The sequence below is a fragment of the Paractinoplanes toevensis genome (assembly GCF_018332695.1).
Classification (GTDB): domain Bacteria; phylum Actinomycetota; class Actinomycetes; order Mycobacteriales; family Micromonosporaceae; genus Actinoplanes; species Actinoplanes toevensis.
The window spans coordinates 55,787-111,244 of record NZ_BOQN01000001.1 but is presented as its reverse complement, the minus strand read 5'-3'; the positions used below and the strand labels follow the sequence as shown (position 1 = coordinate 111,244).

Here is a 55,458-nt window from a genome sequence, read left to right as displayed (position 1 = left end):
CCGAGGAACTCGACCCGGCCGAACTTCGATGGCAGGTGGAACGGGCCTTGGACGCCCGGGCCGTGCACGACCGGGAACCCGACGCCGGCTTTGACCCCGGCGACGACGACGGCCCGGGCTATCACCCGCTGGCCCTGTTGCTCCGCGCCCGGATGCAGACTCTTCCCGAGCCGCCGCGCCCACCGGCCCCGCACGGCAACGGCTCGGACGTTCCGGTGGCCGCCGGGTCACGGGGCGAAGCCGGGTCACGGGGCGAAGCCGGGTCACGGGGCGGAACGGCCGCTTCCAAGCTGCCGGCGAAGCGGAAGAAGGCCGGCGGCCCGGCCCCGATCTACCAGATCAAGGTGAGTCTGTCCGGGGCGAAACCGCCGATCTGGCGCCGGCTGGAGGTGCCCGGCGATACCAGCCTGGCCAAGGTGCACCGCATTCTCCAGACGGCGTTCGACTGGGACGGCGGCCACCTGCACGTCTTCGAGACCCCGTACGGGGATTTCGGCGTCGCCGACCGGGAACTGGGCCACCGGTCCGAAACGCCGGTGACGCTGGAGCAGGTCGCGCCGCGCGCCCGCGACGGGGTGCGGTACGTCTACGACTTCGGCGACGACTGGGTGCACGAGATCGTGGTGGAGGAGATCGTCGAGCGCCAGGAGGCGGTGGCGTACCCGCGGTGCACCGGCGGACGGCAGGCGGCCCCGCCGGACGACTGCGGCGGCATCTGGGGTTACGCCGAACTCGTCGAGATCCTCGCCGACCCGAATCATCCCGACCACGCGGAACGACTGGAATGGCTGGGCCTGGACTCGGCCGCCGAGTTCCAGCCGGCCGAGTTCGACGCCGCCGCGATCACCCGAACGCTGACCCGGCGGCGCTGACCAGCTCGCCGGAGGTGGCCGGCGCGAGCCAGGGCAGCAGGGCCCGGGCCGCCTCCAGGACCAGGGCACGGTCGTGGGTGAGGGCGAAGTCGAAACGGCGCTCCCGGTCGGGGCCGTCGTCGCCGAGGTCGCGGGCCACCAGGGCGGCCGCCAGGTGCGGGCCGACCACGATGACGTTCCACTCACCGACCAGCGGGTCGTTCGGGCCGAAGGCGGTGCCGTGCACGCCGGGCGCCGGCTCGGTGCCCAGGCCGGTGCCCAGCGCGGCCACCAGCGGGCTGTGCATGGCGATCCGGGCGAATCGGGTCGCGGTGGCCGGGGTGAAATGCCGCGCCTCCTGGAAGCAGGCGAGGAGCACGGGCGGCTGGGTGCCGTCCCCGGCCAGGGCCTCCAGGTGGCGGCTCATCGGCATGAGGCGGCCCTTGGTGGTACGGGTGACCGGCCGCTTCCGGCTCACGATGGTGAACGGGGTGTCGACGCTCAGCCGGGGTGGTTCGATGAACGGCAGGCTGGAGCCGGCTCGCGCGTGCGCCGGCAGCGGGCCCGGGCGGCCGTAGTGCCAGCCCTGCCCGATGGTGGCGCCCATGGTGCGGGCGGTCGCGGCGTGCCTCGCGGTCTCGATGCCCTCGGCGAGGACCACCGCGCCGCTGGCCTCCGCGTACGCGCCGACGGCCGCCGCCACCCGGGCGGTGTGCGGCTCGTCCGGTTCGTGCAGCAGTTGCATGTCGAGCTTGACCACGTCGGGGTGGATGAACGGCATCAGCGCGAGCGATCCCGCGTCGGCGCCGACGTCGTCGAGGGCCACCCCCCAGCCGGCCGCGCGCAGGCCGGTGGTCGCGGTGAGCAGGCCGGCCGGGTCGTCGGCGATGGACCGCTCGGTGACCTCGGTGACCACCCGCAGCCGGTGCCGCGCCTCGTCGATGATGCCGGCCAGGTCGGGCGGGCAGGGCACCCGCGAAGCGCGGGGTTCCATGTTGACGAACCAGGTCAGCGCCGGGTCGGGGTCGGTCGCGAGGATCGTGCGGAACGCGGCCGCCCGGCACACCCAGTCGAGCTCGGCCTCCCGGCCGGCTTTGCGGGCGGCGGCGAAGAGCCGGTCCGGGGATGTGCCGGCCGGGCCGCGGCTGAGCGCCTCGAAGCCGATGAGCCCGCCGCCGGCCAGGTCGACCAGCGGCTGGAAGACGGTCGTGACGGTGCGCTGGTCGATCACCTCGTGGATGTGGAACACCCGAGCATCATCGGCAGCGGGCTCACTAGTCTGAGCGTTGTGATCGAGGCCGGGCATCGCAGGCGCACTCAACCGGCACCCCCGCACGTCGTGTTCGAGGCGCTCACCGAGCCCGATCGTGACCCCGCTCGCCCCTGGTTGACGCTGCTCGACGACGAGCAGCGGCCGGAGGTGCTCGAGGCCGAGAAACCGCACCTGGTGGTCTGGGGTTCGCTGTGGCCGCGCCGGCCGGACGCCCGGATCCGCTTCGATCTCACCAGCGACGGCGGCTACGGCACCCTGCTGGCCTGGACACTGCTGGTCGACGAGCCGATGCCCGACGAATCGCTCGTCGGGCATCTGCGTAAACGCCTTAACGTACTGATCAACGGGAGTTATCGCGACAGCATGGACCAGTGATCATCGGCCGCGCAGGAACGAGGCCGCCGACGCGTAGGCGAGGTCGCTGAGGGCCGGGTCGTGCCGGGCACCCACGTCGCGCATGAAGGCGTGCTCGCCGCCGCGGTAGAGGTGCAGCTCGACGTCGTCCCGGCCGGCCGCGTAGAGGGCGGAGATCACCTGGAGACGGGCGTCGGCCGGCACGTGCGGGTCCTGCGACCCGAACACGATCATCAGCCGGCCACCGATCTCCGCGGCCCGGGCCAGGGAACCGGCGTCGGCGTCGGCGCCCACGGCACCGTTCTGCAGGCCGGTCGGGTAGAAGCAGACGGTGGCGGTCACCCGCTCGTCGAACGCGGCCCGGAACGCGAGGTGCCCGCCGATGCAGAACCCGGCCGCGAACAGCGCCGTGATGTCGGCCCGCCCCCGCATGTAGTCGAGGACGGCGACCCGGTCGGAGTCGAACTGGGCCACGGTGGTGGAGGCGGCGCCGTCGAGGCCGGCCTGCTTGCCGGCGTCGTCGAACTCCAGCGCCACCCCGGCGAGCGGCCCGCGCGGGTAGATCTCCGGCACCACGACGATGAAGCCCTCGGAGGCGAGCCGCCGCGCCGACCGCAGCGACGACTCGGTCAGCTGAAAGATGTCGGTGTAGAGCAGCAGCCCCGGCCACGCACCGTCGCCGGCCGGCCGGATCACCGCGGTCCGGATCTCGCAGTCCGGGGCCGGCACGGAGACGATGTCCTCGATCAGCTTCACATCGAGCACCCTACCGACGGGAAAGGCACGGATCGTCCCGCCGCACCGCGTGTCGTCACGCCCGGGGCGGATCGTCCGGCGGTGCCGGGAACGCCGAGGTCTGGGGGAAGCCCGGCCCCGCAGGCCCAGCGCGGCGGTCACCGGAAGGACGAACGGATCACAGCGAGCCGCCGGACTCCTCATGCGAGCACTCCGCCGACCGAAAGGACGGGCTCCTCAACCCGGAAGGTGGGCCATGTTCACCGCGGTGCTCGTGATCGACGTGACCGGCGACGGCGACCAGGACCTCGTCCGCGCCGCCTTCGCCGAGGCGGTGCGCGGCCGGGTGCCCGGCCTCCCGGACCTGCCGGTCCGCTTCGGCGGCAGCGAGGTGACGGTCGTTCTCCCGGGTCTGCGTTCGGCTTCCCTGGCGTACGACGTAGCCGGCGCCGTTGCGGCCGAGGCGGGCCCGCTGGTGGTGGCCGGTCGGCTCACCGGAATGACCGCCAGCGTCGGGGTGGCGGTCGACGGCGAGCTCCCGCGCGAGGAGCTGGTCCGCCGCGCGACCGTGGCCATGCGGGAGGCGCGCCGCTACGCCCCGCAGACGAGCTGGGCGATCTGGCAGGAGTCCTTCGACCACCACTCGCTGGCCGACGCGGCCTGAGTCGCGTGTCACTTAAAATCTGAAATAGATTTCCCTCGATCAAGGTTGGAGCGGGCACAACCGGAAAGAGGGAGCGGGAATCATGAACGAGAAGAAGGTCATCGCGGTCGTCGGCGCCACCGGAGCTCAGGGTGGCGGCCTGGTCAAGGCGATCCTCGCCGACCCGGACGGCGGCTACGCGGTGCGTGCGCTGACCCGGGATACCACCTCGCCCCGCGCGCAGGAGCTGGTGAAGCTCGGCGCCGAGGTGGTGCAGGCCGACAACTACGACGAGGAGAGCCTGACCCGGGCGTTCGCCGGCGCGTACGGCGCCTTCCTGGTCACCAACTTCTGGGCGCACATGTCCGCCGACCGGGAGCTGGAGGAGGCCACCAACCTGGCCGCCGCCGCCCGCGAGGCCGGCCTGAAGCACGTCATCTGGTCGACCCTCGAGGACACCCGGGACCACATCCCGGCCGACGACGACCGGATGCCCACCCTGCAGGAGAAGTACAAGGTCCCGCACTTCGACGCGAAGGCCGAGGCGGACCGGCTGTTCACCGCTGCGGGCGTGCCCACCACGTTCCTGCGCACCACGTTCTACTGGGAGAACCTGGCCACCGGCTGGGGTGCTACCCGGGACGAGAACGGCGTGCTCACCCTCGCGCTGCCGATGGGCGAGAGCCGGCTGGCCGGGATCGCGGTGGACGACATCGGGCGTACGGCGTACGGCATCTTGAAAGCCGGCGCCGAATTCGTCGGCCGGACCGTGCACATCGCCGGGGAGCATTTGACCGGCGAGCAGATCGCGGCCGGCCTCGGCCGGGCCGTCGGCGAGCCGGTCGTCTACCGGCCGCTCAGCCACGACGCCTACCGGGCGCTCGGTTTCCCCGGGGCCGACGAGGCCGGCAACATGCTGCAGTACTACACCGAGTTCGACGACTACTTCACCGGTGTCCGCGACCTCGACCTGGTCCGCCGCCTCAACCCGGAGCTGCTGACTTTCGATCGGTGGCTCGCGGCGAACGGCCACACCATCCCGACCGCCTGAGGCTGGTTGACGTTGTCGGTGACCGCGACCGGCGAGCGAGCTGGGTAAAAGAAGACGGGCGGCACCGGGGTGCCGCCCGTCAACTGTCGTACGTCAGCTGCCGATGGTGCAGAGCGCGTCGAACGCTGCGCCGTCCTTGCCGATCTTGTCCTCGAGGCCCTCGGGCATGTTGCCGGACTTCACGGCGGCGAGCAGCGCCTTGTAGTCGTCGGCGAGGGTCTGGGTGGCCGTCTTGACGTCGTCGTGCTTGGCCTTGGCGGCGGCCGCGTTGAGGCCGTCGACGGTCGCCTGCAGCGACGCCTCGTCGGCGGCGCTGCCGCTCTTGAGGATGGTGTCCTTGGCCGCGCTGCAACCCGGGTCGAGGACCGTCGAGTCGGAGACCGCGTTGGCCACGACCACGACCGTCACGATGCCGCCGATGATGAACAGCGACGACAGGATGAGGCCGGCGATCGCGAGGCCGCGGCCCTTGGCCTTGCCCGGGCCGGTCTTGAAGATGGCGATCAGGCTCAGGACGAAACCGATCGGCGCGATCACGAAGGCGAAGATCAGACCGGCGATGGCGAGGCCGCTCGTGCCCTGCTGCTGCGGGGCCGGCGCCGCGTAGTTCTCCTGGCCGGGAGGAGGAGGCGGGGGGAGCTGCGAGTCGAGGGACACTGTAAGGATCCAATCAGGTTTTTTTCAGGTTCAGCGACCCGGGACGGTACTGGTTCCATCGCCGAAAAGCTGCCCCGTCGCTCAATCGTTATTTCGACGCTCCTCTTCATGATCAACTCGTGGTCGAACCGCTACCGTGAGCCCATGAGCGAGACCCTGACCTTGACGCTTGAACCGCGCGGCCCGGCCGGCGCGTTCGTTCTCTCCGACGAGCAGGTGGCTGCCGTGGGCGGTGGCCGTAAGGCCTTCCCGGTGCAGGTCACCGTCAATGGCGTCACCCTGCCGCTGCGGCTGGCCCGGATGGGCGGCGAGAACATGATCGGCTTGGCCCGCGCGGCCCGCGAGCAGGCCGGGGTGACCATCGGCGCGGTGTACGAGGTCGGCATCGTCGCCGACGAGGGCCCGCGCACCGTCGAGGTCCCGGACGACCTGGCCGCCGCCTTCGCCGCCGACGACGGCGCCCGGACGGCGTTCGAGGCCCTGGCGTACTCGCACCGCAAGGAGTTCGTCCGCTGGATCACCGAGGCCAAGCGCGAGGCCACCCGGGCCCAGCGGGTCACGAAGACCATCGAGATGCTGAACAGCGGCGAACACCGCTAGAGAGGCCGGCCGGCTCCTGAGCCCTCGACCGCCTGCAGGTCGGGGCCGAGCAGCCTGGCCGCGCTCAGCGTCTCGCGCATCGCGGCACGCTGCGCCTCGGTCAGCGGTGACACGGGGTAGACCCGGATGCGCAGATGGGGCGCCGCCGGTCCGCTGGACGCCGACAGGCTGCGGACAACGCCGAACGCGGCCAGCCGTTCACTGGCGGCCAGGAACGGGTCGCTCAGCGCGGCGGTGCCGTTGCTGCCGAGCTCGAACCGCTCGGTGGGGCGGACGGTCAGGTCGAGGTCCTCGGTGCGCAGGCCGGCCGCGGTGCCGGCGGCGACCATGTCCCGGTACGCCGCCGACGCGGCCGGACGGCTGCCGGCGTCGTCCCACCGCATCGCCGTGACCAGGAAGCGAGTCGTCGACTGCCGCATCGCCACCACTCGCTGATATTTCCCGGTGTCGATGACGTGCCCCCACAGGCCGACCTGGCCGTCGAAGGCGGGCAGCCCGGCGGTGCCGTCGTACCACCGTCCGTCGTGCTCGGTCGTGCCGCGCCGCACCAGCAGCGTGAGCGACACCCCGTGCACGCCCTCGGGCCGGGTGAGGACCGCGCGCAGCGCCTTCGCGTCCGCGGCGGTGCGGCCCTCGGCCGGGCGCAGCACCACGTCGGCGTCGACGGCAATGCCGCCCTTCACCGCTTTCGTCGTGACCTGCAGGTTCTCGACCCCGGGCAGGCTCTTGGCGGCCGCGAAGATCTCTTCGCGTGCGCGGTCCGCCCGCTCCGCGTCACTTCGGCAGCCGGCCGCGGGCAGCACCAACACGACCACGACCAGCGCTCTCCACCACCCCACCCGGCCACCGTATCGACCGCGCGCTAGATCTTGTCGGTCGAGCGTTCGGCGAGGCCGAGCGGGCCGGCGATCGGGTTCCACACCGCGATGAACTGCTTCTTCGCCGTCTGCGCCTGTTTGGACGACGCCTGCCCGCGCTGCCACGCCGCGTCGCGCGCGGGGGTGTCGGCGCAGTCGCCGGAGGCGGCCGGCTCGGCCCAGGACACGAAGTGCGCGTCGGCGGTCAGCGCGAAACCGAGCGCCGCCCGCAGCGTCGAGCGCACGGCCTCGCCGTTGTCGAGGGCGGACACGTCGGTGGCCTCGGTGTCGGCGATCTGTTTCGTCCGCTCGTCACCGACCGTGCGCATGTCCTCGAGCGCGGCGGGCACCTCGGTGCAGCGCCGCACCCGCTCGATCGCGCCGTTGAGTTTCGCCCGGCTGGCGACGCTGCGGTCGAGCAGCGCGTCGATCGCCGTGGCCTGATCGCGGGCGTTGCCCGGCTGCGCCGCGGGGGAGGCGGGCGGTGCCGCCGTCGGCTTCGTCTCCGCCACCGGTTCGTCGGGCCGGCCGCGCGCCACGATGACCACCACCACGGCCAGGCTGAGCAGCGCCACCATGCCCAGCGCCAGCAGGCTGAGCAGCACCCCGGTGCTGGGCCCGCCGCGCGGCGGGGGCTGAGCCGGCGGCGGGAACTGCGGGGTCGGCGGCACCGGGCCGGGCTGCGTCGGCGGCGGTGGCGGTGACCCGAAGGGCGCGCCGGAGACCTGCGGCGACCCGCCGGTGAGCGGCGCGCCGCAGCGGGCGCACACACCCACCGCCGGATTGTTCTCGAGGCCGCACATAGGGCAACGCATGCGGAAAAGGCTATCGATGGTTGGCCACTGTTCACCTCAGCCGCCGGGTCAGGACCTCCTCGGTGAGGGCCACCAGAACGTCCTTCACGGACTCGCGGATCCGGGCGTCGCACTCGACGATCGGCACCCCGTCGCTGACGCCGAGCGCGTCGCGGACCTCGCGCGGGTCGAAGCGCATGCCGCCGTCGAACCGGTTGATCCCGACGATGAACGGGATCCGGTTCTCCTCGAAATAGTCGATCGAGGGAAAGGAGTCCTCCACCCGGCGGGTGTCGACCAGCACGATCGCGCCGATCGCCCCGTCGACCAGGTCGTCCCAGAGGAACGAGAACCGGTCCTGGCCGGGCGTGCCGAACAGGTAGAGCAGCAGGGCGTCGTCGAGGGTGATGCGGCCGAAGTCGAGTGCCACCGTGGTGGTGGTCTTGCCGGCCACGGCCGAGGTGTCGTCCACGCCGATCGAGTGCTCGGTCAGTTCCGCCTCGGTGACCAGCGGCTCGATCTCGGAGATGGCGCCGACGAAGGTCGTCTTGCCCGCCCCGAAACCGCCGCTGACCACGATCTTGACGGCTATCGGTGGCGCCACCGTGTCAGAGAGCGCGGACACGATCCCGGATCCTTTCGATCAGACTGATGCCGGTCATCGGGGCAGGTGCTGCCGGGATTCGGCGATCAGCGCCGGGGTGAGCAGGTCACCGAACCGTTCGGCCAGCAGGGAGATCTCGTAGCCGACCAGGCCCAGATCGCAGTCGCCGCCGGCAACCACCCCGAGAACGCTGCCACCGGAGATCTGCGACACCAGCAGGAAACCGCGCCGCATCTCGATCATGATGAGTTTCAGGCCGTCGAAGTCGTACCGGCGGGACGCGCTGCGGGCGAGGCTGGCCAGACTCGACACGATCGCGGCCAGCTGGTCGGCCTCGGCCCGGTCCAGCCCGTCGGAGCTGGCGATCAGCAAGCCGTCCGACGAAACGGCGATGGCATCCCGTACGCCGTCGGTCTGGTGGACGAAGTTGCCGAGAAGCCAGTTGAACCGGTGCCGGTCGGCCGACGCGTCGACGCTCATACGTTCTCTTCCTGTGATCGGGCGGTACCGGCTCGCAGCACGCCGTCGCGGAACGCGGTGAGCCGCGTCCGGAGCGCCTCCGGGGTGTCCTCCACGGCGGGCGGCGGTTCGGCCACCGCCACTGCGGTGGCGGTGGACGGTTCCCGCCGGTTGCGCGGAGTGCGCCGGCGCAGGCCGTTGGGCGTACGGTCGGCGGCCACCGATTCGGCCGGGGGTGCGGGGGCGGGGTCCACCACGACGTACTCGATGGTGTTGGAGCGCAGCGGAACGTTCTCGCGTGGCGCCGGCGGAAGGCGGCGCGCCGGCGCCGCCGCGGCCGTGACGGTCTTCCGTTCCACCAGGACCGAAGCCGGCAGCGACAGCCGGGCGGTCACCCCGGTCACCGGCGACGGCGCGAGCTGGACCCCGATGCCGGTCTCGGCGGCGAGCCGGCCCACCACGAAGTGGCCGAGGAACCGGGCCGGCGCGGTGATGAAGTCGCCCTCGCCGCGCAACCGCTGGTTGGCGTCCGCCATCTCGTCGGGGCGCATGCCGATGCCCTGGTCGGTGACCGCGATGAGGTAGCCGTCGCCGATCACCCGGCCGTGGATCTCCACGTCCACATCGGGCGGTGAGAAGGCCAGACCGTTCTCGATCAGTTCGGCGAGCATGTGCGCGACCCCGGTCACGGCCGAGCCCGCGACCAGGGCGTCGTCCACCCGGCGCAGGGTGACCCGGCGGTACTCCTCGACCTCGCTGATCGCGGCCCGGATCACGTCGGTGATCGGCAGCGGCTCCGACCACTGGCGCGGGCTGGCCGCGCCGACCAGCACGAGCAGGCTCTCGGCGTTGCGGCGCATGCGGGTGGCCAGGTGGTCGAGCTCGAACAGGTTGGCCAGCCCGGCCGGGTTGGCCTCTTCGCGCTCCAGCTTGGTGATGAACCCGAGCTGGCGGCGCAGCAGGTTCTGATTACGGCGGCCGAGGTCGGCGAGCGATTCGGCGGTGGCCCGGCGCAACCGCGCCTGCTCGGTGGCCAGGGCGTACGCCGTGGTCTGCACCCGCTCGAAGGCGTCGGCCACCTGCCGCACCTCGGTGGTGGCGCCCCGGTCGACCCGCACCGGCGACGGCGGGTCGTCGACGGTGCCGGAGCCGGCCCGGTGCACCGCCCGGGGCAACTCGTCGGCGGCGATCCGGTGTGCCTCGGCGGCCAGGGCGTCGAGCGGGCGGGCCAGTGCCCGGGCCGCCACGAACGCCAGGTAGCCCGCACCGGCCAGCAGCAGCAGGGTCACCACGGCCAGCCCGCCGAGCCGCAGGCCGGCCCTGCGCTGGAGGTCCTCGGCCCGGTCCTGCGCGGAGACGCCGATGCCCCGGCCGGCGGTCTGCAGGGCGTCGAGCACGGCGCCGGACGCCGACCACCACGAGGTGGCGTCGACCCGCAGCGCGCGCCCGTCGGTGGCGGTCAGCGCGGCCTGCTCCATCGCGGCGACCTGGCGGCCGGCGTCGGTGTTCAGCACCTGGTTCTTCGCGTCCAGGGCGGCCGGGTTGCCGTACTGGTTGAAGGCCAGCAGTGCGGTGTCGCGCGCGGACCGCGTCGAGACGAACTGGACGAACTCGCCCGGACCGAAGGCGCCGGCCGTGAACACGCCGTTGAGCAGCATGCGTTCCTGGGCGGCCGACTCCGTCGCCACGCTGAACATGCTGAGAGTGGCGTAGCCGCGGCGGAGTTCGGTGTCGCCGACGGTGCTGAGTCCGTAGTCCACGTTGATCAGCTGGGTGATCAGTCCGGTGTAGAAGCCGGCGGTGGCCGCCTGCGCGCCGGCCCCGGTGTCGGTGGCGGCGCGCACCCCGGCGAGGCCGTCGAGCTGGGTGAGCACGCCGGCCACCCGATCCTCGGCCCGGCCGCCCGGCTCGGTCAGCGACTCCACCTCGGCGCGCTGCTTGTCGACGCGCTGACGGGCCGGGGCGAACTCGGCGCGGAAGCCGGCGATGCCGCCGAGCAGGCCGGCCGCGAGACCGCGCTCGGTCTGCAGGTCCTGCACCAGCTCGAGCACGGCGAGCTCGAGGGTGACGGCCTGGGCGGTCCGGGCGGCGGTGCGGTATCGGTCGACCTCGCCGACCGCGATGATCCCGAGCAGCACCAGGACGGCCGCCATCGGTAGCGCCAGGATCCGCGCGATGCGACCGCGGATCGTGCCACCCGGGCGACCGGACGGCGCGGCGTCGTGGACGGGCACGCGATCAGCTCATCTGTCAGCGCGACTGTGTGAGCGTGCACACAGCCTTTTCTGCTGGTCACCTGGTGGCGGGAGTCAGGCGTGGTCCTGCGGTCACTCTTTGTCGACCGCCGCAACAGGATCTGTGTTGCCGTCGGTCAAGGTCAATACTTCTGCCGCAGAAATTTACCGGCGCCGACCAGCGCAGAGATCATCCAACTCGGACTCATTTCCGACACCGGAACAATCACGGCGTCCTATTTCCGCCGTTGCTTCGGGGTTTCTGCGCCTTTGCTGAACTGGCAAGAATTCTTGGCGTTCGCCGGCGGCCGGCGGCACCGTGCTCACATGACTGCAGAGATGAAGGACGCATACGAGGTAGTGGTCGTCGGCGGCGGCGCGGCCGGGCTCAGCGGGGCCCTGATGCTGGCCCGGTCGCGGCGATCGGTGCTGGTCGTGGACGCGGGGGAGCCGCGCAACGCTCCCGCCGACGGGGTGCACGGGCTGCTGGGCCGCGAGGGCATGCCGCCGCTCGAGCTGGTCGCGCGCGGCCGGGACGAGGTGCGCGGTTACGGGGGTGAGATCGTCACCGGCACGGTGGCCCGGGTGCGGCCGGACGGCGACGGCTTCGTGGTCGGCCTCGGCGACGGGCGGGACGTGCGGGCGAAGCGGCTGCTCGTGACGACCGGTCTGGTCGACGAGCTGCCCGACGTGCCGGGGCTGCGGGAGCGGTGGGGGCGGGATGTCGTGCACTGCCCGTACTGCCATGGGTGGGAGGTCCGCGACCAGCCGATCGCCGTGATCGCGACCGGGCCGGCGTCGATCCACCACGCCCTGCTGTTCCGGCAGCTCACCGACGATCTGATCTTCTTCCGGCACGAGCAGCCGGCGCTCACCGAGGCGCAGGCCGGGGACTTCGCCGCGCGCGGCATCACCGTGGTGGACGGTCCGATCGCCGCGGTCGAGGTGACCGGCGACGCGATCTCGGGGATCCGCCTCGCTTCCGGCTCGGTGGTTCCGCGCCGGGTGGTCGCGGTCGCCACCCGGATGATCGCGCGGGCCGGGTTCCTCGACGGGCTCGGACTCAAGGCGGTGCCGCACCAGTCGGGGATGGGCGAGCACATTCCGGTCGACGCGACCGGGCGCACCGAGGTGCCCGGGGTCTGGGCGGCCGGGAACGTCACCGATCTGTCCGCCCAGGTGGGTTCGGCCGCCGCCGCGGGGGCCTTCGCCGGTGCCCAGATCAACTTCGACCTGGTCCTGGCGGCCGCCCCCACGCATTGACCGACGCCGATGCCTGGCGTAGTTTCCCCTGAGGAAAGCGCATTCCTGAAGGGGGTACTCGGTGAAGGCTCTGCTCGTTCTCGCGATGCTCGCACTGCCGGCGCCGGTCGCCGCCGCCGGCACCTACTACGTCGCGCCCGGAGGCAGCGACAGCAACGCGGGCACGCTCGCCGCGCCGTTCGCCACCATCCAGAAAGCCGTCGGGGTGGTCGCCGCCGGCGACACGATCGCCCTGCGCGGCGGCACCTACAAGCTCGACTCCACGGTGACGATCGCCAAGAGCGGCACCTCGGCGGCGCCCATCACGCTCACCGCGTACCAGTCGGAGCGGCCCGTCATCGACGCCGAGGCTCTGCCCTACACGCCCGGGGCGGTCGGGTCGACCATTCCGGCCGCGCAGCGGGGTGCGATCCACATGGAGGCGGCCTACTGGCGGATCGTGGGGCTGGAGATCGTGCACGGGCCGTACGGGGTCTATTGCAACGCGTGCAACAACAACACGTTCGAGCGGCTGTCCACGCACGACAACTACGAGACCGGGTTCCAGTTGCAAGGGGCCTCGGCCGGAAACCTGATTCTCAATCTGGACAGCTACAACAACCGGGACCCGCGCAAGAACGGCGAGAGTGCCGACGGGCTCGGCATCAAGGAAGGCAGCGGCGCCGGGAATGTGGTGCGGGGCGTCCGGCTGTGGAACAACATCGACGACGGTTTCGACGCCTGGGCCTTCACCTCGCCGATCACCATCCAGAACAGCATCGCGTACGGGAACGGCTACAACCGCTGGGCCATCCCGAACTTCTCCGGTGACGGCAACGGGTTCAAGCTGGGTGGCAGCGGCGGGACGGGACCGGCCGCCAACCACGCGGTGAGCAACAGCATGTCGTTCTCGAACGCGGCGCACGGCTTCACCGACAACGGAAACACCGGCACTCTGCTGATCTCGCGGAGCACGGCCTATCAGAACGCCAAGACCGGCTTCGACTTCGACGGCGGATCCACGTCGAAATTGACGGCCAATCTAGCGGTGGGAAACAAGGCCACGGTGGCGCTGGGTTCGTCATCGGCGTCCGGCAATTCCTGGAACATCGGCGGTACGTGGACGCTGGTAAGCACCGATCCGAGCGTGATCACCGGAGCCCGAAACGCCGACGGCTCGGTCCGCACGTCCGATTTCCTGGTGCCGGCCAACGGGACTGCCATAGGCGCAAAGATCTAGAGACCCTTTTCCGTACGGCCCGGCTCAGTCCCGTGGCACGCCGTCCCGGCAGGTGCAGCTCACCCTCCGCGCGCCCGCCACGGGCGGGCCCGGCCCGCCCCTGGCTACACCCGACCTTGTGGACCTACCGCGCGGACAGAGCGGCAAGTCCACAAGATCGGCCGCGTGGTCCTGGCTACGCCCGATCTTGTGGGCATGCTGTGCGGATGGCGGCGTCAAGGGGTGGTTGCATCGGTGCTGGTCAGGAACTCGGCGAGTTTCTCGGCCGGGGTTCGCCAGTGCGCTGGGCGAGGCGGGTCAAGACCTCGGTGCGTAGCAGTCCGGGTTGTGCCAGTCGTCCGGGCCGGGGTCGGGGGCGGCGGCCGGTGGAAACGCGTTCGGCCTGGCCGGCCCGGTACGCCATCTCGGGTCTGTCGAACCGGACGGCGTGGGGATGCAGCGAGTTCAGTTTCACTTCCCGCGACACCGTCGAGCAGGCCCGGCCCAGCCTGCGGGCGATCGCCCGCATCGCATCGTGCCGGGCCGGCCCGATCGCTACCTCTTCACGTTCTGCCGTAGTCAACCGCGCCGCCATCACTGCACCCCATCAAGATCATCGATAGTGATGCAACGAAGTATTGACTCCGCCGATAGAGCGGCAAGTCCACAAGATCTGCGGTGTCGGGCGCCACGGCAGGGCATCGACCGCGTCGCCGCCGGCCGGTGGCCGGCTTGTGGGCCGGGCCCGCCCGCAGCGGGCGCGCGGAGGGTGAGTTGCAGCGGCCGGGACCGAGTGCCACGGGAGTGGGGCAGCGCGTACGCGAAAGAGAGCGTGAGTGAACGTGCGATGCCGCGGCAGGCACGTGGGGGCCTCCCCGCAGGGGTCAGTCGTTTGCCGAGCGGAGGCCGTCCAGGCCCAGCACCCGGTCCAGCAGGCGCAGCCGGAAGGCCAGGCTCAGCACGGCGAACCACAGCAGCAGCAACGGCAGGACCAGGGCGAACATCGGTGTGGACGGGCCGGTCAGGCCGAAGTAGGTGTAGAGGGCCGGCACGAACAGGACCGCGCCGAACGCCGCTATCAAGCCGGCCACCAGGTAGGCCGGGCGCTTGTCGTGGGTCGGTGGGGTCCAGGCCGCGAACAGGCGGTTGGGCGGGGCCAGGAACAGGATCAGCAGGAAACTCGCCAGGCAGAAGAAGCTCGACAGGCCGGTCTGGGCGGCGATGGTCGCTGATGCCGCCGTGAAGTCGGTGTCGTTGTAGGCCAGGCCGGTGTACCGCTCGAACTCCCGGACCACCTCGGCCGGTGTGCGGCCGGAGCCGAAACCGATCGTCACGGCCTCGTACAGCGCGGCGTACAGGGCCGTTCCGAAGCTTGCCGTGATCACCGCGGCGGGGATCACGAAGGCGGCCAGGCCGGAGAACATTTTGCGGTCGGGGGGCATCGGCTTCGCCCACATCGTCAGGAAGAACGTGGGCACACCCACCGTGAACAGCGTCAGGCCGACCTGGGTGGGGGAGTAGGGAAAGCCCAGGCCCAGCATCGTGACGGCGAGGATCACCAGGCCCTGGGTGGCCACCCGGGCCAGGAAGACGTGCAGGGACAGGCCGATGCCGTTGATGATGCGCCGGCCTTCGCGCTGCGCCGGTGGGAGTGCCGCGAACGAGTCGTCGGTCAGCACGATGTCGGCCACGTCGCGGGTCACCGCGCTGCCGCTGCGCATCGCCACGCCCACCTGGGCGCCCTTCAGGGCGCGGGCGTCGTTCACGCCGTCGCCGATCATCGCGACGTAGTGGTGCTGGCGGCGCAGCGAACGGACGATGCGCTCCTTGTGCTCGGGGGCCACCCGGCCGAAGACCGTGGTGCGGCTGACCACGCGGTCCAGCGCCGGGTCGTCCAGGCCGTCCAGGAGCGCACCCGCCACCGGCTCGCCCGCGTCCAGGCCGGCCCGCGCCGCGATCGCCGCCACCGTGCGCGGGTCGTCGCCGGACAGCACCTTCAGGTCGACGCCGTCGCGCCGGAACCGGGCGATCGTCTCGCCCACCTCGGGTCGCAGCTCGTCGGCGAGCGCCACCATGCCGACCGGTTCCAGCGCCGGCAGGGTGGGGCGTCCGGCCGCGTCGCGCAGTCCGGCTCCGGCCGTGGCCGGCCTGGCCAGCAGGAGTACGCGGAGACCGCGCTCGGTGCACTTCACCACGGTTTCCTCGGGCAGCGGCGGGGACAACCGGCCGGCCAGCGCGTCCGGTGCGCCCAGGATCCACGTACCCTCCTCGGCGACGACCCCCGACCAGCGCAGGGAGGACGCGAAGGGTATCTCGTCGCGGACCTGCCAGGCGGCGCCCGGCAGGGCCGCCGCCAGCGCCTGCGACGTGAGGTTGGGCGAGGCCGCGTTGTGGGCGAGCGAACCGAGCAGCCGTTCCACCTCGTCCCGGTCGTGCGTGCCGACCGGCTGGATCTCGTCGACGGTCAGCCGGCCGGTGGTGAGCGTGCCGGTCTTGTCGGTGCAGACCACGTCCACGTTGCTGACCGACTCGACCGCGTTGACCTGCTGCACGAGGGCGCCCGAGCGGGCGATCGTGGCCGCGCCCGCCGTGTAGGCGACGGCGATCAGGAAGAACAAACCATAAGGAACGAGCCCCGACAGTACGGCGGTGGTCTGCACGACCCGCAGCAGGCTGAAGCCCTCGATCGCGGCCTGGCCGAGGATCGCTCCGCTCATCAGCGCGGTCAGCGCCATGACCAGCCGCACCAGGAACTCGACGCGCTTCTGCAGCGGCGTCTTGTCGGTGCTGGCCCGGCGGGCCTCCGCGGTGAGCCGCCCGGCGTAGCTGTGCGCGCCCACGTCCCGGGCCAGCTGATGCCCGTCGCCGGCCACGCACAGGCTGCCCGAGCGCAGATCGTCGCCGGGCTGCTTCACCACCGGATCGGATTCGCCGGTCAGCAGCGACTCGTCGGCCTCGATCCGGCATTCGCCGAGCACCGGCCCGTCCACCACGATCTGATCGCCGGGCTTGATCTTCAGGACGTCGCCCCGCACCACCTGGTCCGGGTCGATCGTGGTCTCCTGCCCGTCCCGCACCACCATGACCTGGGTGCGTTCGAGCAGCTGGAGCCGGTCCAGCTTGCGCTTGGCCCGGATCTCCTGGGCCGCGCTGATCACCGCATTGATCAGACCGAGCCCGACGCTGATCAGCGCGTCGCTGAACCGGCCCATGGCCATCAGCGCCGCGCCGATCACGAAGAGAATGATGTTGAAGAACGAGAAGACGTTGGTTCGCAGGATCTCGGCGTAACTGCGGGAGCCGCCCTTGACCGCGGTGTTCGCGTCGCCGTGCTTACGCCGATATTCGGCCTGGGTGCTGGTCAGCCCGGTCCCGACGTCCGCCAGCAGCTGCTGCTCCATCGGCTACCCCCTCGCCCGGGGTAACGCTACCTCCCGGTTGAGCCGGTTTTCGGCGGTTTCACCGTTCACCGGGGCCGTGACTCGCTCGCGGCGTCGGGGACGATCGTGCTGTCGTCGGAGCGGTGGGTGCCGTCCTCGTCGACCTCGGGGTGTTCGGTGCGCAGGTGCTCGGTCATCTGGTCGTCGGGGATGTCGCGGTGGCCCGGTGGGCACAGGTTGCAGGTCGCCATGGGCACCATTGTCGTCAACGGTGGCCGGTTATGCCCCAGACCAACTGGTCCAGGGCGGCTTTCTCGTCCAGGCCGGCCGCGAAGCGCACGTGGTGCAGGTTCCGCAGGAAGACCAGGTCCTCCGGTACGCGGTCGGCGCCGGGCAGCAGCACCGGGATGACCGGCACGCCGCGGTTGACGCACTGTTCCAGGAAGGTGCGGATCTCCAGGGCCTGCCAGCGGCCCACCCCGGCCGGGCCGATGCAGACGGCGGCCGCGCCGGCGGTCAGCACGGCCGACTGGATCACGTCGGAGAACCACCGCCCGGGTGGGATCTGCTCGATGTCGATCCACGGGTTGAGGCCGCGGGCGCGCAACCGGCGGCCGAGGGCGCGGACGGCCGGCTTGTCGGCGCTGTTGTGGGCCATGAAGACGTCGAAGCCGGCCGGGCCGGCCGGGGCCGGGAGTCCCGGTTCGGTGAGGTCCACCTTCCGCAGGGCCCGCACCTCCGCGGGGTTCAGCCGGGCGATCGGGGCCGGGCCGTCGTCGTCCGGCAGCAGTTCGGCCAGGCGGGCCGGCTCCACGATGGTGCTCAGCGCGGCCGCCAGCCGGGCCGCCGACCGCCAGCGTTGCACGTCCGTCCGCGTGGCCGGCAGCAGTGCCCGCGCCTCGCGGGTGGTGGCGACGGCCCCGGCCAGCCGCTCGTCCGGGGACCCCCTGCGCCGCGGCGCGTCGATGCCGGCGGCGTCCACGGGGGACAGCGTGGTCCGCACCGGGATGAGACCGTCGCGCTGGTGCGGGAAGCGGATCTCGGCGACCGCGGCGTCGTATTCGTCCAGCGCCTCGGCCAGCCGGGGCACGGCGGCCAGGTCGGGGCCGTTCACCTCGGCCGGGACGGTGCCGGCGAGCGCCTGGGAACGGGCAGCGGCGACCAGTTCGGTGTGGATCGACTCCAGGGTGGGGCGCAGGGCTTCGACGGCGGCGGCGCGGCCGGTGGCCACGGCGGACTGCCGGTCGGCCTCGGCGCGGAGCGACTCGCAGACGCGGTCGCGGTATCGCAGGTGGGCCTCGGTGTACGGCTCGAGGGCCGGGCCCCGCCGCGCGGCCACCGCGGCGAGCAGGCGCGGTGCGGAGGCGAGGAACGCTTCCGGGTCGGGCTCGTCGCCGGGCGGCAGGCACTCCCGGATCTCCAGACCGGCGAGCCAGCGGGGTGCGGTCCGCTGCAACTCGCGCAGGTCGTTCGCCAGGCTCTCCCGGTGGCCGGCGGTAGCCGCGAGCCAGGTGGCGTCGTCGCCGGGAATCCGGTGGAGCTCGGCCAGGGCGGTGAAGATCTGCCGGGCGCACGCGTCGGGGTCGTCGTCGAGGTGACATCGGCCCACGGTGTCGCGGAACGCCGCGTATTCGGCGCGGAGGCGGTCGCGGTGCCGCACGCCGGCGAAGGCGGTGGTGGGTTCTTCCGGATCCCAGGTCAGGCGGTGCCGCCGGAACCTGTTCCGGGACAGGGCGGACGCCGCGGTGGTCCGCCACCACCCGAGCAGCTGCATCCGTGGCGCCTCCGGGCGGGGTGGTTCGCCGAGCGCCAGCGCCTCATCGGCCAGCGCCCGGGTGCCGGTGTCGGCGTTCCACTGCAGGTCCCGCAGGCGGGACCGGATCTGGTCGGGTGTACTGCGCCGGGCGAGCGCGTCGGCCTTTTTGCGCAGCTCGGCCGCCGTCCGGGCGTGGCGGTCGAAGTTCGCCAGCTCGTCGGTGAGCCGGTCGAGCCGGGAGCGGATGGCCCAGGGGATGTGGTAGTCGCCGGCCAGCACCCGCAACCGGCGGAGGCCTTCCTCGGGGTCGCTGTCCAGGATCTTCTCGGCGGTGAGGATCCCCCGGAGGACCCGCCAGGCCTCGAGGCGGTCGTAGCGCCAGTTGCGCACCGCGACCAGGGACGAGTGCGACTGCAGGACCAGGCGCTGGATGCTCTCCTCGACCGATTCCCAGCGGGCCAGCGCGGCCCGGTTGTCCGCGTAGAAGTCGTCGATCCAGCCGCGGATCCGCTGGTAGATCTGATCGGCGGAGAGCTCGCCGAACGGCAGCACCTGCACGGTGAGCGCGCCGACGTCGGTGAACACGACCACGCAGGGCACGTGCCGGCCGATGCCGAGCCGCTGCGCGAACCGCAGGGCTTCGCCGGTGCCGGGCATCGCGGTCTTGTGGGCGACCTCCGAGCTGATCTGCCGGTCGATGTCGGGGATGCCGGCGAAGGGCCGTAGGGCGGCGGGTCGCAGGCGTCGCCAGGGATCGCGTTCGAAGTCCAGGTCGACCCGCCGGAGCACGGCGCCGAGCACCCCGAGGCCGCCTTCCGGGCCGAACCCGAAGTGGTGGGACGGCAGGTCGGAGAAGAAGACGAAACGAACCCGATCCGCCGTACGGATACACAGGTCGACGCAGTAGCGGGTGAGGAACTCCCGGCACACCGGGGAGCTGTCGTTGACGACCAGGATGCTCCAGCCGAACCGGTCGACCAGCCCGCGGTCGGCCCGGTCCAGCCGGAACATGTACTGGTAGACCTCGGTCGCGGAGGGTGCCCGGAAGCCCATGTGACCATTCTCTCGGGCCCACCAAGATGTCCTACATTTACACTCGGCGGCATGTCGTTGCGTAGCCCGGTGCGGCAGGCTCCGCTGGTCATGCAGGTCGCCGAGCAGTTCCGCGGCCTCGTCGAGTCCGGTGCCTGGGCCGTGGGGGAGAAGATCCCCGGCGAGGTCCAACTGGCCGGCCAGCTCGGGGTCAGCCGGGGCACCGTGCGGGAGGCGCTGCGCGCGCTGAGCCTCACCGGCATCCTGGAACCGCGCGTCGGCGACGGCACGTACGTGCGCGCCACGAACGAGATCACCGGCGTACTCGTACGGGATGATCTGTCGCCGCTGACCGCGGTGCTGGACGTTCGCGCGGGTCTGGAGGCGGCCGCGGCGCGGCTGGCCGCCGGGGCGGATGTGGCCGCGCTGGACGCGGCGCTGGCCGCCCGGGCGCGGGCGCACGACATCGGCGACCGGGCCGGATACGTCGAGGCGGACGCCGCGTTCCACCGCGGCGTGATCAGGGCGAGCGGCAATCCGCTGCTGCTGCGGCTCTACGACGCGGTGGCCGAGGTGATCAACCAGTCGATCGTCGACACCGCGATCTTCCCGGAGGACCCGGTGGTCCGGGACTCGCACGCGGCCCTGCGCGACGCCATCCGCGACGGCGACCGGGAGGCCGCGGTGTCGGCCTCCTACGGGCTCATCGAATCGGTCAAGACGGCCATGGAGAAGGAAAACCAGTGAGCATCGTCCTGCATCTCGACCGGGTCACCTTCCGGCGGGACGGAAAGCAGATCCTGTACGGCATCGACTACACCGTGAACGCCGGGGAGCACTGGGTGATGCTCGGCCCGAACGGCGCCGGGAAGAGCACGGTGCTCGGCTTCTGCGGGGCGGTGACCCACCCGACCAGCGGCACCGTGCACGTGCTCGGCCGGCAGCTCGGCACGGTGGAGCTGCAGGCGCTGCGCCGCTCGATCGGGCACGTCAACCCGCGCCACCCGCTGCGCTCGCCGCTGACCGTGCGCGAGGTGGTGCTGACCGGGCTGACCGGCACGGTCGAGACCCCGTCGCGCTGGGAGCCGACCGCGGCTCAGCTCGGCCGGGCCCGGGAACTGATCGACCTGCTCGGGCTCGCGGCGCGGGCCGAGGATCGCTGGCCGACACTGTCGCAGGGGGAGCGCGGCCGCGCCCTGATCGCCCGCGCGCTGGTGGCCGACCCGCGGCTGCTGCTGCTCGACGAGCCGACCACCGGCCTCGACGTCGCCGCCCGCGAGCAGCTGCTGGACACCGTCGACCTGCTGCACCGCACCCACCCGGAGCTGGCGTCGGTGCTGGTCACCCACCATTTGGAAGAGCTTCCGGAGGGTACGACCCACGCCCTGCTGATCGCCGAGGGCCGGGTGGTCGCGGCCGGCCCGGTGCACGCCGTGCTGACCAGCGAGAACGTCACCGCGGCGTTCCGGCATCCGATCGATGTGGAGTTCCGCGACGGGCGGTGGAGTGCCCGGGCCGCTCGCCCGGCCCGGGCATCGCTCAGCTGAGGGTCTCGACGGTCCCGGCGGTGAGCAGGCTCTGGTAGTAGGTGACGTGATGCTCGCCGGGGGTGAGCCGGCGGGTCGTGCCGTCGGGCAGGACCGCCTCGGCCGTGGTGCCGGGCGGCACCGAGACCGACAGATCGACCTGTCCGCCGGTCACCGACCAGCGCACCTCGATCCGGCCGTACGGCGTCTCGTGCGCGGCGTGCGACCAGGTCAGGCCGCCACCCGGCCGTGGGCGCACCCGGAACGTCCGGTAGCCCGGCGACAGCTCCGACAGGCCCGCGACGTAGCGGTGCAGGAACGAGACGACCGCGCCCTTCGCATAGTGGTTCAGCGACTCGTGCGGCACCCCGGCCTCGTCGATGCCGTCCCAGCGCTCCCACATCGTCGTCGCCCCGCGGTCGATCATGGCAAGCCACGACGGCACGGTGTCCTGGAAGAGCAGTCGGTAGGCGACATCGAGATGGCCGGCCTCGGCCAGCACCGGCAGCAGGTCCGGAGTGGCCAGGAAGCCGGTGGCCAGGTGCGTGCCGGCCTTCTCGACCAGGGCCGCGAGCCGATCGCCGGTCGACTGCCGGAGCGGCCGGGGAACCAGGTCGAAGGCGAGTGCCCGCACGTGGTTGGCCTGGGTGTCCGGCGTCAGGTCGCCGGCCGCGAGGAACTCCCGCTGCCAGGCGTCGCGGGCGCCGGAAGCGAGGGCGGCATAGGGCGCGGGATCACGGCCGATGACCGCGGCGATGTGGGCCATCAGGCCCGCCGAATGCGCGAGATAGGCCGTCGCGACGTCGCTCTTGTCGGCGGCGACGAATGACGGGAAATCGCCCGGCTCTTCGCCGGGGGCCAGCCACTCACCCCAGTGGAAACCCGAATCCCATAGGTACGCCTCGTGCGGTGCCGCCACCGGTCGCCGCGCAACCCGCTCCGGATGCCGGCGGGTGCGCGCCATCGACGCGGCCCGGCCGATCCAGGCCTCCATCACCGGCCACATCTCGGCGAGGATCCGCTCGTCACCGTACGACCGATAGAGCTGCCACGGCACGATCACCACGGCGTCGCCCCAGCCGGCCGACCCGTTCAGCATGGCCATCCTGGAGTCGCGGCCCTCGGCCGGCGGGCACGGGCTCATGTTCGCGACCGTGCCGTCCGGCCACTGGTCGGCGGCCACGTCCCGCAGCCACTTCGTGCTGAAGCCGGCCACGTCGTAGAGGAACGCGGCGGCCGGCACGAACACCTGCCAGTCCCCGGTCCAGCCGGCCCGCTCCCGCTGCGGGCAGTCGGTCGGGATGTCGCAGGCGTTGTCCCGCAGACTCCACACGGCCGCCTCGTGCAGCCGGTTGATCCGGTCGTCGCTGCACGCGAACCAGCCGGTGCGGCGCAGGTCGGTGTGCACGACGATGCCGCGGACGTCGTCCGGGCCGACCTGCTGACCCTCGACCCGCACGTAGCGGAAGCCGTGCGTGGTGCGGCGCGGCTCGAACGTCGCGCCGGCCGGGCCGGCCGGCACGACGACGTCGACCATGCCGGCCGGCAGCGGTTCGGGCAGGAACGGAAAGGCCGGGCGGAGGTGCTCGGTGGTCACCTCGCCGCCGGCCCCGAGGGCCTCGGCGTGGGTGACTTCGACGGGTACGCCGTGAGCGCCCCGAAGTCCGAGTCGGATCCACCCGTTGATGTTCTGGCCGAGGTCGGCGACGTAGCGGTCCGGGCCCAGCTCGGTGACCGCGACGGGCACGACCTCCTCGATCCGGCGCACCGGCGGGGCCGGCGAGTCGGTCAGTGTCGCGTAGCCCAGGTCCCGGGGAACCGCCCGTGGCCAGCCGCGGTCGTCGAAGCCGGCCGAGTTCCAGCCGTGCGGGAACTGCCGCAGGTCCCAGGTCTCGCCGGCGATCAGGTCGGCGCTGCGCACGTGGCCGGTCCCGGCCCGCCAGCCGGGACCGGTGCCGACGGTCCGCTCGGTGCCGTCGGCGAACCACAGGTGCAGCTGGGCGAGCAGCGCGGTCTCGGTGCCCCACTGGTCGGTGGAGCGCAGGGCGCCGGTCTGGCCCCGGAACCAGCCGTCCGCGAGGATCGCCCCGAGAACGTTGTGTCCGCTCCCGATCATCTCGGTCACGTTGTAGGTCTGCACCTGGAGGCGGCTGCGGTACTGCGTGAAGCCGGGCGTGAGCTCGGCGTCACCGACCCGCTCGCCGTTGAGGAACGCCTCGTAGAGGCCGTGCGCGGTGATGTGGAGCCGGGCCCGCACGACCGGTTGAGTCGTTTCAAAGGCCGACCGCAGCAGGTAGCCCGGGCGGTCCGTTCCGGCCGTCTCCGGCGCGATCCAGGCGGCGGACCAGTCGTTCTCGGCCAGCAGACCCATCTCCCACCACGAGGGCGGTGACCAGCCGTGCTCGCCCCGGTCGGTCCACACCTTGACCTGCCAGGTGACCCGCTGTTCGGAGGCGAGCGCCGGCCCGTCGTAGGGGATCAGCACACTCCGGTCGGAGGAGACCCGGCCGGTGTCCCAGCCGTTGTCGCCCCGCAGCCGGTATCCGATCTGCCGTGCGGCGCCGGCCGGCAACTGCCAGGAGAGCCGCGGCGAACGGACATGGATCCCGAGTGCCGTGGCCAGATGCTCGACCCGCAGAGCGCGGCCGGTCATCGCGGGGTCACCGGCTCGAATGCCGGAATCTTCGACCTGCGCGCGGATATTTCGGCGGCCAGTGGGTGGTGGCGGGCGGCGGTCTCCTGGATCTCGGCGCCGTGGGCCCGCTTCTCCGCCATGGTCAGCACCGACGTGGTCAGATCGGTCCACTCGATCGAGCCGTCGGGCCGCAGCCGGCCGCGGGCGCCGCAGGTCGCGCAGGCCGCGTCGGTGCCGTGCAGTTCGACGACGTTGAGATGGCACAGCGGGCACAGGCCCGGCTCGCCCAGGTAGTCGACGTCGTCGAAGGCCTTGCCGAGCTGGCTCGCCACATTCGCGCCCAGCCGGGCCGCCCGCTCCAGGGCGTCGTCGTCGAGCAGGATCGACTGCGGGGTGCCGGCGCCGCCGAACGCCACCTGGTCGACCACGGCGATGTGCATGGAGAAGGTGACCGTGTGCAGCAGCGGCAGAGCCAGGGTCTTCCACTGCGGCGTCAGTGAGCCGCCGACCGCGAGGAAGCCGGCCACCCGCGGCCGCAGCACGCGCTCGTCGACCCGGAACGGGACGGCCGGTTCGGTGCCGGAGCGGCGCAGCGCGACCAGCTGCTCGATGATCGCGGCGTCCGCGTTCGGGCCGAGCAGGCGGTCGACCAGCAGCTTCAGGTTGGCCGAGACCGTCCGCGACATGATCGGGGTGCTGACGATCAGCGCGTCGGCGTCGACCAGTTTCTCCCACAGCCAGTCCAGGTCGCCGGCCGAGGTCAGATCGAGGTCGGCCAGCCGGACGAGGTCGGCGCCGGCGCCGCCGATCGCGCCGAGCGCGGTGCACAGCACGATTTCCGCACTGCCGCCGGCGTTGCCGGCCGACAGGCCGAGGACTCGGCTCACGGGTGCCCCCTCTGCATCAATTCGACAAGGTTGCCCTCGGGGTCGGCGACGAAGGCCATCCGCACGCCCACTTCCGGCGACGGCCGGGGTTCCAGCACGGCCCGCGCGCCGAGCCCGACGATCCGCTGGTAATCGGCGTCAAGATCAACAACATCGAAGGCGATATGCCCGTACGCCTCGGAGAGCGCCGCCTCGGCCGGGTTCGCGGGCCGCAGGCCGGCCACCGAGCCCGGCCGGTGCAGCAGTTCGAGGCGGTCGCCGTGCGCCGGGTGCAGCAGCATGACGATGTCCAGGTCGATCGGGTCGACCCGCAGAGCCAGCTCGCGGCGGTAACCGAACGCGGCGCAGTACCACTCGGCCGCCGCGTCCAGGTCGTGCACAGACAGCCCGACGTGGTCGAGCCGGGCTTCAGCCATGGACGTTGAGCCGGGCCGGGTCGGCCGCCAGATAGGACACGAACCGGCCGTCCGGGTCCCGGGCGGCCCGGATCTCCTCGAGCCGCCGGTAGTTGGCGTCGGAGAGGAAGCGGTCCTGCCGGCCGGTGAAGTCGGTGTCGCCGAGGTAGACGCCGGCGCCGCCGTCGGCCGCGATGGCCGCGGTCCGCTCGTGCACCCAGGTGCGGTACCTCTCGTCGTCGGCCGGGTCCTCGTAGACCACGTAGGTGGCGATGTAGACGTTGCCCTCGACCGAGAACGCCATGTCCGGCAGCGGCCGGGTCGGCGCCCACCCGTACCAGATGGAGAACGAGTGGGTGGTGTCCAGCTCCCGCCACAGCCGCAGCAGCGGCGGGGCGAGCCGCTCGGCGGGCGCGTCGGTCCAGGTGCAGTCGACCGCGTACCGGTGACCCTCGGGGCTCTGCTCCTCCTGGGCGTCGCCCTCCTGGGCGAGACTGGTCTCGCCGCGCACGTGCCCGATCTTCGGCACCGGGCAGCTGTCGAAGACCCGCAGCAGTTCGTCGGCCTCCTCCGGGCTCGACACCATGGCGGTGGTGTGCAGCAGCAGGACCGTGCCGGGATGGGCGACGCCCTCGTCGAGCGGCACACCGGGCAGGCGGGTGGCGGCGATGACCGGCTCGACCCGGCGGTCCAGCTTCGGCAGCAGCTCATGCATCCAGGACAGCAGGGCCTCGCCATCGTCGAGCGAGAACGACCAGGTGTCGTGCCACAGGTGCGGGTAGGCCGGGTAGGTCTGCAGGTGGAACGCGGTGACGATGGCCGGGAAACCCGGTCCGGCGCCGCGGGCCGCCCAGTAGAGGTCGCTGTTCTGGCTCGCGTCGCAGCGGAGCCGCTCACCGGACGCGGTCACCACGTCGACGGCGACCACGCTCTCGCAGGCCCAGCCCTTGGACCGGCTGTTCCAGCCCTGGCCGCCCTGCAGCAGGAACCCGCCGATGCCGACGGTCGGGCAGTGCCCGCCGGGGAACGCGCGGCCGCGCTCGGCGAGAAAAGGCGCGAGCTCGCGGCCACCCCGCACGGCGGGGCCGGCGACGGCAATGCCGCTCTCCTCGTCGTACGCGAGGGAATTGAGTCCTTCGAGGTCGATCAGCAGGGCGTCGTCGCGGACGCTCCAGGCCGCCCAGGAGTGACCGCCGGAGCGGACGCTGACCGGCCAGCCCCGCTCGGCGGCCAGCCGCACGCCGTCGGCGACATCGTCGGCGCTCTCCGCGAGGAGAACGGCGGCCGGGTAGCGATCCGGCCGGCGGTGGTTGAAGACCCGGCCGACCCGGGCCTGTTCATAACCGGCGAAGCCGCGCAGGAACAGCCTCATGCCGCGGCCTCCGGCGCGGGGGCGAACATCGACGCGCGGGCGCCGGTGATCCAGCCGACGAGATGGTCGTTCTCGGTCTCGGCGGCCGGGATGTCGGCGACCTTGCGACCCCGGTTGAGCACCGCGATCCGGTCGCAGACCGCCATCGCCAGGGGCAGGTTGTGGGTGACCAGCACGCAGGCCACGCCCTGGTCGGCCAGCCGGCGGATCAGCGACTGCACCTGCTGGGTCTGCTCGTAACCCAGCGCCGCGGTCGGCTCGTCCAGCAGCAGTATGCCGCTCTGCTCGCCGTTCACCCGGGTGGCACCCCGGGCCAGGGCGACGACCTGACGCTGGCCGCCGGAAAGCATCTCCACCGGCCGGGTCACCGCCGCCGTGCGGACCCCGAGCTTCTCCAACTCGGCGGCCGAGCGACGACGCTGGGCCTTGTGGTCGACGAAACCGAGCCAGCCCAGCGGGCCCCGCCGCAGGATCTCCCGGCCCAGGTTGAGGTTGGTGGCGATGTCCTGCGCGTCGACCAGTGCGAGGTCCTGGTAGACCATCTGGATGCCGGCGTGGGTGGCGTCGGCGGGGGAGCCGAACGTCGCCGCGGTGCCGTGCACCCGGATCTCGCCACTGGTCGGCTGGTGCGCCCCGGACATCACCTTGAGCAGCGTCGACTTGCCGGCGCCGTTGTCGCCGAGCAGGCCGAGCACCTCGCCCTGACGCACCGCGATGTCGATGCCGTCCAGCGCCCGGACGTACCCGTAGTGCATGTCGATGTTGCTCAGTTCCAAGGCGGTCGCGGTCATCGTTTCACCTCGTGCTGCACGAGCCGGCGGGACACGGTGGTCGACACCCACTTCTCCACGGCGAGCGAGCCGAGCAGCAGCAGGCCGGTGGTGGCGGTCGCCCAGTACGGCGAGACGCCCTTGATGGTCAGCGCGTTCGAGATGGTGCCGAGAATCAGCGCGCCGACCAGCACCCGGGGCAGCGAGCCCCGCCCACCGGCCAGCGAGACACCGGCCAGCGCGACCGCGGTGAGCGCGTTGAAGATGATGCTGACGTTGGCGGCCGGGTTGGCCTCGGTGACCAGCGCGGTGGTCACCAGGCCGCCGAGCGCCGCGCAGAACCCGCTGATCACGAAGCCGAGCACCTTGTAGCGGTCGGCATGGATGCCGGAGCGGCGGACCGCCTCGGCGTTGCCGCCGACCGCCATCATCCGGATGCCGTCGCGGGTGCGGGTGAGGAAGACCGTGAGCAACGCGAACAGCGCCGCGGTGATCCAGACCGGGGCCGGTAGCCCCGCGAACCGGTCGGTGCCCATGAAGACCAGCGAGTCCAGCCCGGAGATCGTGTAGCCACCGGCGATGCCCGCCGCGGCCCCGCTCATCACCGACAGGGTGCCGATGGTGACGATGATCGGGTTGAAGCCGCGCAGCGAGATCAGGCCGTTGATCAGCCCGACGAACCCGCCGAGGACCAGGGCGACCACGATCGCCAGGCCGGTCGGCGTGCCGTGCGTGATCAGCCAGCCGCAGACGCAACCGGCCAGGGCCGCGGTGCCCGGGATCGAGAGATCCAGGGCGCCGCAGATGATGCCGACGGCGATGCCGGCCGCGAAGATCGCGGTGAGGGCGGCGGCGTTGGCGATCAGGATCCCGTTGTCGAGACTGGCGAAGTACGGGCTGGCCCAGATGCTGAACGCGATCAGCAGCACGGCCCACAGGACGAAGATCCCCCGGTCCCGTACGAAGATCAGCCAGCGGATGAGCGCCGGATCCTTGTCCTTCTCGGCGTTGACCGCTTTCGCGGCGGCGATGGTCACGGTCATTTCCTCTGCCTCAGCTGCCCTGGGTGAAGGTCTTCTGCGGGACGATCAGAACCTCGCCGTTGGCCTTCGGATCGGCCTGCATCTTGACGAGGGTGTTGAACGACTGGGCCGTGTCGTCGTTGAACTGCAGCGCCACCGAGGCGTAGATCTTGCCGTCCTTGACGTTCTTGAGGACCTCGTCGTTGCCGCCGAAGTCGGTGACGCAGTTGAGCTTCTTACCGGCCGCGTTGAAGGCGCCGATGGCGCCGAGCGCGCCCTCGTCGTTGGCCGAGAACACACCCGCCAGATCGGGGTTGCCCTGCAGCGCGTTGCCGATGTCGGTCTGCGCCTTGGCCCGGTCCACCGCGACGACGGTCTGCGCCAGGGTCGCGTTCGGCGCGGCGGCCTTGAACGCCTCGGCGGCGGCGGTGTCGAACTCCTGCTTGCCCGCGGTGCCCTCCTGGCTGGCCACGTAGAGGACCTTGCCGGTGCCGCCGTTCTTCTCGGTGATGCACTTGCCGAGCTGCTCACCGAGGGCCTTGCCGCCGGCCGTGTAGTCGATGTAGTCGAACGTGATGCCCGGCTGGGGGCCGGAGAACCCGTACTCGTCGGGCTTGCCGTTGACCAGCAGCGGCACCCCCTTCGACTGGGCCGTCCTGATCAGGTCGCCGAGCGACTTGGGGGCGACCGCGAGGATCCAGGCGGCGCCCGCCCGGCCCGAGCTGATCACCTCGTTGAGCTGCTGCACCTGCTTGGTGGCGTCGAAGTTGGGGTCCTGGACGATCACCTCCCAGCCCTGCCCGGAGGCCAGGCCCTTGACGCCCTCGGAGAGGCCCTTGAGGGCCGGCGGGGCGAGCGAGAGCGGGGAGAACACCAGCGTCTTGGGCAGTGCCTTGGTGCTGCCCGACTCGGTGCTGCCGGCCGGGGTGTCACTGGCGTGGCTGCAGGCCGCGGCGAGCAGGAGAGGAGTGGTGGCAAGGGCGACGGCCAAGGCGCGGAACGGGCGCCGGCGGAGAAAAGTCATGAACGAACTCCTCTTGAGGAAGAGAAGACATGAAAAGAATGAGGTATTCGGGCGCTTTGTCAGCCGCCGCTTTCACATCGTGAAAGCCGATTTCTGAATTACTTGAGAACATAGGGGACCGGTGCGGCTGATGTCCATGGCTTGACCGGACCATTTCCAACTTGTGTCGGCTACCCGGCCGGCCAGGACCTTTCCAGGCCGTTCACCAGCGCAACCATGGCGTCGTGGGCCGGCGTGGGCACGCCCGTCCGGCGCCCCTCGGCGGCGATACCGCCGTTGAGCACGGCGATCTCGGTGGCCCGCCGGGCGAGCACGTCCTGCAACATCGAGGGCTTATGGGCGTACGCCTCCCGGATGGCCTCCTCCACGGAGGCGCGCGGATCCCGGGTGAGAGTGATGCCGGCCCGGGCGCAGACCTCCAGGGCCTCGTCGATCAGCCGCTCCACCTCGGTGCGCAGGCCAGGATCGGTGCAGACCTGGCCCACAGTGAGGCCGGTGAGCGCGGACAGCGGGCTGGTGGCCGCGTTGAACACGACTTTCGTCCACTGCGGCCCACGCGCGTCGGCAACCGCATGTGTGGTGAGCCCACCCTGATTGAGCAGACCGGCGAGCAGCTCTATCTCGTCGGGCCGGGCCGGGCTCGGCTCGAACGGCCCGATCCACGAGTCACCCGGCGCGTCGTAACGCACCACGCCGGGCGCGGTGACCGCCCCCGCGGTGACGATGGTGCCGCGCATGACCCGGGGAACATGCTCGGCGATGATCTCCTCGTTGCCGACCCCGTTCTGCACGCTGACCACCCCGGCGTCCGCGAGCGCCTTGGCCGCGGCCGCGACGGCAGCGCCCGTATGAAGCGCTTTGGTGGCAACAATGCCCAGGTCACAGGCGGGAAGCTCGGCCGCGTCGGTAACGGCGTGCACCGGCGCGACGAAGTCAGCCAGCCCGGTGACCCGCAACCCGCTTTCCCGGACAGCGGCCATGTGCGCCGCCCAGGGATCAACGGCCCAGACCTCGACGCCCCCCGAGCGGCTGAGATGAGCGGCATAAAGGCTGCCGATAGCCCCACAACCCAGCACAGCCACCCGAATCACTCGACACCCCACATCGCACACCCGCCACCCGAGAGCCCCAACCGCCGATCTTGAAGAGCTACAGCGCGCTCCGCGCCGAAACTCCTCAAGATCGCGCGGGGCTCGATCAGCGCGCCTTGCGCGTGGCTTCCTGCGCGGCGCTTGCCCCGATCTTGGAGAGTTGCTGCGCGGTCCTTGCTGGAACTTCTCAAGATCGCGTGGGGGTTAAGCGGTGCGCGGCCTCCGGCGTGGCCTTCCTCGTGGCGCTTGTGGCGATCTTGGGGAGCTGGTGCGCGGTCCTTGCTGGAAGTCTTCAAGATCGCGTGAGGCCTCACTGGTGCCGGGTGAAATAGGTGGCATGTGGTGGTTTCTTTGGCGGCTGCCGGGTGCGGGCTGGTCATGATGGGTTGGCCGGCCGGGTCGGTGGGGTCGGCATGGTTGGCGCCAGGGTCAGCGCTTCTCTGGCCAGGGCGGCGCAGCGGGCCGGCTGGGCTCCGCCGATGCCCAGGCCGGCTACTACCTGGCCGTTCAGCTCGATCGGCAGGCCTCCGGGGGCGGCCAGCAGTGGTGCGGGATGCAGTGCTGCCAGCTGGTCGGCGGGGTACCACGCGGCCAGGTGTTCGCTCGGGATGCCGAAGCGGGCGGCGGCGCTTGCGGTGGCCAGGGCCACCTCGACGCCGCCGGCCACCGCGCCGTCCATGCGGTCCTGCTGGATCGGGTCGCCGCCTCGGTCCACGATCGCGACGCTCACGGCCAGGCCCTGCCGGGTCGCCTCGGCCAGCACTCGGTCGACCAGGGTCAGGGCCCAGTCGAGCTCGTCCTGGGCTGTTGCCGGACTGGCCGGCTTCATGCCCAGGCTGGCCTCGGGGGAGATGACGAGATCCCCGAAACGGGCTTTCCACCGGGCCTCGTCGTCGCCGTGCTGGCCGACATAGGGCGTGCCCATCGCGTACGCGATAAGAAGGTCTTCGGGGTTGGCCGGTTTGCCGTCGGCGCTGACCGACTCGGGGGCCACTCCGGCGGGCAGGAACGGGCTGACCGTGGCGCCGGAGGCGGAGATGCCGCCGATCACCGTGCCGGCGGCGTCGCGGACCGGCAGGCCGCCGGCGCCGGGGAAGAGCGCCTCGGGGGAGGCCGTCACGAAGCCGGTGGAGATCGGGACGGGCAGCGTGGTCATCCGCTGCAGGTGCTCCGAGCTGGGGATCTGCTGGGTTGCCGAGATCCACGCCTTGGAGCGGGCCCGGGCCATGCCGCCGGGGCCGCCGTGATCGAGGCGGGACGCCGTGACCAGTGCGCCGCTCGCGCCGACCACGGCGATCGCACCGCGCAGGCCCAACTGCTCGGCCTTGTCCACCGCCCGCCGCACCAGCGCGCGGGCCTCCGCCAAACCCACGTCGGCGGGGTGGACCCCGCCCATCAGGCGCCGACCATGTTGTACCCGCCGTCGGCGACCATGTACCCGCCGGTCATGTGGAACGCGTCGTCGGTGGCCAGGAACAGTGCGGTGCCGGCCAGTTCGGCCGGGCCGGGGATGCGGCCCATCGGGGTCAGCTTGCGCAGCTGGTCTCCACGACCCGATTTCCAGTCCTCACGGCCCAGCGTCGCGTCGGTCTCGATGAAGCCGGGGGCGAAGACGTTGACCCTGACCGTGGGTGCGAACGCCTGCGCGTACGACTTCGTGAGGCCCAGCAGACCGTATTTCGCCGCGGCGTACTGCGGGGCGCGGGCGCTGCCTCGGACGATGACCGTGGAGCCGATGTTGACGATGGAGCCGTGTCCTTGGTCGAGCATACGGGCGCCGAATTCGTGAACACAGGCCATGGTGCCCTTGATGTCGACCGCCAGGACGTGGTCGACGGACTCCTCGGTGATGTCCCGCCATGACATCTGCTCGCGGGCCACGTCGCCCACGTTGTTGATCAGCACGTCGACGCCGCCGAGCTGCTTGAACGCGTCGTCGGCGAGCTGGGCGACCTGCGGCCAGAGCGCGATGTCGGCCTGCAGCAGCACCGGCTCGGAGCCGGCCTCGCGGACCCGGTCGGCGGTCTGCTCGGCGCCGCCCTTGGACGAGCGGTAGTGCACGCCGACGACGCGGGCGCCCTCCTGGGCGGCGCGGACGGCGATCTCGGCGCCGAAGCCGGTGCCGGCTCCGGTGACGAGGACCGAGCGGCCCTCGAAACGGCGGGGGATGGGAGTGGGATTCAATGCCATTTTTCGTCCTTTATACGAGTACTCGTCCGCCATCTACGTAGAGCACCTGGCCGGTGATGAAGCCGGCCCGGTCGGAAGCCAGGAAGGTCACGGCGTCGGCGACCTCCGACGGCACCCCGAGGCGCTGGGCCGGCACCAGCTTCTCCAGGGCCTCGCGATTGCCATCCTTGTCGAGGTGGTCCTTGGTGAGGTCGGTTTCGATGTAGCCGGGGGCGACCGCGTTGACCGTCACGCCGTGCTCGGCCCATTCCCGGGCCATCACCCGGACCAGCTGGTTGAGCCCGCCCTTGGTTGCCGCGTACGGCGCGTGCTTGGCGTGCGCGAGCAGGCCGGACACCGAAGACACGAACACCATCCGGCCGTAGCCGGCGCCGACCATCAGCCGCCCGACGTGCTGGCCCAGCCAGTACGCCGTCGACATGTTGAGCTCGACCAGCTGCTGCCAGTCGGCATCGGTGAGGTCGAGGACCGGCCGGCGGATGTTGCGGCCGACCGCGTGCAGGAACACCTGCGGCACGCCGACCAGGGCGGCCGCCTCGTCGACGACGTCCCGGCAGCGCTGCGGGTCGCGCAGGTCGCACTTGATCGTCTCGATCCGGCCCTCGCCCAGCCGGGCCACGGACTCGAGGTTCTCCTCATTGACGTCCGCGACCACGACCCGGGCACCCTGGGCCGCGAGGCTGACCGCGCTGGCACCCCCCAGCCCGCCGGCGCCGATCACGAGGGCCGGTCGATCGGTCAGCGCTAGCCAATCACGCATGGGTGGCACCTCAGTTCTCGCATTATGAAAGCGACTTCCGTTACCGTAGACGGTGGGTGAAGGGCTGTAAATAGGTCCGGGACGCGGGGCCGTAGGCTGACCGTCGACAGGCGACAAGGGGGGTTCGATGGCGCGACCGGCGACGGAAGCAAAGCCCGAATACCGGGTGGAAGCGCTGGCCAAAGGGCTGCGGCTGCTCAACCTCTTCACCGAGCAGCGGCCCACCTGGCGAGTCACCGACCTGGCCGAGGCGGCCGGGCTGCCGATGCCGACCGCCTACCGGGTGGTGCAGACGCTGACCGCCGAGGGCTACCTCGACCACCTGCCCAACGGCGACTACCGGCCCGGCGTCCGGGTGCTCACCCTCGGCACGGCCGCGCTGCGCAGCCTCGACCTGGTCGAACTGGCCACCCCGCGGCTGCAGCGACTGGCCGCCGCGACCGGCGAGACGGTCAACCTGGCCGTGCTCACCGGTGACCGGGTGCTCTACCTGGTGCGGCTGCGCAACTCCGACCTGGTCACCGCGAACATCCAGGTCGGCTCGACGCTCCCGGCCGTGCACACGTCGATCGGCAAGCTGCTGCTCGCCCACCTCGCCCCCGACGCTCTGCGAGAACTCGTCACCGCCGAGTCGTTCCCCAGCCAGCACGGCCCGAACGCCAAGGTCTCGCTGGACGAGCTCGAGGAGGAGCTGGCCCGCATCCGCGAGCAGGGCTGGGCGGTGCAGGACGAGGAGCTGGCGTACGGTCTGCGCTCGGTGGCCGGCCCGATCACCGGCCCGGACGGTCGCGTGGTGGCCGGCGTCAACCTGGCCGTGCAGGCCCGGGACTGGTCGGCCCAGCGGATCGTCCGCGAGCTGCGCCCGGTCGTCCTCGCGGCCTGCCGGGAGATCTCCGAGTTGATCTCGCGGGACTAATTAAAGCGCTCTTCGCAGGACGAGAGTGGTAGTTTTGACGGGCCACTGACCGAGGAGGAACTGGTGCTTTCGGGAGACGACGACATCTCCGGGTGATCCCGGCTGCTGTCCATGCGCATCGTCGTGTCCGTTTCGCACCAGAGGTCTACTCCTGATGTCCATCGTGTGCACCCATCTGTCCTTTTCCTGGCCGGACGACACTGCCGTCTTCCGGGACCTCACCTTCACCGTCCCGGCCGGTCGCACCGGGCTGGTCGCCGCCAACGGCGCCGGCAAGAGCACCCTGCTGCGCCTGATCGCCGGGGAGCTGACCCCGGCCGCGGGCAGCATCACCACCACCGGCACGGTCGGTTACCTCCGGCAGGACCTGCCGCTGACCGGCGAGCCCACGGTGGCCGAGATCCTCGGCGTCGCCGACCGGCTGGCCGCCCTGCGGGCGATCGAGTCGGGCGACACCGCCGAGGAACACTTCACTATCATCGGCAACGACTGGGACGTCGAGGAACGCAGCCGCGCCCTGCTCGACCGCCTCGGGCTCGGCGACGTCACCCTCGACCGGCGGCTCGGCACGCTCAGCGGCGGCCAGACCGTGTCCCTCGGGCTCGCCGCCCAGCTGCTCGGCCGCCCCGACGTGCTGCTGCTCGACGAACCCACCAACAACCTCGACCGGGCTGCCCGCGAGCGGCTGCACGCCGTACTCGAAGATTTTGGTGGTTGTCTGTTGATCGTCAGCCACGACCGGGAGCTCCTCGACCGGATGGACCGCATCGCGGTCCTGGACCGCGGCGGCCTCTCCTTCTTCGGCGGCAACTTCTCCGCGTACGAGGAAGCGGCGCGCACCGACCGCGAGGCCCTCGAACGCACCGTGCGGTCGGCCGAGGCCGAGGTGAAGCGGGAGAAGCGGGAGTTGCAGCAGGCCCGGGAGCGGTCGGCCCGCCGTGCCTCCACCGCCAAGCGCAACCTGGCCGACGCCGGCCTGCCCAAGCTGTTCGCCGGGAACATGAAGCGCAGCGCCGAGGTGTCGGCCGGCCGCGCCGGGCAGACCCACGCCAACCGGATGGCCGGCGCGCAGTCCCGGCTCGACGAGGCCGAACGGCAGACCCGCGAGGACGACCGGATCGTCATCGACCTGCCGGACACCGCGGTCCCGGCCGGCCGCACGCTGTTCGAGGGCGACGGCCTGCGGGTGCGGGACGTCTTCCGCGACCTGGACCTGACGATTCGCGGCCCCGAACGGATCGCGCTGACCGGCGTGAACGGCTCCGGCAAGACCACCCTGCTGCGGCTGATCAGCGGCGACCTGACCCCCGACGCCGGCCACATGCGGCGCACCGAGGGCCGCATCGCCTACCTCTCGCAGCGCCTGGACCTGCTCGACGACGACCTGAGCGTGGCCGAGAACCTCGCCCGGGAAGCGCCCACGCTGCCGGACCGCGAGCGGATGAACCGCCTGGCCCGGTTCCTGTTCCGCGGCGACCAGGCCCACCTGCCGGTGCGGGTGCTCTCCGGCGGCGAGCGGCTGCGGGCCACCCTGGCCTGTGTGCTGTGCGCCGAGCCGGCCCCGCAACTGCTGCTGCTCGACGAGCCGACCAACAACCTCGACCTGGTCAGCGTGGGTCAGCTGGAGAGTGCGCTCGGCGCCTACCGGGGAGCGTTCGTGGTGGTCAGCCACGACGAGCGGTTCCTGGCCGAGATCGGCATCGACCGCCGGTTGACCCTGGACAACGGGTGGTAAACCGGACTGGCTGTCCCGCCGCAGTCCTCGAAGGAGCATGAGATGGTCGAGTACCGCCCGTTCGGTCGCACCGGCGTCCAGGTGAGCAGCCTGACGCTGGGCGCCATGAACTTCACCCTCGCCAACGAGGCCGACGGCGTCCGCGTCATCCACCGGGCGCTCGACGAGGGCATCAACATCATCGACACCGCCGACGTCTACACCCAGGGCGAGAGCGAGCAGGTGGTCGGAAAGGCCCTGAAGGACCGGCGCGACGACGTCTTCCTGGCCACGAAATTCCACGGCCAGATCGGCACCGGCCTCAACACCCGGGGCAACTCCCGCCGCTGGATCATCACCGAGGTGGAGAACAGCCTGCGCCGACTGGGCACCGACCGGATCGACCTCTACCAGGTCCACCGCCCCGAACCCGGCACCGACTTCGACGAGACCCTGGGCGCCCTGAGCGACCTGGTCCACCAGGGCAAGATCCGTTACATCGGAAGCTCCACGTTCGAGCCGTCCCAGATCGTCGAGGGCCAGTGGACCGCCGAGCGCCGCGGCCGCGAACGGGTGGTGAGCGAGCAGCCGCCGTACTCGATCCTGGTCCGCGGCATCGAACGCGAGGTGCTGCCGGTGGCCCAGCGCTACCACCTGGCGGTGATCCCGTGGAGCCCGCTGGCCGGAGGCTACCTGTCGGGCCGTTACCACCGGGGCCTGACCGGGCCGATCTCCCCGCGAGCGTCCCGCCTCCCGACAAGATACGACCCCACCAACCCGGCGAACGCCTCCAAACTGGCCGCGGTGGAGAAACTTCAGACGCTGGCCGACGAGGCCGGCCTGACCCTGATCCACCTGGCCCTGGCCTTCGTCCTGAACCACCCCGCGATCACGTCCGCCATCATCGGTCCACGGACCCTGGAGCACCTGGAGTCCCAGCTGGAAGCCGACAAGGTCACCCTCACGCCGGACATCCTCGACCGCATCGACGAGATCGTCCCGCCGGGCACCAACCTCAACCCGACCGACGCCGGCTACGAGCCTCCCTCCCTGACCGACAAGACCCAGCGCCGCCGCTGACCGACTCAGCGAAGCGCGTCGGAGACCGACTTGGCGCCGCCGTGGGAGCTTGCGCCTCCGTCGACCGGGATTTCGGCTCCGGTTACGTAGGCGGCGGCGTCACTGAGCAGGAACGTGATCACCGCGGCGACCTCGGCCGGTGACCCGGCCCGGCCGAGGGGAGTTTCGGCGATGCTGGCCGCCCGGAATGCCGGGGCGGCCGAGGCGGTCATCGGGGTGTCGATGAAGCCCGGGTGGACGATGTTGACCCGGATGCCCTGCGGGCCCAGCGCGAGGCAAGCTGCGTGCGTCAACCCCCGCAACGACCATTTGCTGGCGGTGTACGCGATCGGATAATGGCCCTGTACGGCCGCCAGGGAGCCCACGTTCACGATCGACGAACCCGCCCCCATCAGCGGGGACAGGGCTTGGATGCCGAGCAGCGGGCCGAGCACATTCACCGCCTGGACGCGCTCGAAGTCGGCCGCCTCGACCGAACCCAGGCGGGCCCGCCACGTCGCCCCCGCGCAGTTGACCAGGCCGTGCAGCGGGGCGCCGGCCAAGGATGCCGCCAGGTCGGTCCACGCCTGCTCCGCCCGTACGTCGAAAGGAGCGGACGCGGACAGATCCAGGGCGACCACCTCGTCGCCCGATGCCCGCAGGGCGTCGGTCACCGCGGCGCCGATTCCGGAGGCCGCGCCGGTCACCACGATGCGTCGCATGGCATCCACTGTGCGGTTCGCGCGGGCGATCCGGGAGGCCGGAATTGCTGATGGCCGCCATCGGCCGCGGTTATGAACGGCTCAGCACACGCGGGGTGTGACCGATCGGTAGGGCTGTGACCCGGTTCTGGCGGTGGGGCGAGTTCCTCATGTACGGCGGGCGTGGGGGGTTATCGGGGTCTCGCTGGTGCTGCTGACCGTGTCGGGGCTGCTCCGCGCGATCTACCCGTCGGGGGAGCACTTCCCTACGCCGGCTGACCTGCTGCGGTTACTGTTCGCGCCGGTGCTGCTGGCGGGGCTGCTGATGCTGCCGTTGCGGACCCGCGGGAAGCGGGTCCGGCACAAGATGTGGCTGGACACCGCGGTGGTGATGATCGGCAGCGGGATGCTGCTCTGGTTCGTCGAGGTCGACGAGGGCCTGATCGCGTCGGGGGAAACCCTGGCCGCGGCCCTCGCGTACCCGGTTCTCGACCTTGTGATGATTTTCGGGGCGACCGTTCTGCTGATGCGCGGGGCGGCCGACTCGGTGCGTCGGCCGGCCGTCCTCATCCTGCTCGCCATGGTGATGCTGATGGTGGGGGACGCCTACCTGGGTTACCGGCAGAGCCGGTTCGGGGACGTGCCGCCCGACCGGTGGCAGTTCGCGTGCTGGATCACCGGGCACTTCCTGCTCACCATGGCCGCGTTCACCCAGGTGCGGATGGCCGGCGGGCACCGCCTCGGATCGAGGACCCGGCCGCCCGGGCCGTCGCCCGGCTGCCGTACGCGGCGATGGGCGTGGGTTACGCGCTGATGCTGGTCGCCGTGCGGGACTTCCCGCTGCGGACGGCCGGGTTGGTGCTCGGCGCGGTCGCGATGACCGGGGTGGTGGTGCTCCGGCAGATCATCGCGCTGCGGGAGAACCACGAGCTGGCCACCACCGACACGCTGACCGGGCTGGTCAACCGGCGGCAGCTGTACGAGCGCCTGCGGATGGCGTTGGCGCGCGGGCGGGGACGCGGCAACGTGGCGGCCGTGCTGATCGACATGAACGGTTTCAAGCAGGTCAACGACAATCTGGGGCACGAGTCCGGGGACCAGTTGCTGGTGGCGTTCGGGCGGATCCTGCGCAGCAGCGTGTTCGGCACCGACGTGGTGGGGCGGCTGGGCGGCGACGAGTTCGCGATCGTGCTGCACGACGTCGACTCGGTGGACAAGGCGGTCGCCGTGGTCAGCCGGATCATGGCCGCGATGCGGGAACCGGTGGAGATCGGCGACGTTGCCGTGCAACCGCAGGCCAGCTTCGGCATCGTGCTCGCGCTGCCCGGCGAGGACGATGCGGACGCCCTGCTGCACCGGGCCGACACGGCGATGTACCAGGCCAAGCAGAACCGCACGACCGGGTACGCCGTGCACGTCACCGCCCCGGCCTAGAGGTGCACGGCGGCCGCCAGCGGCATGGTCGGGGTGGTCGAGCCGCCGGAGGGTTCGATCGAGACGCCGACGTCGGTGGCGTCGCCGATGCCGTCGACGATCTGCCTGGTCGTCGTCTCGCCGGCGGTCAGAGTGCCCTCAGGGACCGGTTTCGCCGCGCGGATCGTCCACAGTTGGTAGACGCGGCCGTCGCCCGGGGCGGTGGCGGCGTTCAGCGTGATCACGGCGGCGTCCCGCGACCTCGACACCGCGACCGTCACGGTGCCGCCGCCGGTGACCGGCTCGTCGTGCACCGTCAGGTCGGGCGCGGAGAGCAGGGTTTCCAGCGATTCCACGCGCGTGTGCTCCGCCCGTACCCGCAACTCCTGAACGGCATAGACGGCCCCGCCCGCGGCGACCACGACGGCGGCCGCGGCGGACAGCAGGCGCAGCCGGGCCGGCGGCTGGCGTTTCGGCGCGGCCGGCTCCGGCGAGACCTGGCGGGTCGCCGCGATCGCGTCCATCACGCTGCCGCGCAGCGCGGGCGGCGGCACCGACCAGGCGTCCTCGGCCAGCCGGGCCGACGCCTCCCGCAGCTCGTCCACCTCGAGCCGGCAGGCCGGGCACTCCCGCAGGTGGCGGTCGAAGGCGGCCCGCTCGATGTCGTCGACCGCGTCCAGGACGTAGGCCCCGATCAGCGAATGCACGTCGGCGGTCATGAGGCCAGCGCCATGCAGTCGCGCAGCCGGATCAGGCCGTCCCGCATCCGCGTCTTCACCGTCGGCAGGGGAGCGCCCAGCAACTGCGCCACCTGCGGGTAGGTGTGGCCCTGGTAGTAGGCGAGGGTCACCGCCTGGCGTTGCAGCTCGGTGAGGTCGTGCAGGCAGCGGCGCACCTGCTGGCGTTCCAGCCGGCCGGACACCTCGTCGGCGACCTCGTCGTAGGGGATGTCGACGGCGGCCCGGCCGACGAATGCGAGCCGGTCGGCGGCGGCCTGCTCGGCGCGGACCCGGTCGACGGCCCGCCGGTGCGCGATCGTGCAGATCCACGCGGTGGCCGAGCCGCGCGCCGGATCGAAGCGGGCGGCCGTGCGCCACACCTCGACGAGCACCTCTTGGGTGACCTCCTCGGCCTGCGCCGGATCGCGCAGCACCCGCCGGATCAGCCCGTGGACCCGGGGCGCGACCAGGTCGTACAGCTTGCCGAACGCCTTCTCGTCACCGCGTGCGACGGCCGGTAGGAGGTCGTCCGGTCTGTCGTCCGCGGCCGATTTCCAGCGGCTCGTGGCGGGGTCGGCCATGTGCGCCCTTCCGTCGTCGTTACTCCCCATTCGGCTCTGGGGCGCCGGCGGATGGGCGGGAGTTTATCGGCGGCGCCGCGGTCGGCGGCGCCGCCGGGTGGCTCAGCTGATCGCGCGGGCCAGGGAGACGCCGAACAGGCCGGCTCGGTCGGTCCACCAGTGGTCGAGGGCGAAGCCTGCCTCGGCCAGCTCGTGCTCGATCCCGGAGCGGCGGAACTTCGCGGAGACCTCGGTGCGGATCTCCTCGCCCGCCTCGAAGTCGACCACCAGATCGACGCCGGGGATGGTGACCCGCATCGGCCAGCGGGCGCGCAGGCGCATCTCGACCCACTCGCGGTCGGGGTCCCACAGCGCCACATGGGCGAAACCGTCCACGTCGAAGTCGGCGCCGAGGCTGGTGTTCAGCACCCGCAGCACGTTGCGGTTGAAGTCGGCGGTCACGCCCTCGGCGTCGTCGTAGGCCGGAACCACCACGCTCGGGCTCTTCACCAGGTCGGTGCCGAGCAGCAGGTGTTCGCCGGGCTCGAGGACGGCGCGCATGTCGCTCAGGAACGCGGCCCGCTCCGCCGGGATCAGGTTGCCGATCGTGCCGCCCAGGAAGGCGACCAGCCGGTCGCCGCCGCCGGGCAGGTGTTTCAGGTGCCGGGTCAGGTCGCCGACGATGTTGTGCACCCGCAGGCTCGGATAGTCGGCACCGATTTGAGCCGCGGCGGCGGACAGCGCGCTGGGGGAGACGTCCATCGGCACGAAGGTCTGCAGGGTGCCGGCGGCGGTGAGCGCGTCGAGCAGCAGCCGGGTCTTCGTCGAGTAGCCGGAGCCGAGTTCGAGGAGGGTGCGGGCCCGGGTGTGCCGGGCGATCTCGCCGGCCCGGTCGGTGAGGATCTCCCGTTCGGACCGGGTCGGGTAGTACTCGGGCAGCTCGGTGATCTGCTCGAACAGTTCGCTGCCACGGGCGTCGTAGAACCACTTCGGGGGCAGCCACTTCGGGCTGGCGGTCAGGCCGGCGAGCACGTCGGCGCGCAGGGTGCGGGCCAGGTCTTCGTCGTCGAGGTGGACTTCGAGAGTCATCGGTCTCCCAGCGGGGTCGTGGTGACGCCGGCGGCGGTGGCGACCAGCAGGATGCGGTCGGGAACCGGTTGCCAGGCGGGGTGGACGTCGAGCGGCTCGGAGGCGACGAGCACGAAATCGGCGCCGGAGCGGACGGACAGGGCGTGGCCGACGGTGCTGGCCACGATCGTGACGCCGTCGGTGAGCAGCAGGTTGAGCCGGGAACCGGGTGCGGCGGCGGACACCTCGGCGACCACCGCGGTGACGGCGTCGGCCGGGGCGCCGCCGGCGCGCAGCCGGTCGCGCACCAGCGCCCAGAGGAACGCCGCGTCGGTGGGCGCCTCCAGGGTGAGCAGGTCCTCCGGCGGCAGGGTGGCGGCGAGCTTGGCCATCGAGCCGGGCCAGCCGGTGACGACCCCGTTGTGGCTGAACAGCCAGGGCCCGTCACCGAACGGCGCGGCGGCGGTCTCGGTCACCGGCATCCCGACGGTGGCGCTGCGCACCGCCGCCAGCGCCGCCCCGGTCGAGACCGAGGCGGCGAGGGCGGGCAGCGTGGTGTCGCTCCAGATCGGGGTGGGCCGCCGGTAGCGGACCGTGCCGCCACCCGGCACGTGCCACCCGACGCCGAAGCCGTCGGCGTTGATCGTGCCGCCGCCGCGCATGTCGCGGGGCGCCCACGACTGGTGGATCAGCGAGTGCGGCGGGTCGATCAGCCAGCGGGCCAGCGGTGCGGGTGGACCGAGGTAGGCCAGGTGGCGGCACATCAGGCGTCTCGCGCGCAGCGGAAGCCGCTGAAGATCTGCCGGCGGATCGGGTAGTCCCAGTTGCGGAACGTGCCCCGCACCGCGGACCGGTCGGTGCCGAACGAGCCGCCGCGCAGCACCTTGTAATCAGGTCCGAAGAAGACCTCCGAATACTCCCGGTAGGGGAACGGAGTGAACCCGGGGTAACCGTGGAAGTCGCTCGACGTCCACTCCCAGGCGTCCCCGATCAGCTGGTGCACGCCGAGCGGCGAGACACCGGCCGGGTAGGCGCCGACCGGGGCGGGCTGCAGATGACGCTGGCCGAGGTTGGCGTGCTCGACCCCGGGCGGGTCGTCTCCCCACGGATAGCGCAGCGACCGGCCGGTGGCCGGGTCCCAGCGGGCGGCTTTCTCCCATTCGGCCTCGGTGGGCAGCCGTTTCCCGGCCCAGGCGGCGTAGGCGGCGGCTTCGTACCAGCAGACGTGCACGACCGGCTCGTCTGGATTTATCGGATTTGTGCGGCCAAAATGGGTCGACGCCCAACCGGAGACGTCGCGGGTCCAGTGGAGAGGCGCGACCAGCCCGGCGGCCTGGCGGTGATCCCACCCGGCGGTTGTCCACCAACGCGGATCGTCATAACCGCCGGCGTCGATGAACGCCGCATATTCCGCGTTGGTGATCGGGGCCCGGTCGATGTGAAAGGCCGGCACGAAAACCCGGTGGGCGGGCCGCTCGTTGTCGAGGGCCCATGGCTCGGTGCTGGTGCCCATGGTGAACTCGCCGGCCGGAACCAGCACTTCACCGGTGACTTTCCCGGCCGGGACCGGGGGCGGCGGCGCCGACAGCACCGGCGCGCCGGCCCGCAGCTGATGGGTGGCCAGCATGGTCTCGTCGTGCTGCTGCTCGTGCTGCACTATCATGCCGAACGCGAAGGCCCGCTCGACCAGGGGCGTGCCTTCCATCGGCGCGTGGTCGAGCACGTCGAGCACCTTGTCGCGCACGGTCGCGGTGTATTTCCGCGCCTCGCGGGGATCGAGCAGCGGCAGCTGGGTGCGGTCGCGGCGGGAGTGCTTGAACGCGTCGTACAGCTCGTCGATGTCGCGGCGCACCGGTTCCCGGCCGCCGACGTCCCGGACCAGCCAGAGCTCTTCCTGGTTGCCGACGTGGGCGAGGTCCCAGACCAGCGGTGACATCAGCGGCGAGTGCTGCCGGACCAGGTCGCCGTCGTCGACGGCCTCGGTCAACAGGGTGGTGCGGTCGCGGGCGCGACCCAGCTCGGTGGCGACCAGGTCGCGCAGGCGGTCGGTCTCGTGGGTCATCGTTGCTCCTCGAGTCGACGGTGGACGATGTCCATGACGTGGGCGCGGACGGTGGCGGGCAGGCCGGTGCGGTCGAGGCGGCGGCCGGCCAGGTCGGCCAGGGCCGCCGCGGCGCGCTTCAGCGCGCGGTCGGCCAGACCGGAGCGGTACGCCGGATGCCAGCGCTGGGCCACCGGCTCGGCCAACTCGAGGGCCGCCTCGGTAGTGGGCCGATCGCCGAGCAGGGTCGCGATGATCGCGACCGGGGCGATCCACTCGCCGCCCGGCTGGCAGTCGAGGTATCTCACCTCGAGGTATCCCCGCGGGCGCACCGGCGGGAACAGCAGGCTCAGGTGGTACTCCACGTCGGCGACGGTCGGCGGGACGGGAAGCGCCCCGTTCACCCAGTCGGCCAGGGTGGCGCCGGGCGGCGGGTCCCAGCCGGCGCCGTCGCGCCGCACGCAGGTCAGCGGGGCGGCCAGGGCGAACCGCACCCAGCCGGCCGCCGGATCGTCGGGCGGGCCGACCGGCGGATGGGTCAGGCGCGGGTTCATGCCCCACCACGCCGCCATCCGGGCCGACGCCAGGCCGGTGTCGCGACCGGCGAACCGGCTGGAGTTGGCGAAGAGGGCGACCATCGGCGGGCCGAGGGCCTGCACGGCCCGCCATCGGGTGGGCAGCTCGCTCGCGGGGCCGGCGTCGAGGCAGACCTGCAGGCCGGCGGTGCTGCACATCATGGTGCGGCCGTGCCGGCCGCGGCGGTCGAAGGCTTGTTCCATCGCGTTGTAGCGCGGCGTGTGCAACAGGCGGCGGGGCGAACGGTACGGGTCGATGCCGTGCCGGCCGAGCACGAGCCCGGAGTCGTCGAGCAGGTCGGTGAGGTAGTCCTGGTCGGCGGTGACGGCGGCGTACAACTCGCTCAGCGAGCCGGCCGGGGCCGAGGAGATCTCCACCTGCCCGCCCGGTTCGAGGGTGATCTCGCCGCCGGAGGGCAGGGGGCCGGGGGAGTTTCCGGCAGAAATAACGGCCGGCGTGTGCCGGCCGAGGGCCTGCCGCACGGTGGCGGCTTCGAGCGGCGCATGGGGTGCGGCCGCGTGGTGCAGGGTCCATTCGAGTTCGGCACCGACGAGCTGAGGTGGGCCGGTCTTGAAGCAGATGGCGCGGATGTGCGCCTCCACTTCCTCCTGAGTACGCAACCGGCGGCTGGTGGCCGCGGCGGCGTCGTGGTCGAGTGTCGTCATCAGACGAACTCCCGTCGTCACGAAACGTAGGCTTTTGACTACTTGGGTGCACGACACTACGACGGGGGTACGACAAACTCGGGAACTCCAGCGGTCCGGACCGGGTACTTAAGTGGGCCTTCCTGGGGCTTTGTCCACGTAGTGACGTCGGTCACTCGTGGCGCCGGATTCACCTTCTCGACACCGCTCCGACAGGTCACCGACGCCCGTCGAGGGCAGTCTCGGCGGGTCCGCCCGCCGCTAGAAATCCGGTGTCATGACCCCCCGCCTCAGCATTGTCGTGCCCTTTTCCAACGTCGAGCGCTACATCGAGGCATGTCTGGATTCGCTCGCGCGGCAGACCTTCGGAGATTTCGAGGCGATCCTGGTCGACGACGGGTCGAAGGACGGCAGTGGTGACGCGGCCCGGGACTTCTGCGGCCGTGACCCCCGCTTCCGGCTGATCACCCAGGAGAACCAGGGTCCGGGGCCGGCCCGCAACGCCGGGATCGCGCAGGCGCAGGGCGATTACCTGGCGTTCGCGGACGGCGATGATCTGGTGCCGCGGCACGCGTACGAGATCATGGTCCGCTCGCTCGACGAGACCGCCTCGCAGATCGCGGCGGGCAACGCCCGCCGATTCAACAACACTGCGGGCGTACGCCAGTCCTGGTCGCACCGGCTGCCGTTCGCCCTGGACCGGCCGGCCACCGACGTCTACGAACACCCGCGGCTCGCGCTGGACCGGATGGTGTGGAACAAGCTCTACCGCCGCACCTTCTGGGACCAGTACCGGTACGAGTTCCCGGCGATGTGGTACGAGGACTACCCGGTCTCGCTGCGCGCCTACCTCGACGCGGTCACGGTCGACTGCATCGCCGCGCCGATCTACTACTGGCGCGAGCGCGAGTCCGGCGAGTCGATCACCCAGCACAAGTTGCGGTACGACAACCTCGCCGACCGGGTGGCCTCGGCCGAGATGATCCTCGACCTGATCGGCCGGGCCCCCGAGGCACACGACCTGGTGCACAAGCACCTCGCCGAGATCGACCTGGTCACCGTCGTGCAGGCGTTCGCCGCCGCGGCCGACGACGAATTGGAGCCACTGGTCGAGCTGGGCCGGCGGCTCAGCTCGCGGCTCGACCCGCGGATCGTCGCCGCGGTGCCGACGTTCCAGCGCCTGGAGTACGAAGCGCTCGAGGCCGGCGACGCCGAGCTGCTGCGGCGCCTGGCCCGCCACCGTGCCGACGGCCACCCGGCGGTGCCGGCCCGCCGCCACCCGGCGCGGCCCTGGCGGTACGAGAGCCAGTACCCGGGCCTGCGCGACTCCCGACTCCCGACCGACCTCTACCGGCTGCCGCGGGCCGAGCTGGAGGTGCGGGCCGTGACCACCGAGCTGGAGTGGACCGCCGAGGCGCTGGTGCTGCGCGGCACCGCCGAGATCGCGCACCTCGAGGACCCGGGCCTGACCGTGCGGATGTCGCTGGTCTGCGGCCGCCGCTCGCAGCGGCTGCGGGTCACCACGACCGGGGCGGGTTTCGAGACCCGCATCCCGCGGTCGATGCTGGCCCGGCTGCCCGGCTGGGCCTCGTCCGCCTGGATCTCGGTGGAGCTGCGCAGCGGCCTGGTGCGCCGGCGCGGCCATCTCGGGCCCGGCGACGTGCAGTACTCCCTCGGGGACCGGGTCGCCGGCCGCTGGATCCAGCCGGTCCGCACCCCCGACGGCCGGCTCAGCCTGCAGGTCCGCTCGGACGTGCCGGAGGTGACCGGGGCCGAGGTCGACGGCGACCGCCTGGTGCTGACCGGCCGCATCCCGTCCCGGATGACCGCGCCGACGCTGCGGCTGGCCCGTTCGGCCGGGGACGTGCAGGTTCCGTTGCGGCGGCAGCGTGGCCAGGTCATGGACGACTTCGTGGCCGAGGTCGCGCTGGACGATCTGATCGACGCGGTCAACCCCGACGACCCCTTCCTGGACCGTACGGTTCTGGTGCCCCGCCTGCACGACGGCGACGACCGGATGCTGTTGCTGGCCACCGGCGTACGGCATGGGGTGTTGTCGCCCCGGGGCGACCGGGTGATCAGCCTGACCCGGTCCCCGGCGCAGTATCTGAATCTGGCCGAAGGGCCGCTGCGGGTGACCGCCGACCGGGTCGAGGTGGCCGGCGACCGGATCACCGTGTCCGGCCCGCGCTGGCCCGGCGTCGCCTACGACCGGATCACCTGGCGGCGGTTCCTGCCCAACTCGGACGACGGCGTCGACGGCCCGTCCCGGCTGACCGTCGACGACCACCGCTGGTCCGCCGATACCGACCTCGCCGACCTCGCCGGCGGCGAGAACTGGACCCTGTTCGCCGTCTCGTACGCGGTGCAGACCGACTCGTTCATGCTGCCCGCCCTGCCCACCCGGGCCGGCCCGTTCGCGCTGCGCTCGCGCTCCGGCATCCTGCACCTGGAAACGGACTGACCCGCATGCATCATCACAACTGGTACTACGGCCAGCAGCACATCCTGGCCCGCTACTGCGGCCTGCCCGACGACTTCCCGCCGCGCCTGCCCGGCTACCTCCAGCACGGCTGGAACGTGGGCTGCGGCTGGAACCCGGTGCACGAGTTCTTCGACGGCGCCTGGCGGTTCGTGTGGAGCGACGCACCCCGCCGCCGTGGCCACTCGCTCGGCCGGCGCAACTACTCGGTCATCGGCGCCCCGATGCTCTACCTGATGGACCTGGAGCCCGACCTGGGCCGGGTCGCCGAGGCGGAGCGGAAGGGCACGCTCTGGTTCCTGTTCCACGGCTGGGACGCGCCCGGCATCGGCGCGAAGATCCACGGCGATCATCAGCGGCTGATCGACGAGATCAAGGAGACCGAGACCGAACCGGTCACCATCAGCCTCTACTACACCGAGTTCGACCGGCCCGAGGTGCGGCGGGTCTACCAGGACGCCGGCTTCGAGGTGGTCTGCTTCGGCACCCGCGGATGGAACTACGAGGGCACCGACCGGCGGTTCCTCTACAAGCAGCTCGAGGCGTTCCGCGGGTTCAAGCGGGTGGCCAGCAACCGGCTCGCGACGGCCGTCTTCTACGGCGTCGCGGCCGGCTGCGAGCCCGCCGTCTACGGCGACGCGATGGAGCTCGAGGGCGACAACCCGCTGTTCGGCGGGCAGACCCGCATCTCCCGGCTCTGGCCGGAGATGCTGGGCAAGGAGATCGACCTGGCCGCCGCCCGGGCCATCACCGACGACGAACTCGGCAAGCGGTTCCTGATGCCGCCGGCCGAGATGCGCATGCTCTTCGATTGGAACCAGCGTGACTGACGTCCAGATCGTCCGCGGCGAGCTGCAGCCGTGGACGGACACCCTCCCGACCGGCGGCCCGGCCCTGCTCGCCCTGCTCGACGACCTGCTGCCCCCGTCCGCCCGGGCGCTCATCGCCGGCCCGCACAGCACCGAGGTGATCGAGCTGGTGGCGGCCCGGTGTGCGGCGGTGTCGGTGCTGTTGCGGTCGGTGAGCGACGCTCAAGACCTGCGCCCGGCCGGCAATGTCACCGTTATCACCGGAGCGCTCGATGGGCTCACCGGCGAATTCGATGTGGTGATCGCCGCCGACGGGCTCGACCGGGTGCTCGGTGCCGACTCGCCGGCGCTGAACTGGCCGCAGCGGGCTGCCCTGCTGCGTGCCCTGAGCACGCCGGACGCCCTCGTGGTGGTCGGGGTGGAGAACGAGTTCGCGCTCACCGGCCTCTACGACCGGCGCCCGCTCGACGAGCGGCACGGCGACGACGAGTGGCGGCCGCTGCACGACGACCCCGACCGGCCCACCTCGCCCGCGCAGGTCCGGGAGGCACTCGGAGCGGACCGGCTCTACGCCTCCTACACCGCGGCCGGTGCGGTCCACACCCTTCTCGACGTGGAGGCCGCGGCCGCCACCCGGCCCGGCCGGCCCGGTGCCCGCCTGGCCCTGCACGGCCTCGCCGCCACGGCCGCGCACACCCCGCTGCTCGCGCCGCTCGCCGACGGCGCCGACGCGGCCGCCCGCGCCGGGCTGCTCGCGGCGATCGCACCCGGTTGGCTCGCGGTGCGCGGTGCGGGAGGCGCCACCCACACGGCGTACGCCGATGGCCTGCTCGCTGATCTTGACGGGTCGCAGTGGATGATCAACGGCAATCGGGTGCCTGACACCGAGTCGGTCGAGACGCTGCTGTTCCGTCTCGCGGCGGCCGAGGACGTGCCCGGCTTCCGGGCCCTCGCCGCGCGGCTCGGCGCCTGGGCCGACCCGGACGGCCCGATCCTGTTCGACGACCTCTTCCCGGACGGCGACGACTTCGTCCGCGGCTTTTCCGCCGGGGTTTTTGAAGATCAAGTCGGCGAGCTGCTCGCCGCCGCCTACCACCGGCTGCGCGACCGGCTGCTGCGCGGCCACCGGCGGCACCCGTGGCCGCCGTGGATGACCGAATCCGACGACCTCGTCGCCACCTGGCTCGGCATGTCCGGTGTGGACGCCACCCCGGCGGTGCTCGCGCGGGGCCGGGAGATCGCCGGCCTTCTCGCCGAGCCCGCGGTGGTCGAGCTCGACCTGCGTACCGTCCTGGCCGACGCCGAGACCGCGCGGGTCCGGGCGGCCGAGCTGGCCGGCAAGGTCTTCGGCCTGGAACGCACCCTGCGGTTCCGCGATCAGAGCCTGCGCACCCGTGAGCAGCAGATCCGCGCGGTCCGCGACGACCTGCGCGGGCTGCGCCGCTCGCCCGCCATGCGGCTGCACGAGATCACCCGCAAGGTCGCCAAGATCCGCGACCCGCGGAAGTTCGCCGGCGCGGTTAAGCGCCGGCTAAGGAAGAGCTGACGCTTGTCATAACGCTGACCTGGAGTTTCCGGCACGGGCGAAAGTGCGTGCCGGAAACCTGAACGAAACGCTCCCACGGCCCGTATCGACGGTTGGCAACGCAGCCGGCGGAGGGAGAAGGGCCGCAATGGCAGGGACCGGAATCGACACGTCGATCCTGAACAAGGGAGCGCACAGTGCGTCTTATTTCGATCTCGCTCGAAGTGCGGGAGACGGCGCCGACATCGTCGACTTCTGTATTCCGTGCAACCCTTACTTCCCGACCCCGGAGATGTTCGACGAGCTGTCCCGGGATCTGAAGAACATCCTCAAGTACTACCCGTCGGACTCGATGGGGATCACCAAGAAGCTCTCCAGCGTGCTGGGCCTGCACCCGCAGACGGTCGCCATGGCGAACGGCTCCACCGAGCTGATCACCTGGATCGATCACCTGCTGATCAAGGAGAGCATCGCGATCCCGATCCCCACCTTCGGGCGGTGGACCGACCAGCCCCTGGAGACCGGCAAGCGGGTCGACATGTTCCCGCTGCAGGAGCGCGAGGGCTTCCGGCTCAACCTCGACGACTACGTGCGGTTCATCCGCGAGCGCAACTCCCGGGTCGCGGTGATCTGCAACGTCAACAACCCGGACGGCAACTACATCCCCCGGCGCGACGTCATCCGCTTCATGGACATGCTGGGCGACCTGGACCTGGTCGTGGTCGACGAGTCGTTCATCGACTTCTCCGACGCCGAGCAGTACCCGTCGGTCGGCCCCGACGCGGTGATCCGCCCGAACACGGTCGTCCTGAAGAGCCTCGGCAAGAACTTCGGCCTGCACGGCATCCGGTTCGGCTACATGCTGGCCAACCCGGCCATCGCCGGGAAGATCGGCAAGGCGCTGCCGAAGTGGAACCTCAACTCGCTCGCCGAGAAGGTCGTCTTCATGATTCAAGACCATGAGGAGGAGTACGAGGACAGCCTGCGCCTGCTCAGCCGGGACCGCCGCCAGATGGCCGGGGAGCTGTCCCGCGTCCCCGGCCTGACGGTCTTCCCGTCCCAGGGCAACTTCTTCCTGGTCAAGCTGCCGACCGAGTGGTCCGGGGTGGCGCTGCGCGATTTCCTCGTCGCCAACCACGGCGTCTACACCCGCGAGTGCGGCAACAAGCTCGGCATGACCAGCCAGTTCATGCGGATGGTGGTGCGCCCGCCGCGGGACGTCGACCGGCTGATCGACGGGATGATGGATTACGGCCGCCAGTTCATGCGCGGCTCGCAGTACGACGACGGCCCGATCGATATGCGCCGCGGCGGTTGGAGCAACACCGTCGAGGACGTGCCGGACAACCTCATCCAATACCCGAGCCGGCGCACCGAATACACCGCCCGGCGGGCCGCCAACGGCTGACATGAAGACGGAGGGCACCCTGGCGGGGGTGCCCTCCGTCGTACCTCGTGGTACATCCTGACATATCTTCCGGCGCGATGGTGTCGGTTGTTCGATCGCCGTACATACGGGTGTTTGCTTGATCCCGCATGGTGACGGCATGCCGCACTACGTCGACGCCGTCGCCGCCAGCCCATGGATCCTGGCCGTGGTCTTCGTCGTGGCCGGGATGGACGCTCTGCTGCCGTTCATGCCCAGCGAATCCACCGTCGTGGCCTGTGGCGTGGCCGCCGCCGGCACCGGCCGGCCGCACCTGGCACTGCTGGTGATGGCGGCCGCGGCCGGGGCGTACTGCGGTGACGCGGTGTCGTTCCGGATCGGGCGGCGCAGCACCTCGTTCTCCGAACGGTTCACCCACCGGCGAGCTCGCGCCGTGCACGGCTGGGTGCATCGCCTGCTGCACAGCCGCGGCGGCCTTGTCGTGGTCTTCGCCCGGTACGTTCCCGGGGGCCGCTCCACCACCGCGCTGGCGGCCGGCCTCGTCGGCTACCCGAGCGCGCGTTTCCACTGGTACACGGCGGCCGGGGTGGTGCTCTGGTCCATTCAGGCCGCGCTGATCGGCTACCTCGGCGGCGCACTGTTCGCCGACCGCCCCGTCCTCGGTCTCGCGCTGGCCTGCGGAATCGCACTGGCCGTCACCGGCCTGGCCGTCCTGATCCAGGGTCGCTCCACTCCGGAGCGCGTTCCCGCACCTTGACGGTCATGTATGCGTCATGTGTGCTTCGCCGACAAGCCACGACCGGACGCGAGGGTGCCAATCATGCCCACCAGACGTCAGCTTCTCACCGGTGCCGCCGTAGCCGCCGGTGCCGCCGCCCTCCCGGCGAGCGCCGCCTACGCCGCACCCGCCGATTTGTTCCCGCTCGGGGTCGCCAGCGGTGACCCGCTTCCCGGCGGCGTGATCCTCTGGACCCGCCTGCTCTCCAACCACCTGCCCGACCGTCGTGTCGACGTCGAGTGGCAGGTCGCCCACGACGAGCGGTTCCGCCGCATCGTTCGCTCCGGCCGGGCCGTCGCGACGCCCTCGCTGGCGCACTCGGTGCATGTGGACGTGCGCGGCCTCGAACCCGGGCGCGAGTACTTCTACCGGTTCCGCGCGCTGGGCCGGATCAGCCCGACCGGCCGAACTCGCACCGCCGCCAAGGAAACCGGCCGGCTGCGCTTCGGCATCGTCAACTGCCAGGACTTCCAGAACGGCTACTGGCCCGCCTACTGGGGACTCGCGGCCGAGGACCTCGACGTGGTGGTGCACCTCGGCGACTACATCTACGAGTACGACCCGAGCAGCCGGTTCGCCGACCGCAACCACACCACCCCGCAGACCGCGGGCCTCGACCAGCTCGTCACCCTCGACGACTACCGGGCCCGGCACGCGCAGTACAAGGGCGATCCGGCGCTGCAGGCCGCGCACGCCGCGTTCCCGTGGATCGTCACCTGGGACGACCACGAGACCGAGAACAACTACGCGTCGCTGACCGACGAGATCGACGACACCGGCGCTCGGCTCTTCACGAAGAGGCAGTTCGCCAAGCAGCGGGCCGCCGCCTACCAGGCCTACTACGAGCACATGCCGATCCGTGCCGATCTGCGCCCGGGCAGCTCCGACCTGCGCATCTTCCGGCGCTTCGACTTCGGCCGGCTGCTGCGGCTCAACGTGCTCGACACCCGGCAGTACCGCACCGACCAGCCCGGCGGATTCCCCGGCGACTTCGGCCTCGCGACCGCCGGTACCGCCAACACCAATGGCACACTGACCGGTGCGGATCAGGAACGCTGGCTGCGGGCCGGCCTCGACCACTCGCCGGCCCGGTGGAACGTCATCGCCCAGCAGGTGATGATGAGCCCGATCAAGTTCCCCAACCCGACCGGCGGGGTGCCGCCTCTGGTGGCGAACCTGGACCAGTGGGACGGCTACGCGCCGCAACGCGCCCGGCTGCTCGACCACCTCGCGGCGGCCCGGATCGCGAACCCGGTGGTGCTGGCCGGGGACATCCACTCCACCTGGTTCAGCGAGCTGCTGCGCAACGAACGGCCGGTTGCCGTCGAGTTCACCGCCACCTCGGTCAGCTCGGACTTCCCGATCGCGTTCGACGCCCCGCTCAAGGCGCTCAACCCGACGCTGAACCCGCACGTGCGCTACTTCGACGGTTCCCGCCGCGGCTACCTGCGCTGCTCGGTCACCCGCTCGGCGTGGCACACCGACGTCCGCACGGTCGAGACCATCGACGTACGCGAGACGCCGGTGACCACCTCCGCCTCGTACGCCGTCGAAGCAGGCACCGCCAGGCTGGTGACCGCGTAACGTTCGCTCGATAGCGTGGGGCCGTGCCCGAGATGACGGAAGTCGCGATCATCGGGGCCGGCCCCGCCGGTCTCACCCTAGCCAACCTGTTGCAGCGCAACGGAATCCGCTGCGTCGTGCTGGAGGCCCGCGATCGCTCCCATGTGGAGGAACGGCAGCGGGCCGGCGTGCTCGACCACTACGGCAGCGAGATCTTCGCGCGGGCCGGCCTGGCCGACGCGGTCATCGCCGGCGCGTTCCGGGAGAAGTTCCTGGAGCTGCGTTACGAGGGCGAGCCGCACTTCTTCGACGGCCCGTCACACGCGGGCGGCCGGGCCGGCGTGATCGTCCCGCAACAGCTGCTGGTCCGCCGCCTGCTCGCCACGTTCCTGGACGGCGGGGGCGACCTGCGTTTCGGGGCCGAGGACGTGGCGCTGCACGACCTGACCACCACCCCGCGGGTCACCTACGCGGGCGGCGAGCTGACGGCCGGCTATGTCGCCGGATGCGACGGCTTCCACGGCGTGAGCCGCACCAGCATCCCGGCGTCGTCCCTGACGACCTACACCTTCGACCACGGCATCGGGTGGTACACGGTGCTGGCCGACGCCCCACCGCCCCGCCACGCGCTGATGGCGGTGAGCCGGCACGGTTTCGCCGCGCAGTTCGCCCGGGGCCCGCAGGCGAGCCGCTTCTACCTGGAGTACCGCCCGGGCGCCGAGGACCCCCGCGAGTGGCCCGACGACTACACCTGGGAGCAGCTGCGCCTGCGCCTGGGCGACCCGGCCCTGCCCGGCGGCACGATCACCGACAAGGAGATCGTCGAGATGCGCAGCTTCGTGGCCGAGCCGATGGCGTACGCCAAGCTCTTCCTGGCCGGCGACGCGGCCCACATCATCACCCCGATGGGCGCCAAGGGCATGAACCTGGCCCTGGCCGACGCCGAGGTCCTGGCCCGGGCACTGACCGGCGCCCTGCGCGGTGCCGACGACACGGCGCTGCGCTCCTATTCGGACACCTGCCTGCGCCGAACCTGGGACTACCAGGAGTTCTCCCGCTGGTTCACCGAGATGGTGCACGACGCGGGAGCCCAGGACGACCCGTTCCGCCGCCGCCTGGCCCGGGCCCGCTTCGACCGACTGTGGGCCAACCCGAAAGCCGCCGAGTGGTTCGCCGACATGATGGCCGGCACGGCCCTCCTCTAGGACCAGGTGCCCAGCGCCGCGATGGTGGCCTCGATGAGGCTCGGGTCGGTGGGGGTGCGCTCGATCGTGCTGCGGTAGTACATCGGCCCGATGGCCATGGCGGCGGCGTGCCGGCTAGGGATCGCCAGGGAGACCTCACCGCGCGTCTGGGCGTCGTCGAGAGCGGCGGCGAGACGGCCGCTAAGGACGCCGGCGAACTGGGCGCGCCGGGCGTCCATGTTCTCGTCCCAGAGGGCGGTGCCGGCCAGGGTCGTGGACACGGCGCGCACGTCGTCGAGATCCAGCTGCCGGGCCATCGCGGTCAGCTCGCGTCGCAACCAGTCCCGGGTGGGCACGGTGGGTTCGGCGAAGAACGGCATCGGGACGGTGGCCATCGCTTCCATGAGGAGAAGCTCGGCTCGCGGCCAGTGCCGGTAAACGGTCGCGCGCCCCACTCCGGCCCGTTCGGCGACCTGGGCGTGCGTCACCGCGGCCGGCCCTCCCTGACGGAGCAGCTCACGCGCGGCGTGCAGGATCGCTTCCTGGCTGCGCAGGAATCGGGGGTCTGTTCCGGTGGGCACCGACCCATCTTATGAGACGACTTGACTCATAGTCGAGTCGCCGTCCATGCTCGCTCTGTGAGACATTCTGTATCGCAAGAGATGACCATGGTTGTCCTGGGAGCATCGGGCGCCACCGGCCGGCACGTGGTGTCCACCGCCCTCGAGCGCGGGCACCGGGCCGTGGCGCTCGTCCGCCGACCGGGGGTGTTCGAGCCACACGACAGGCTGACCGAAGCGACCTGGCCCGACGTCACGGACACCTCGACCCTCACCCGCGTCCTGCCCGGTGCCGACGTCGTGATCAGTGCGCTGGGCGGAGCGGCCGGCGGACCGACGACGGTCT

At 71.5% G+C, this 55,458-nt stretch carries 53 protein-coding genes (2 of these 53 only partly in view); 22 read left to right on the top strand and 31 right to left on the bottom strand.

Annotation, left to right across the window (positions count from 1 at the left end; translation table 11 throughout):
- Positions 1-872: the 3' portion of a plasmid pRiA4b ORF-3 family protein gene (locus Ato02nite_RS00540; protein WP_213004293.1), read on the top strand. Its footprint begins 634 nt before the window's first position; only the last 872 of its 1,506 coding nucleotides appear in the window; its start codon lies beyond the left edge, outside the window; the stop codon is at positions 870-872.
- On the opposite strand, the gene Ato02nite_RS00535 is transcribed toward Ato02nite_RS00540, so the two are convergent.
- Positions 844-2,100, bottom strand: a complete 1,257-nt coding sequence (locus tag Ato02nite_RS00535; RefSeq protein WP_213004292.1) for a sensor domain-containing phosphodiesterase — start codon at positions 2,098-2,100, stop codon at positions 844-846. The two genes, Ato02nite_RS00540 and Ato02nite_RS00535, sit on opposite strands and share 29 nt — an antisense overlap.
- Before the next feature lie 39 nt (positions 2,101-2,139).
- On the opposite strand from Ato02nite_RS00535, the gene Ato02nite_RS00530 reads away from it, so the two are divergent.
- A complete protein-coding gene (locus Ato02nite_RS00530; RefSeq protein WP_213004291.1) occupies positions 2,140-2,499 on the top strand; it encodes an SRPBCC family protein in 360 nt (119 codons plus the stop codon).
- Here the strand turns inward: Ato02nite_RS00530 and Ato02nite_RS00525 are convergent, their stop codons facing one another.
- A complete protein-coding gene (locus tag Ato02nite_RS00525) occupies positions 2,500-3,234 on the bottom strand; it encodes a dienelactone hydrolase family protein (RefSeq protein ID WP_213004290.1) in 735 nt (244 codons plus the stop codon). It lies immediately after the preceding gene.
- A 235-nt stretch (positions 3,235-3,469) separates the two neighbouring features.
- On the opposite strand from Ato02nite_RS00525, the gene Ato02nite_RS00520 reads away from it, so the two are divergent.
- Positions 3,470-3,877: a nucleotidyl cyclase domain-containing protein gene (locus tag Ato02nite_RS00520; protein ID WP_213004289.1), complete on the top strand. Its 408-nt coding sequence runs from the start codon at positions 3,470-3,472 to the stop codon at positions 3,875-3,877.
- A gap of 82 nt (positions 3,878-3,959) precedes the next feature.
- Positions 3,960-4,907: an NmrA/HSCARG family protein gene (locus Ato02nite_RS00515; protein WP_213004288.1), complete on the top strand. Its 948-nt coding sequence runs from the start codon at positions 3,960-3,962 to the stop codon at positions 4,905-4,907.
- Between the two features lie 93 nt (positions 4,908-5,000).
- Here the strand turns inward: Ato02nite_RS00515 and Ato02nite_RS00510 are convergent, their stop codons facing one another.
- Positions 5,001-5,564, bottom strand: coding sequence for a DUF4190 domain-containing protein (locus tag Ato02nite_RS00510; protein WP_213004287.1), 564 nt, complete (start codon positions 5,562-5,564; stop codon positions 5,001-5,003).
- A gap of 144 nt (positions 5,565-5,708) precedes the next feature.
- On the opposite strand from Ato02nite_RS00510, the gene Ato02nite_RS00505 reads away from it, so the two are divergent.
- Positions 5,709-6,164: a YdeI/OmpD-associated family protein gene (locus Ato02nite_RS00505; protein WP_213004286.1), complete on the top strand. Its 456-nt coding sequence runs from the start codon at positions 5,709-5,711 to the stop codon at positions 6,162-6,164.
- Here Ato02nite_RS00505 and Ato02nite_RS00500 read toward each other — a convergent pair.
- The 5 genes from Ato02nite_RS00500 to Ato02nite_RS00480 are packed head-to-tail and all read right to left on the bottom strand — an operon-like array spanning position 6,161 to position 11,112.
- Positions 6,161-7,003: a hypothetical protein gene (locus tag Ato02nite_RS00500; protein ID WP_213004285.1), complete on the bottom strand. Its 843-nt coding sequence runs from the start codon at positions 7,001-7,003 to the stop codon at positions 6,161-6,163. The two genes, Ato02nite_RS00505 and Ato02nite_RS00500, sit on opposite strands and share 4 nt — an antisense overlap.
- Before the next feature lie 23 nt (positions 7,004-7,026).
- Positions 7,027-7,836: a hypothetical protein gene (locus Ato02nite_RS00495; protein ID WP_213004284.1), complete on the bottom strand. Its 810-nt coding sequence runs from the start codon at positions 7,834-7,836 to the stop codon at positions 7,027-7,029.
- A 31-nt stretch (positions 7,837-7,867) separates the two neighbouring features.
- Positions 7,868-8,440 (bottom strand): GTP-binding protein, encoded by a 573-nt coding sequence (locus Ato02nite_RS00490; protein WP_213004283.1) that lies wholly within the window; start codon positions 8,438-8,440, stop codon positions 7,868-7,870.
- A 33-nt stretch (positions 8,441-8,473) separates the two neighbouring features.
- The gene (locus Ato02nite_RS00485; protein ID WP_213004282.1) at positions 8,474-8,899 is read right to left on the bottom strand and encodes a roadblock/LC7 domain-containing protein; all 426 of its coding nucleotides are present in this window, start codon (positions 8,897-8,899) and stop codon (positions 8,474-8,476) included.
- Positions 8,896-11,112: a sensor histidine kinase gene (locus Ato02nite_RS00480; RefSeq protein WP_246605919.1), complete on the bottom strand. Its 2,217-nt coding sequence runs from the start codon at positions 11,110-11,112 to the stop codon at positions 8,896-8,898. The genes Ato02nite_RS00485 and Ato02nite_RS00480 overlap by 4 nt, the downstream gene beginning before the upstream one ends.
- Positions 11,113-11,439: 327 nt before the next feature.
- Here Ato02nite_RS00480 and Ato02nite_RS00475 point away from each other — a divergent pair, with 327 nt between their 5' ends.
- Entirely contained in the window at positions 11,440-12,375 is a 936-nt protein-coding gene (locus Ato02nite_RS00475) for an NAD(P)/FAD-dependent oxidoreductase (protein ID WP_213004281.1), read from the top strand.
- A gap of 61 nt (positions 12,376-12,436) precedes the next feature.
- On the top strand, positions 12,437-13,594 hold the full coding sequence (locus tag Ato02nite_RS00470) for a right-handed parallel beta-helix repeat-containing protein (protein WP_246605916.1): 1,158 nt from the start codon (positions 12,437-12,439) through the stop codon (positions 13,592-13,594).
- Between the two features lie 241 nt (positions 13,595-13,835).
- Here the strand turns inward: Ato02nite_RS00470 and Ato02nite_RS52920 are convergent, their stop codons facing one another.
- The 4 genes from Ato02nite_RS52920 to Ato02nite_RS00450 all read right to left on the bottom strand — a co-directional run bounded on the left by Ato02nite_RS52920 (position 13,836) and on the right by Ato02nite_RS00450 (position 19,762).
- On the bottom strand, positions 13,836-14,168 hold the full coding sequence (locus Ato02nite_RS52920; protein WP_213004280.1) for a helix-turn-helix domain-containing protein: 333 nt from the start codon (positions 14,166-14,168) through the stop codon (positions 13,836-13,838).
- Positions 14,169-14,457: 289 nt separating this feature from the next.
- Entirely contained in the window at positions 14,458-16,974 is a 2,517-nt protein-coding gene (locus Ato02nite_RS00460) for an HAD-IC family P-type ATPase (protein WP_213004279.1), read from the bottom strand.
- A gap of 65 nt (positions 16,975-17,039) precedes the next feature.
- The gene (locus Ato02nite_RS00455; protein WP_213004278.1) at positions 17,040-17,204 is read right to left on the bottom strand and encodes a hypothetical protein; all 165 of its coding nucleotides are present in this window, start codon (positions 17,202-17,204) and stop codon (positions 17,040-17,042) included.
- Positions 17,205-17,218: 14 nt separating this feature from the next.
- Complete coding sequence (locus Ato02nite_RS00450) at positions 17,219-19,762, bottom strand: toll/interleukin-1 receptor domain-containing protein (RefSeq protein WP_213004277.1); 2,544 nt, start codon at positions 19,760-19,762, stop codon at positions 17,219-17,221.
- 51 nt (positions 19,763-19,813) lie between these two features.
- Between Ato02nite_RS00450 and Ato02nite_RS00445 the strand changes: the two genes are divergently transcribed.
- Positions 19,814-20,488 carry a FadR/GntR family transcriptional regulator gene (locus Ato02nite_RS00445; RefSeq protein WP_213004276.1) on the top strand — a complete coding sequence of 225 codons (675 nt, stop codon included), beginning with the start codon at positions 19,814-19,816 and terminating at the stop codon, positions 20,486-20,488.
- Positions 20,485-21,288, top strand: a complete 804-nt coding sequence (locus tag Ato02nite_RS00440) for an ABC transporter ATP-binding protein (protein ID WP_213004275.1) — start codon at positions 20,485-20,487, stop codon at positions 21,286-21,288. The genes Ato02nite_RS00445 and Ato02nite_RS00440 overlap by 4 nt, the downstream gene beginning before the upstream one ends.
- Here Ato02nite_RS00440 and Ato02nite_RS00435 read toward each other — a convergent pair.
- From Ato02nite_RS00435 to Ato02nite_RS00385, 11 genes are all read right to left on the bottom strand, one after another.
- Entirely contained in the window at positions 21,281-23,920 is a 2,640-nt protein-coding gene (locus Ato02nite_RS00435; protein ID WP_213004274.1) for a family 78 glycoside hydrolase catalytic domain, read from the bottom strand. The two genes, Ato02nite_RS00440 and Ato02nite_RS00435, sit on opposite strands and share 8 nt — an antisense overlap.
- Complete coding sequence (locus Ato02nite_RS00430) at positions 23,917-24,789, bottom strand: flavodoxin family protein (RefSeq protein WP_213004273.1); 873 nt, start codon at positions 24,787-24,789, stop codon at positions 23,917-23,919. Before Ato02nite_RS00430 ends, Ato02nite_RS00435 begins: the two co-directional genes overlap by 4 nt.
- Entirely contained in the window at positions 24,786-25,205 is a 420-nt protein-coding gene (locus Ato02nite_RS00425; protein ID WP_213004272.1) for a VOC family protein, read from the bottom strand. Before Ato02nite_RS00425 ends, Ato02nite_RS00430 begins: the two co-directional genes overlap by 4 nt.
- Positions 25,198-26,556 carry an FAD-binding oxidoreductase gene (locus tag Ato02nite_RS00420; RefSeq protein WP_213004271.1) on the bottom strand — a complete coding sequence of 453 codons (1,359 nt, stop codon included), beginning with the start codon at positions 26,554-26,556 and terminating at the stop codon, positions 25,198-25,200. Before Ato02nite_RS00420 ends, Ato02nite_RS00425 begins: the two co-directional genes overlap by 8 nt.
- Complete coding sequence (locus tag Ato02nite_RS00415) at positions 26,553-27,347, bottom strand: ATP-binding cassette domain-containing protein (protein WP_213004270.1); 795 nt, start codon at positions 27,345-27,347, stop codon at positions 26,553-26,555. The genes Ato02nite_RS00420 and Ato02nite_RS00415 overlap by 4 nt, the downstream gene beginning before the upstream one ends.
- The gene (locus Ato02nite_RS00410) at positions 27,344-28,369 is read right to left on the bottom strand and encodes an ABC transporter permease (protein ID WP_213004269.1); all 1,026 of its coding nucleotides are present in this window, start codon (positions 28,367-28,369) and stop codon (positions 27,344-27,346) included. Before Ato02nite_RS00410 ends, Ato02nite_RS00415 begins: the two co-directional genes overlap by 4 nt.
- Before the next feature lie 10 nt (positions 28,370-28,379).
- Positions 28,380-29,372, bottom strand: a complete 993-nt coding sequence (locus Ato02nite_RS00405; RefSeq protein WP_213004268.1) for a sugar ABC transporter substrate-binding protein — start codon at positions 29,370-29,372, stop codon at positions 28,380-28,382.
- Positions 29,373-29,542: 170 nt separating this feature from the next.
- The gene (locus Ato02nite_RS00400; RefSeq protein WP_246605924.1) at positions 29,543-30,448 is read right to left on the bottom strand and encodes a ketopantoate reductase family protein; all 906 of its coding nucleotides are present in this window, start codon (positions 30,446-30,448) and stop codon (positions 29,543-29,545) included.
- Positions 30,449-30,839: 391 nt separating this feature from the next.
- Positions 30,840-31,859, bottom strand: a complete 1,020-nt coding sequence (locus tag Ato02nite_RS00395) for a GlcG/HbpS family heme-binding protein (RefSeq protein WP_213004266.1) — start codon at positions 31,857-31,859, stop codon at positions 30,840-30,842.
- Positions 31,859-32,653, bottom strand: a complete 795-nt coding sequence (locus Ato02nite_RS00390) for an SDR family NAD(P)-dependent oxidoreductase (RefSeq protein ID WP_213004265.1) — start codon at positions 32,651-32,653, stop codon at positions 31,859-31,861. Before Ato02nite_RS00390 ends, Ato02nite_RS00395 begins: the two co-directional genes overlap by 1 nt.
- Positions 32,654-32,663: 10 nt before the next feature.
- Positions 32,664-33,413: an SDR family NAD(P)-dependent oxidoreductase gene (locus Ato02nite_RS00385; protein ID WP_213004264.1), complete on the bottom strand. Its 750-nt coding sequence runs from the start codon at positions 33,411-33,413 to the stop codon at positions 32,664-32,666.
- 127 nt (positions 33,414-33,540) lie between these two features.
- On the opposite strand from Ato02nite_RS00385, the gene Ato02nite_RS00380 reads away from it, so the two are divergent.
- The 3 genes from Ato02nite_RS00380 (at position 33,541) to Ato02nite_RS00370 (ending at position 37,123) form a co-directional block, all read left to right on the top strand.
- Positions 33,541-34,329: an IclR family transcriptional regulator gene (locus Ato02nite_RS00380; RefSeq protein WP_213004263.1), complete on the top strand. Its 789-nt coding sequence runs from the start codon at positions 33,541-33,543 to the stop codon at positions 34,327-34,329.
- A 154-nt stretch (positions 34,330-34,483) separates the two neighbouring features.
- Positions 34,484-36,064, top strand: a complete 1,581-nt coding sequence (locus Ato02nite_RS00375) for an ABC-F family ATP-binding cassette domain-containing protein (RefSeq protein ID WP_213004262.1) — start codon at positions 34,484-34,486, stop codon at positions 36,062-36,064.
- Between the two features lie 42 nt (positions 36,065-36,106).
- On the top strand, positions 36,107-37,123 hold the full coding sequence (locus Ato02nite_RS00370; RefSeq protein ID WP_213004261.1) for an aldo/keto reductase: 1,017 nt from the start codon (positions 36,107-36,109) through the stop codon (positions 37,121-37,123).
- Between the two features lie 5 nt (positions 37,124-37,128).
- Here Ato02nite_RS00370 and Ato02nite_RS00365 read toward each other — a convergent pair whose 3' ends face one another.
- The gene (locus tag Ato02nite_RS00365) at positions 37,129-37,824 is read right to left on the bottom strand and encodes an SDR family NAD(P)-dependent oxidoreductase (protein WP_213004260.1); all 696 of its coding nucleotides are present in this window, start codon (positions 37,822-37,824) and stop codon (positions 37,129-37,131) included.
- A gap of 187 nt (positions 37,825-38,011) precedes the next feature.
- On the opposite strand from Ato02nite_RS00365, the gene Ato02nite_RS00360 reads away from it, so the two are divergent.
- Entirely contained in the window at positions 38,012-38,617 is a 606-nt protein-coding gene (locus Ato02nite_RS00360; protein WP_213004259.1) for a hypothetical protein, read from the top strand.
- The gene (locus Ato02nite_RS00355; RefSeq protein WP_213004258.1) at positions 38,596-39,237 is read left to right on the top strand and encodes a GGDEF domain-containing protein; all 642 of its coding nucleotides are present in this window, start codon (positions 38,596-38,598) and stop codon (positions 39,235-39,237) included. The genes Ato02nite_RS00360 and Ato02nite_RS00355 overlap by 22 nt, the downstream gene beginning before the upstream one ends.
- Here the strand turns inward: Ato02nite_RS00355 and Ato02nite_RS00350 are convergent.
- The 6 genes from Ato02nite_RS00350 to egtA all read right to left on the bottom strand — a co-directional run bounded on the left by Ato02nite_RS00350 (position 39,234) and on the right by egtA (position 44,845).
- A complete protein-coding gene (locus tag Ato02nite_RS00350; RefSeq protein WP_213004257.1) occupies positions 39,234-39,935 on the bottom strand; it encodes an anti-sigma factor in 702 nt (233 codons plus the stop codon). The two genes, Ato02nite_RS00355 and Ato02nite_RS00350, sit on opposite strands and share 4 nt — an antisense overlap.
- Positions 39,932-40,516, bottom strand: coding sequence for an ECF RNA polymerase sigma factor SigK (gene sigK, locus Ato02nite_RS00345; protein ID WP_213004256.1), 585 nt, complete (start codon positions 40,514-40,516; stop codon positions 39,932-39,934). Before sigK ends, Ato02nite_RS00350 begins: the two co-directional genes overlap by 4 nt.
- A 102-nt stretch (positions 40,517-40,618) precedes the next feature.
- Positions 40,619-41,584 carry an L-histidine N(alpha)-methyltransferase gene (egtD, locus tag Ato02nite_RS00340; RefSeq protein ID WP_213004255.1) on the bottom strand — a complete coding sequence of 322 codons (966 nt, stop codon included), beginning with the start codon at positions 41,582-41,584 and terminating at the stop codon, positions 40,619-40,621.
- Complete coding sequence (gene egtC / locus Ato02nite_RS00335) at positions 41,581-42,327, bottom strand: ergothioneine biosynthesis protein EgtC (protein WP_213004254.1); 747 nt, start codon at positions 42,325-42,327, stop codon at positions 41,581-41,583. Before egtC ends, egtD begins: the two co-directional genes overlap by 4 nt.
- Positions 42,327-43,625 carry an ergothioneine biosynthesis protein EgtB gene (egtB, locus tag Ato02nite_RS00330; protein ID WP_213004253.1) on the bottom strand — a complete coding sequence of 433 codons (1,299 nt, stop codon included), beginning with the start codon at positions 43,623-43,625 and terminating at the stop codon, positions 42,327-42,329. Before egtB ends, egtC begins: the two co-directional genes overlap by 1 nt.
- Positions 43,622-44,845 (bottom strand): ergothioneine biosynthesis glutamate--cysteine ligase EgtA, encoded by a 1,224-nt coding sequence (gene egtA, locus Ato02nite_RS00325; RefSeq protein WP_213004252.1) that lies wholly within the window; start codon positions 44,843-44,845, stop codon positions 43,622-43,624. The genes egtB and egtA overlap by 4 nt, the downstream gene beginning before the upstream one ends.
- 256 nt (positions 44,846-45,101) lie before the next feature.
- On the opposite strand from egtA, the gene Ato02nite_RS00320 reads away from it, so the two are divergent.
- The 7 genes from Ato02nite_RS00320 (at position 45,102) to Ato02nite_RS00290 (ending at position 54,573) form a co-directional block, all read left to right on the top strand.
- The gene (locus Ato02nite_RS00320) at positions 45,102-47,288 is read left to right on the top strand and encodes a glycosyltransferase (protein ID WP_281419678.1); all 2,187 of its coding nucleotides are present in this window, start codon (positions 45,102-45,104) and stop codon (positions 47,286-47,288) included.
- A gap of 5 nt (positions 47,289-47,293) precedes the next feature.
- Positions 47,294-48,136, top strand: a complete 843-nt coding sequence (locus Ato02nite_RS00315; protein WP_213004250.1) for a hypothetical protein — start codon at positions 47,294-47,296, stop codon at positions 48,134-48,136.
- On the top strand, positions 48,129-49,661 hold the full coding sequence (locus tag Ato02nite_RS00310; protein WP_213004249.1) for a hypothetical protein: 1,533 nt from the start codon (positions 48,129-48,131) through the stop codon (positions 49,659-49,661). The genes Ato02nite_RS00315 and Ato02nite_RS00310 overlap by 8 nt, the downstream gene beginning before the upstream one ends.
- A 127-nt stretch (positions 49,662-49,788) precedes the next feature.
- Entirely contained in the window at positions 49,789-51,048 is a 1,260-nt protein-coding gene (locus Ato02nite_RS00305; RefSeq protein ID WP_213004248.1) for a pyridoxal phosphate-dependent aminotransferase, read from the top strand.
- 139 nt (positions 51,049-51,187) lie between these two features.
- A complete protein-coding gene (locus Ato02nite_RS00300) occupies positions 51,188-51,784 on the top strand; it encodes a DedA family protein (RefSeq protein ID WP_213004247.1) in 597 nt (198 codons plus the stop codon).
- 63 nt (positions 51,785-51,847) lie between these two features.
- The gene (locus Ato02nite_RS00295; RefSeq protein ID WP_213004246.1) at positions 51,848-53,389 is read left to right on the top strand and encodes an alkaline phosphatase D family protein; all 1,542 of its coding nucleotides are present in this window, start codon (positions 51,848-51,850) and stop codon (positions 53,387-53,389) included.
- Positions 53,390-53,421: 32 nt separating this feature from the next.
- Positions 53,422-54,573 carry a 4-hydroxybenzoate 3-monooxygenase gene (locus Ato02nite_RS00290; RefSeq protein WP_213004323.1) on the top strand — a complete coding sequence of 384 codons (1,152 nt, stop codon included), beginning with the start codon at positions 53,422-53,424 and terminating at the stop codon, positions 54,571-54,573.
- Here the strand turns inward: Ato02nite_RS00290 and Ato02nite_RS00285 are convergent.
- Positions 54,570-55,133, bottom strand: coding sequence for a TetR/AcrR family transcriptional regulator (locus Ato02nite_RS00285; RefSeq protein WP_213004245.1), 564 nt, complete (start codon positions 55,131-55,133; stop codon positions 54,570-54,572). The two genes, Ato02nite_RS00290 and Ato02nite_RS00285, sit on opposite strands and share 4 nt — an antisense overlap.
- Positions 55,134-55,220: 87 nt before the next feature.
- Between Ato02nite_RS00285 and Ato02nite_RS00280 the strand changes: the two genes are divergently transcribed.
- Positions 55,221-55,458 carry the beginning of an NAD(P)-dependent oxidoreductase gene (locus tag Ato02nite_RS00280; protein ID WP_213004244.1) on the top strand. 374 nt of this gene lie beyond the right edge of the window, so 238 of the gene's 612 nt are visible here — the first part of the coding sequence; the start codon lies at positions 55,221-55,223; the stop codon falls past the right edge of the window.

Bases quoted from the DNA above. Each gene is read 5' to 3' on its own strand.
- Ato02nite_RS00475 (WP_213004281.1), top strand. From the start codon at position 11,440: ATGACTGCAGAGATGAAGGACGCATACGAGGTAGTGGTCGTCGGCGGC.
- Ato02nite_RS00410 (WP_213004269.1), bottom strand. From the start codon at position 28,369: ATGACCGTGACCATCGCCGCCGCGAAAGCGGTCAACGCCGAGAAGGAC.
- Ato02nite_RS00300 (WP_213004247.1), top strand. From the start codon at position 51,188: ATGCCGCACTACGTCGACGCCGTCGCCGCCAGCCCATGGATCCTGGCC.
- Ato02nite_RS00315 (WP_213004250.1), top strand. From the start codon at position 47,294: ATGCATCATCACAACTGGTACTACGGCCAGCAGCACATCCTGGCCCGC.
- Ato02nite_RS00515 (WP_213004288.1), top strand. From the start codon at position 3,960: ATGAACGAGAAGAAGGTCATCGCGGTCGTCGGCGCCACCGGAGCTCAG.
- Ato02nite_RS00505 (WP_213004286.1), top strand. From the start codon at position 5,709: ATGAGCGAGACCCTGACCTTGACGCTTGAACCGCGCGGCCCGGCCGGC.
- Ato02nite_RS00370 (WP_213004261.1), top strand. From the start codon at position 36,107: ATGGTCGAGTACCGCCCGTTCGGTCGCACCGGCGTCCAGGTGAGCAGC.
- Ato02nite_RS00350 (WP_213004257.1), bottom strand. From the start codon at position 39,935: ATGACCGCCGACGTGCATTCGCTGATCGGGGCCTACGTCCTGGACGCG.
- Ato02nite_RS00375 (WP_213004262.1), top strand. From the start codon at position 34,484: ATGTCCATCGTGTGCACCCATCTGTCCTTTTCCTGGCCGGACGACACT.
- Ato02nite_RS00450 (WP_213004277.1), bottom strand. From the start codon at position 19,762: ATGGGCTTCCGGGCACCCTCCGCGACCGAGGTCTACCAGTACATGTTC.
- Ato02nite_RS00365 (WP_213004260.1), bottom strand. From the start codon at position 37,824: ATGCGACGCATCGTGGTGACCGGCGCGGCCTCCGGAATCGGCGCCGCG.
- Ato02nite_RS00295 (WP_213004246.1), top strand. From the start codon at position 51,848: ATGCCCACCAGACGTCAGCTTCTCACCGGTGCCGCCGTAGCCGCCGGT.
- egtC (WP_213004254.1), bottom strand. From the start codon at position 42,327: ATGTGCCGCCACCTGGCCTACCTCGGTCCACCCGCACCGCTGGCCCGC.
- Ato02nite_RS00320 (WP_281419678.1), top strand. From the start codon at position 45,102: ATGACCCCCCGCCTCAGCATTGTCGTGCCCTTTTCCAACGTCGAGCGC.
- Ato02nite_RS00415 (WP_213004270.1), bottom strand. From the start codon at position 27,347: ATGACCGCGACCGCCTTGGAACTGAGCAACATCGACATGCACTACGGG.
- Ato02nite_RS00405 (WP_213004268.1), bottom strand. From the start codon at position 29,372: ATGACTTTTCTCCGCCGGCGCCCGTTCCGCGCCTTGGCCGTCGCCCTT.
- egtD (WP_213004255.1), bottom strand. From the start codon at position 41,584: ATGACTCTCGAAGTCCACCTCGACGACGAAGACCTGGCCCGCACCCTG.
- Ato02nite_RS00495 (WP_213004284.1), bottom strand. From the start codon at position 7,836: ATGCGTTGCCCTATGTGCGGCCTCGAGAACAATCCGGCGGTGGGTGTG.
- Ato02nite_RS00385 (WP_213004264.1), bottom strand. From the start codon at position 33,413: ATGCGTGATTGGCTAGCGCTGACCGATCGACCGGCCCTCGTGATCGGC.
- Ato02nite_RS00445 (WP_213004276.1), top strand. From the start codon at position 19,814: ATGTCGTTGCGTAGCCCGGTGCGGCAGGCTCCGCTGGTCATGCAGGTC.
- Ato02nite_RS00395 (WP_213004266.1), bottom strand. From the start codon at position 31,859: ATGGGCGGGGTCCACCCCGCCGACGTGGGTTTGGCGGAGGCCCGCGCG.
- Ato02nite_RS52920 (WP_213004280.1), bottom strand. From the start codon at position 14,168: ATGGCGGCGCGGTTGACTACGGCAGAACGTGAAGAGGTAGCGATCGGG.
- Ato02nite_RS00460 (WP_213004279.1), bottom strand. From the start codon at position 16,974: ATGGAGCAGCAGCTGCTGGCGGACGTCGGGACCGGGCTGACCAGCACC.
- egtB (WP_213004253.1), bottom strand. From the start codon at position 43,625: ATGACCCACGAGACCGACCGCCTGCGCGACCTGGTCGCCACCGAGCTG.
- Ato02nite_RS00485 (WP_213004282.1), bottom strand. From the start codon at position 8,899: ATGAGCGTCGACGCGTCGGCCGACCGGCACCGGTTCAACTGGCTTCTC.
- Ato02nite_RS00290 (WP_213004323.1), top strand. From the start codon at position 53,422: ATGACGGAAGTCGCGATCATCGGGGCCGGCCCCGCCGGTCTCACCCTA.
- Ato02nite_RS00305 (WP_213004248.1), top strand. From the start codon at position 49,789: ATGGCAGGGACCGGAATCGACACGTCGATCCTGAACAAGGGAGCGCAC.
- Ato02nite_RS00455 (WP_213004278.1), bottom strand. From the start codon at position 17,204: ATGGCGACCTGCAACCTGTGCCCACCGGGCCACCGCGACATCCCCGAC.
- Ato02nite_RS00390 (WP_213004265.1), bottom strand. From the start codon at position 32,653: ATGGCATTGAATCCCACTCCCATCCCCCGCCGTTTCGAGGGCCGCTCG.
- Ato02nite_RS00355 (WP_213004258.1), top strand. From the start codon at position 38,596: ATGGGCGTGGGTTACGCGCTGATGCTGGTCGCCGTGCGGGACTTCCCG.
- Ato02nite_RS00420 (WP_213004271.1), bottom strand. From the start codon at position 26,556: ATGAGGCTGTTCCTGCGCGGCTTCGCCGGTTATGAACAGGCCCGGGTC.
- Ato02nite_RS00435 (WP_213004274.1), bottom strand. From the start codon at position 23,920: ATGACCGGCCGCGCTCTGCGGGTCGAGCATCTGGCCACGGCACTCGGG.
- Ato02nite_RS00520 (WP_213004289.1), top strand. From the start codon at position 3,470: ATGTTCACCGCGGTGCTCGTGATCGACGTGACCGGCGACGGCGACCAG.
- egtA (WP_213004252.1), bottom strand. From the start codon at position 44,845: ATGACGACACTCGACCACGACGCCGCCGCGGCCACCAGCCGCCGGTTG.
- Ato02nite_RS00425 (WP_213004272.1), bottom strand. From the start codon at position 25,205: ATGGCTGAAGCCCGGCTCGACCACGTCGGGCTGTCTGTGCACGACCTG.
- Ato02nite_RS00380 (WP_213004263.1), top strand. From the start codon at position 33,541: ATGGCGCGACCGGCGACGGAAGCAAAGCCCGAATACCGGGTGGAAGCG.
- sigK (WP_213004256.1), bottom strand. From the start codon at position 40,516: ATGGCCGACCCCGCCACGAGCCGCTGGAAATCGGCCGCGGACGACAGA.